The sequence below is a fragment of the Pedococcus sp. P2_D9 genome (genome assembly GCF_056404275.1).
Genome location: NZ_JBFUEI010000002.1, coordinates 1 through 57671 on the forward strand (window position 1 = coordinate 1; position 57671 = coordinate 57671).

The following is a 57671-nucleotide window of genomic DNA, read 5'->3' on the forward strand; positions in this document are numbered from 1 at the left end:
GCTAGCTGTACTGACCCGAGACGTTGGTTGAGTGGGTGTGATCCGCTGATCTGATCAGTGGCGCGGGGAGGGCCTCCCGCGGTGGAGTGGAACTGCCTAGGTATCCGCTCACAAAACAGGAGGCCCTCGTGTCCCACGCTAACGCTGCCCTGACCCCTCGTGTCCGGCTCAAGGTCGCCAAGTTGGTGGTCGACCGCCACGTCCCGATCAGCGAGGTCGCGGCCCGGTTCCAATGCTCATGGCCAACGGTCAAGCGGTGGGCCGACCGGTATGCCGCGGGCGAGCCGATGAGCGACCGGTCCTCGCGACCGCACGTGATGCCGGCCAAGACGTGCCCGGCGGTCACGAAACGGATCGTGGCGTTGCGGCTGCGTAAGCGGCTCGGGCCGGTGCAGCTGGCCGCGTTGACCGGGGTGGCGCCCTCGACCGCGCACCGGGTCCTGACCCGGTGCCGGCTCAACCGGCTGGCCCATGTGGACCGGGCCACCGGTGAACCGGTCCGCCGCTACGAACACCCCTACCCCGGGGCGATGATCCACGTCGACGTCAAGAAACTCGGCAACATCCCCGACGGCGGCGGGTGGCGGTTCGTCGGCAAACCCCAAGGTTCCCGGAACCGGGCCGCGACCCCGGACAAGCCCAAGAACACCCAGCACAATCCCAAGCTCGGCCACGCGTTCGTCCACACCGTGATCGACGACCACTCCAGGGTCGGCTACGCCGAGGTCCACGACGACGAGACCGCCGCTACCGCGGTCGCGGTCCTGCGCCGGGCAGTGGCCTGGTTCGCCGAACGCGGCGTCAGCATCCAGCGCGTCTTGTCCGACAACGGATCCGCCTACCGATCCTTCGCCTGGGCCGACGCCTGCGGCGAGCTGGGCATCAAGGTCAGCAAGACCCGCCCCTACCGCCCACAGACCAACGGCAAGATCGAGCGCTTCCACCGCACCCTGGCCGACGGGTGGGGCTACGCCCGCTGCTACGAATCCGAAGCCGAGCGACGAGCCGCCCTGTCAGCATGGATCCACGAGTACAACCACCACCGACCCCACACCGCCTGCGGGAACAAGCCACCCATCACCCGCTTGACCAACCTGTCCGGTCAGTACAGCTAGCAAAGGTTGCTCGCAGGCGCTCAGGTTGCACCATGTCCGCGAACAAGTTTCCTGTGCTGGGTCGTGCTCCGACAGCTGGTTGTCCACAGGGACCTCAGAGCGCCTTGGCGATTTCTGGCACGCTCGCGACATGGACCTGCACGACCTCGCGGAGCACGACCTCGTGTCCGCCGCCGCCGCTGCGTCGATCGGAGTGGACCCCTCTGGTTTGCACCGACTGGTGAAGGCCGGCGCCATCCGCCGCGTTATTCGAGGCTGGTATGCCGTGCGCGCACCCGGTCAGGAACGGGCGCCGTGGGAGGGTGCGGACGCCTTCGAACAGGCTCGGCTCCAACATCGCCTGCTTGCCATCGCACTGCTGAAATCGTTCGAGGGACGGGTGGTAGCCAGTCACCAGTCCGCCCTGGTCCTGCATGGGATACCGCTGTGGCAGGCGGACCTCGGCACGGCCCATGTCAGTCGGACAAGAACGAACCACACCCGGCACCGTCGATCGGCGGTCATCCACCCCCAGATCGTCCAGGCGCCCGTGACGACGACGGAAGGCTTCCAGACCGTCCCCTTGGCGCAGGCCGTGGTGCAGGTTGGGCTCTACCCCACCGACGACCACGCCCGCCGGGCGCCGATGGACAGCCTCATCGCGGCTGATTTCGCACTGCACCATGAGCTTGTCACCGAAGAAGCCCTCGCAACGGCGATCGCCCAGCATGCCCACCACCCCGGGATCCCCACGGTGCGGGCGCTGCTCGCCAAGGCTGACCACCGCCACGAATCCCCCGGGGAGACCAGGTTGGCCCACACGATGCGTCTGATCGGCTATCGGTTCACTCCACAGGCACCCCTACCGGGTGGTCGCGGATACCGCGGTGACTTCCTCCTGGACGAGGATCCTGTCGTCGTGGAGTTCGATGGGTTGGGCAAGTACGCGCTGGCCACACCGACCGCCGCTGAGGGCAGCGCCGCCGCCCACCGTCAGAACCTCGCCGCAGAGAAGCGTCGCGAGGAGGACGTCCTTCGTAGGTCGGCCCACGAGTTCGTCCGGTTCACCTGGTCAGAGGTCGACAACCTCCCCCTCGTCCGGGAGCGAATCGACGCAGCCGTGGCGCGCGCAAGGCTGCGCCGCCCGGCCTGACGTGAGCACGCGGCATACCAGGGAGCTCGGCAACGCCCTATCCCGGCGCGTCCCAGCACAGGGAAGTCAATGGTGGACGGGTTGCAACCTGTCCACCATCACCCAACCTTTGCTAGCAAAGGTTGCTGCAGAAGCAGGGAGGGTCAGCGGCCGCCCATGGCGACGTAGTCGCGCTCGGTCGCACCGGTGTAGATCTGGCGCGGGCGGCCGATCTTGGTCTGCGGGTCCTCGATCATCTCGCGCCACTGGGCGATCCAGCCCGGGAGGCGGCCGAGGGCGAACAGCACGGTGAACATGCGCTCGGGGAAGCCCATCGACTTGTAGATCAGGCCGGTGTAGAAGTCGACGTTCGGGTAGAGCTTGCGCTCCACGAAGTAGTCGTCCTCCAGGGCCCGCTGCTCGAGCTGGAGCGCGATGTCGAGCAGGGGGTCGGAGACGCCGTCCTTGGTGAGGATCTTGTCGGCGGTCTTCTTGATGATGGCGGCGCGCGGGTCGTAGTTCTTGTAGACCCGGTGGCCGAAGCCCATCAGCTTGACCCCGTCCTCCTTGTTCTTGACCTTCTTGACGAAGGTGTCGACGTTGCCACCGTCCTGGTGGATCGTGTTGAGCATCTCCAGGACCGCCTGGTTGGCCCCACCGTGCAGCGGGCCGAACAGCGCGTTGATGCCGGCCGAGACCGAGGCGAAGAGGTTGGCGTTCGACGAGCCGACGAGACGGACGGTCGACGTGGAGCAGTTCTGCTCGTGGTCGGCGTGCAGGATCAGGAGCAGGTCGAGGGCCTTGACCATGTCCTCGTCCATGTCGTACGGCTCGGCCGGGAAGCCGAACGTCATGCGCAGGAAGTTCTCGGGCAGCGACAGCGAGTTGTCGGGGTAGAGGAACGGCTGGCCGACCGACTTCTTGTAGGCGTAGGCCGCGATGGTCGGCAGCTTGGCCAGCAGGCGGACCGTCGAGATCTCGACCTGCTCCTTGTCGAACGGGTCGAGGCTGTCCTGGTAGAACGTCGACAGCGCGGACACGGCGGACGACAGCACCGGCATCGGGTGGGCGTCGCGCGGGAAGCCGCCGAAGAACGCCTTGAGGTCCTCGTGCAGCAGCGTGTGGCGCCGGATCTTCTGGTCGAAGTCGTCGAGCTGGGTCTGGCTCGGCAGCTCGCCGTAGATCAGGAGGTACGACACCTCGAGGAAGCTCGACTTCTCGGCAAGCTGCTCGATCGGGTAGCCGCGGTAGCGCAGGATGCCCTCGTCACCGTCGATGTAGGTGATCGCGCTGCTGCACGACGCGGTGTTGACGAACCCGGAGTCCAGGGTGACGTTGCCCGTCACCTTCATCAGCTTGGAGACGTCGTAGCCGTCGTTGCCCTCGGCTGCCTTGACCAGCGGGAGCTCGAGGGTCTTGCCCCCGGCCGTCAGGGTGGCGCCAGCGGTTGCGTCTGTCATCCGAAATCCATCCTCCACGTCGTGCGGGCGCCCCGATCTGGTGTGCGTGCCGGGCGCTTCTCGCGCACTGCGACGCTACCCCAACTCACGGGGCTGTCGGGAATCGGCCCGGCTACCTGGCGAGACGCTCGGCGGCCGCGGCGATGCGTTCGTCGGTGGCGGTGAGGGCGATGCGCACGTGCTCGCGGCCAGCGGCGCCATAGAAGCTGCCAGGAGCCGCCAGTATGCCGCGGGCGGCCAGCGCGCCGATGGTCACCCAGGCGTCCTCGCCCCGAGTCGCCCACAGGTAGAGGCCGGCGTCGGAGTGCTCCACCCGCAGGCCGAAGGCCTCGACGGCGGCACGGAGGGTGGTGCGCCGCGCGGCATACCGGGCCTTCTGCTCGGCGACGTGGGCGTCGTCGCCGAGGGCGACCGTGAGGGCCTGCTGCACCGGCCACGGCACGATCATCCCGGCGTGCTTGCGCACCTCGAGCAGTCGGCGAACCAACGTCACGTCGCCGGCCACGAAGGCTGCTCGGTAGCCCGCGAGGTTGGACTGCTTGCTCAGCGAGTAGACCGCCAGCAGTCCCTCGTGGCTGTCACCGCAGACCCGCGGGTCGAGGATGCTCGGCGTCGTGGGGACGTCGGGGTCGCGCTCGGAATCGGGCCGCCAGTCGAGCTCGGCGTAGCACTCGTCACTGGCCACGACCACACCGTGCTGGCGAGCCCAGGCGACGACCTTGGCCAAGTGCGACACACCCAGGACGCGACCGGTCGGGTTGCTGGGACTGTTGAGCCACAACAGCTTCGGCGTCGTGGCGGGGGTCAGCGGTCCCAGCGCGGCGAGTCCGTCGACCACCTGGGGTCGCGCCCCGGCCAGCCGAGCACCGACGTCGTAGGTCGGGTAGGCCACGCCCGGGAAGCCCACGATGTCACCGGCACCCAGGCCCAGCAGGGTCGGCAACCAGGCCACCAGCTCCTTGGAGCCGATGGTCGGCAGGACCCCGTCCGGGTCGACGCCAGGCACGCCGCGACGTCGGGCGAACCACGCCGCCACCGCCTCGCGCAGCGCGGGCGTGCCGTAGGTCTGCGGGTAGCCCGGCGCGTCGGAGGCGGCACGCAGCGCCTCCTGGACGACGGCGGGTGTCGGGTCCACGGGCGTGCCGACGGACAGGTCCACCAAGCCACCGGCCGGTCCCCCAACAGCGAGACTCGCCCGCTCCTTGTACGGAGCGAGCGAGTCCCAGGGAAAGTCAGGCAGGGCGCGCAGGCCCTCGCCGCCGATCACCCGTCGATCACTCGTCGTGGGACTGCGGCGGCAGGTCGGCGATCAGCGGGTGGTCCTTGGGGATCAGGCCGAGCTTGGCCGCACCGCCGGGGCTGCCGAGGTCGTCGAAGAACTCGACGTTGGCCTTGTAGTAGTCGGCCCACTGCTCGGGGGTGTCGTCCTCGTAGTAGATCGCCTCGACCGGGCAGACCGGCTCGCAGGCACCGCAGTCGACGCACTCGTCGGGGTGGATGTAGAGCGACCGCTCACCTTCGTAGATGCAGTCGACCGGACATTCCTCGATGCAGGCCTTGTCCTTGAGGTCCACACAAGGCTGGGCGATCACGTACGTCATGGCGCACATACTATGCGGCCCATGTCGACCGACGTCAGCAACCTCCCCCTCGGGTCCCGAGTCGTGGTCAGGTGGCGACTGGAGAACCCCGACGCGGCCACCGGAGCGACCCTCACCGACAGCGTCGGCACCCTCGTCGGACGCGATGCCGACACCGTGTCGGTCGAGACCTCGCGCGGCCCCGTCACCATCGCGGTGGACCGGATCACCGCGGCCAAGGAGGTCCCTCCGAAACCCTCGCGCCGCGGCGCAGCGCACCTCGCCCTGTCGATCGAGGACCTCCAGCGCGTGATGACCCCCTCCTGGGGTGCCGTCGAACGGGGCACCCTGGGGGACTGGGTGCTCCGCGCCTCCGCCGGCTACACCCAGCGCGGCAACTCCGTGGTGCCCGTCGGCAGCCCCGGCAAGCCCCTCGAGGACGCCGTCAGCGAGGTCGAGGCCTGGTATGCCGCGCGCGGCCTCCCAGCGAAGTTCGCCCTCGCGGGGCCGCAGGGCTTCGACCCCGCAGGCGACCCGTTGGGCGCGCTGCTCGTCGCCCGGGGCTATGCCGCGGGGAGCCGCACCCTGAACCTGACGGCAGCCCGCGAGACCATCGCGGCCGCCGACCCCGGGGGTCCGAGCCTGACCCTCAGCGACGAGCTCACGCCGGAGTGGCTGGAGGCCTACCGGCGCACCCGGGCCACGGTGCCCGGCGCCACCGAGACGGTGCTGCGCGACAGCCCCCGGGTCGTCTTCGCCAGCATCGCTCCCGGTGGCGGGCTCTCGCAGCAGCTGGGCCTGCGTGCGCCCGGCGCGGCAGGCACCACGCCGATCGCGTTGGCACGACTGGGGATCGGCGCCGGTTGGGCGGGGCTGGGCGCGGTCTGGACGGACCCGGCATACCGGGGACGCGGCCTGGCCGCGCACCTCACCGCCGCCCTGGCCGCCTTCCTGCGCCACGAGGACGTCGCCCTGATCCACCTCCAGGTGGAGCACGACAACGACACCGCCATCCGGCTCTACCGACGGCTCGGCTTCGACGTGCACTCGTCCTACGTCTACCTCACGCAGCAGTGACCGCAGCCGAAACCGGCTGGCGCACAGGTGGCCCCGGCCGACAGAGTCGTCGCATGACCTCCCGCATCTCGCACACGACCGTCGACTCAGCCAACGCCCACGACCAGTCCGTCTGGTGGGGCCGCCTCCTCGGGTTCTCGGAGGACCCGCGCGACCCCAACCTCCCCGGTCACGAGGAGTGCATGATCTTCTCCCCCGACGGGCGCCAACGGGTGCTGTTCATCGAGGTGCCCGAGGGCAAGACCGTCAAGAACCGGATCCACTTCGACCTCTGGCCGACCGACCGGACGATGAACGAGGAGGTCGAACGGCTGCTCGCCGACGGAGCCACGCTGGTCGACGACCTGCGCGACCACCACGGTCCGGGCACGGGCTGGGTCACCCTGGCCGACCCCGAGGGCAACGAGTTCTGCGTGCTGCGCAGCGAGTCCGAGCGTCCCGACCCCTATGCCCACCTCGTGAGCTGACCTCAGCCGCCGAGACGTCAGCCGTCGAGACGTCAGCCGGCGCTGGGGTGCGTGCAGGTGACCTTGTCCTCGGGGATGTAGTGCGTCGAGAAGCTGGACGTCTTCACCGTCTTGCCGCCCTTCTTGAAGACCCGCGTGACCGTCACGTCGAAGCCGGTGCTCGCCGACTGCGTGACGCAGCCCGGCCGGTCGTCGACGATGGTCTTGGGCTGCACGACGTTGCGGCGCGGGCCCTTCACGGACTCGATGTCCCAGACCTTCGTGCCGTGGAAGGTCACGGTGATGGAGCTCGAGGACACCGAGGCCTGGATGAGGATCCCGTAGCCGGTGTCGTTGGTCCACTTCTGGTCCACGTCCGGCCAGGAGACCGTCGCCTCGCGGCCCTCGGGGTAGCGCGAGATGTAGAAGCTGTGCGGCAGGTACTGGTCGATCCGCACACCGGAGAAGAAGGCAGCGTTGAACGTCGTCGTGGACACCTGCGAGACGCCGCCGCCGTAGTCCTTCTTCAGCCGGCCGTCCTCGATGACGGGGGCCGACATGTACCCCTTGGCCGCCGTGCGCTGGCCCAGCGTGGCGTTGAGGCTGAACTGCTCGCCGGGACCGACGTAGGTGCCGTTCAGGGTGCGCGCCGCGATCGTGATGTTGTTGGTGCGCGGCGGGTTGTAGGGGAAGTTGGTCGTGAAGGTCGAGACCACCTCACGCGGCTTGATCTTCTCGGCCTCCGCAGTCGTCAGCTTGGGCTGCACGACCGTCGTGACGACCGTTGCGGTCCGGGCCGGGTCGGTCATGGCCGGGACGAAGGCCGCGACCACAGACTTCTCCTCGAGGGTCGCCCCAGCAGCGGCAGGGACCACGACGACCTTGGTGCCCTTGAAGGTGATCTTGGCGTCTCTGGGCTTCGCCTCGAGACCGGCGGCCGCGGCAGCCTTGCGCACTGCCGCAACGAGCTTCGCGTTGTCGACCACCGGTGCGAGCTTGCCCGTGGGGTCGGCCTGCATCGAGATGCTGGGCGCGTAGGCAGCGGGCGCGACGGCGAAAGACTTGGCGCCGACCTTGACCGTCACGGGGCCCGACATGGCTGGGTTGGCGAACTCGGCCACGGCCCGGTCGACCTCCTCGGCCGACACCGCGGGGGCAACCTGGTGCAGGCGGGGAGCGATCCCTGACGTGGTCGGCCATCGCGCAACGATCTCGTCGGCGGTCTCGGCGACCGAGAGCGTGGCGCCAGTCTCGGGCTTGACGACGGCGACCTTCCCACCCGGGAACGTGATGGCAGCCTGCACGACGGGGGTGTCCAGGGTCGCCTCGGCCCCCTTCACCGCCGCCTCGAGCCGAGGCCGGTCCACAGTGGTTCGCAGCTTCTCGTCCGAGCCGCCCGTGAGCTTGTCCCAGAGGTCCGCCGGCTGGGCGCTGAAGCCGGAAAGCCCGTCGACCGTGCCGGCGTAGTCGATGGCGAGCCCGGCAGACCTGGGGTCGATCTCGAAGGTCTTGTCACCGGCCTTGAGGGTCAGCTTGGCGGACTCCTTGGCCCCCAGGGCCCGGCGCAGCGTGCTCTCGGCCGAGTGGGGCGACATGCCGCCCACGGGCACGCCCGCGACCGTCGAGTTGGCGGGGATGTGCCGGCCGAGGAACCAGGCCATGCCCAGGTAGGCGGCCAGCAGGACCGCCACGGCGACCCCGAGACGCAGCGCCGATGAACCGCTGTCCTTCACGGGTGGACTCCCATCACTTCAGCGCCTGGTAGCGGCTGCGGTAGTACACCAGCGCATCTGCGGGGTGCTCGTTGCTCGACAGCGACACTACTTCGCCCAGGACGACGCTGTGGTCTCCCGCCGGGTGCACGGCCGTGGTGCGCAGCTCGATGGTGGCGAGCGCGTCACTCAGCAGCGCGACGCCGGTGGCCGGACCTCGACCGTGCGCGATCCGGTCGAGCTGGCCGTGCAGCGGTCGCCCCTGCGTGGACAACCAGTCCGCCACGGGCCGCTGCGCCGCCCCCAGCACGCTGACTCCCCAGACCCCCGAGTCGATGATCGCGTCGTGGAACCGCGCATCCACCTCGACGCACACGAGCAGGAGCATCGGGTCCATCGACACCGAGGTGAGGGCGTTGGCGGTCATCGCGTGGTCGTGTCCCCCGCTGAAGGTCGTCAGGACGGCGACCCCCGTGGCGAACCGCCCCATGGCCAGCCGGAACTGGTCGGGGTCGACCGGGCCCACGCCCAGCGGCAGCGCGGAGTCCCCCGCAGCGTCCAGCGGGCTCATCGCGGCCCATCCAGCGGCCCAGCGAGAAGCCCAGCGAGAAGCCCGGTATGCCGCGTGGTCGCCCCCGCGGCGCCTGCCGCCTCGTCGTACGCCCCGGCTGTCGCCAGCCGTCCGGTGACCGGGTCGAGCAGCGCGAAACCCTCTCGCCCGGGGATCCGGGCGGCGATGTCGTTCGACAGGGCGTACACGTCTCCCGTGTCGGCCACGGTGACCTGCGTGACGTGGTGCCGCAGGGCGTCTGCCTGCACGGGCACCAAGGCGGGGTCGACCACCTCGTGGGTCACCAGGGCGTCGGCCACGACCGACGGCGGGTACTCCCCGTCGGGGTCGGGCAGCGACCAGCCGGTCCCGACGGGCGGGTGCTCGGCCAGCCACTCGCGGTCCTCACGGGCCCATGAGGCCGGCGTCAGCACGGCATACAAGGGCGGTCGTTCGTCCTCGGGCAGGGCACGGAGGGCCGCGCAGGTGACCCGATGGGTCTGGATGTGGTCGGGGTGGCCGTAGCCGCCCTGCTCGTCGTAGGTGACGACGACGACCGGCCCGACCCGGCGCACGACGCCGGCGACCAGGTCGGCGGCCTCGCCGAGGTCGGCGTTGACGAACGCGCGAGGGTTGGCGGCGCTGGGCGTGCCGGCCATGCCGGAGTCGCGGTAACGCGACAGTGCGCCCGTCTCGGCGTCCTCCCCCAGCACCTCGTGGGTGACCCCGAGCGTCTCCATGGCGGCCCGCAGCTCGGCGAGGCGATGGGGCCCGAGCGCGTCTTCGTGCGCCGCATCCAGGTGCTGGAGCCCGGGCGGGATCACCTCACCCTCCTCGCCCAGCGTGCACGTCAGCACGTGCACGGGGTGACCGGCCCGCACGTAGTGGGCCATCGTGAGGCCAGCCGTCAGCGTCTCGTCGTCGGGGTGGGCGTGGACGAATAGCAGCGGCTGGGCGGGGACGGTCACGGCGCTATTTCACACCCACCGTGGCGAGGTCGACGAACCCGCCCAGCGCCTCGTTGGCGCCCAGGCCGGTCACCGAGCTGCCGGCGACGTAGAGCGCCTTGCGCTGCGCGAGGGCGATGAAGGCGCCGCGCTCGGCCAACGACGCGTCCAGGGCTGCCCACGCCGTCGCCTGGCTGCTGAGGTCGTGCAGGGCCCCGATGCGGGTGATCTCCTGGTTGACCGCCGGGTCGGAGAAGCCGCCGAAGTCGCGGCCGTTGCCGTTCTTGGTCACGTTGATCCGGCTGTCGAACAGGGGCGGGATCACCGTGGAGGCGGAGGGCCATGCGGGCGCCCAGTTGGCCCAGAACACATCGGTCTGGTCAGTGCGTCCGGGAGCCGACACCTCGGCGAAGTAGTCCTTGGCGATCGGCTGGAGCTGGATGGCAAAACCCGCCTCCTCCCACCCGTTCACGAGGGCGGCCAGTGCCTTGTCGGACGTGGGGGTCGACCGGTAGGCGACGCGGACCTTCACCGGCAGGGTGAGTCCCGACTCCTGCAGCGCCGCCCGGGCCCGCGCGGCGTCACCGGACGGACCTGACCCGACCGGGTCGACGTCGCTGTGTCCGGGCAGGGAGGGACCGATGAGCGTGTGGGCCGCGCTGGCTGCGCTCGCGCCGCCCAGAGCCGTGACGTACCCCTCGCGGTTCGTCGCGAGGGCAAAGGCCTGGCGCACCTTGGCGTTGCGCATCACGCCCTTGACCTGGTTGGGGGCCAGGTAGTCCACGAACTGTGCCGAAGGGTTCACCGACCGGGCCGAGAGGGCTGCGTCGGAGAGGATGTGCTGCTGCATCGCCGGGGGCGCCGAGTCGAGGGTCAGCGACTGTCGGTTTGCCTCGTCGTCGTTGACCACCCGTTGCACCGCGGTCTGCGACTCCGTGCCCTCGACGTAGTCGATGGACGTCGGCCGCCCTTGGCGAATGGGGTCAGATCCCTTGTCCCACTTGGGGTTTCGCACGAAGGTGCCGCCGGAGCTCGGGTCCCAGGGCGTCTTGAGCTGGTAGGGGCCGTTGGAGAACACGGCATAGGTGCCGTCCTTGCCCTTGTCCTGCGACTGCTTGAAGGGGGCGAAGACGGGCAGTGCGACGACCTGGTTGAAGTCGGCCATCGGCGTGCTCAGCCGGTAGGTGACGGTCGAGCCGTCGCAGGACACCGCCTTGTCGAAGGCCGCCTGCCCCTTGGGGTCCTTGGCATCGGGACCGGAGTAGCTGGAGGACCCGTCCGCCTTGCGGGGGATGTCGAGGTAGGCCAGCGGGTAGTTCAGGCCCTCGGAGGCAAACGGCTCCGCGAAGGACCGGGAGGCGCCATAGCGCAGGTCCTCGCACGTGACCGGCGACCCGTCCTGCCAGGACGCACCGCTGCGGAGGGTGAAGGACCAGGTCTTCAGCGTGGAGTCGACCGTGCCCGCCGTGGTGGCGAGGTCACCCTCGACAGTGCGCTGGTGGGCTGCGTCGGCACCCGCCGGGAACGCCGTCAGGGTGCGCACGAAGACCCTGCCCGCGAAGGCGATGTCCTGCGCCGTCGACATGCGCTGCGGGTCCCAGGTCGCGACCGGTCCCAGGCTCAGGACGGACAACCGGCCCGCCTCGGCGGCACCGCCGCCGCCATCGGACCCGACTCCCGTGCAGCCGGACACCCCGAGGGCGGCAACGGCCACCCCCACGGCGAGGGCCTGAACCCTGCGGACGCGTTGCCCGAGGATGCCGCCCCGGAGGGCGGCCGTCCTCGGGATCCGCTGTGCCTGCATCGCTCCCAGCACGCGCTCAGGCGTTGCGGGCCCGAGCCGCGCTGCGCGCGCGCACGGTCTGGTCGAGCTCCACCTTGCGGATGCGGACCGCCTCGGGTGTGACCTCGACGCACTCGTCCTCGCGGCAGAACTCGAGCGACTGCTCGAGGCTCAGCTTGCGCGGGGGCACGATCTTCTCGAAGTTGTCCGAGGAGGAGGCGCGCACGTTGGTGAGCTTCTTCTCCTTGGTGATGTTGACGTCCATGTCGTCGGCGCGGGAGTTCTCGCCGATGATCATGCCCTCGTAGACCTCGGTGGTCGGGTCGACGAACAGGGTGCCGCGCTCCTGCAGGTTGACCATGGCGTAGGCCGTCACGACGCCGGTGCGGTCGGAGACGAGCGAGCCGCTGGTGCGGGTCGTGATGGTGCCGAACCACGGCTCGTAGTCCTCGAACACGTGGTGGGCGATGCCCGTGCCGCGGGTCTCGGTGAGGAAGAGCGTGCGGAAGCCGATGAGGCCGCGCGACGGCACCAGGAACTCCATCCGGACCCAGCCGGTGCCGTGGTTGGTCATCTGCTCCATGCGCCCCTTGCGGGTGGCCAGGATCTGGGTGATGGCGCCGAGGAACTCCTCGGGCGTGTCGATGGTGAGGCGCTCGACCGGCTCGTGGGTCTTGCCGTCGACCTCGCGGGTGACCACCTGCGGCTTGCCGACGGTCAGCTCGTAGCCCTCGCGGCGCATCTGCTCGACGAGGATCGCCAGAGCCAGCTCACCACGGCCCTGCACCTCCCAGGCGTCGGGGCGCTCGGTGGGGAGCACGCGCAACGAGACGTTGCCGACGAGCTCCTTGTCGAGGCGGTCCTTGACCATGCGGGCGGTGACCTTGGAGCCACGGACCCGACCGACCATCGGGCTGGTGTTGGTGCCGATGGTCATGGAGATCGCGGGCTCGTCGACCGTGATGACGGGCAGCGGGATGGGGTTCTCGGCGTCGGCGAGGGTCTCGCCGATCATGATCTCGGGGATGCCCGCGATGGCAATGATGTCGCCGGGACCGGCCGACTCGGCAGGCTTGCGCTCGAGGGCCTCGGTCATCAGCAGCTCGGTGATCTTGACCCGCTCGACGGTGCCGTCGACCTTGCACCAAGCCACGAACTGACCCTTGCGGATCGTGCCGTTGTGGACGCGCAGGAGAGCCAGACGGCCGAGGAAGTTGGAGGCGTCGAGGTTGGTGACGTGGGCCTGCAGCGGCGCCTCGTCGTCGTAGACCGGGGCGGGGATCGTCGACAGGATCGTCTCGAACAGCGCCTCGAGGTCCTCGGCGTCCGGCAGGCCGCCGTTCTCGGGGCGGTTCATGGACGCGCGGCCGTTCTTGGCCGAGGCGTAGACGATGGGGAACTCGATCTGGTGCTCGTCGGCGTCGAGGTCCATGAACAGCTCGTAGACCTCGTCCACGACCTCCGCGATGCGGCTGTCGGGACGGTCGACCTTGTTGATGCACAGGACGACGGGCATCTTGGCCGCGAGCGCCTTGCGCAGCACGAACCGGGTCTGCGGGAGCGGCCCCTCGGACGCGTCCACGAGGAGGACGACACCGTCGACCATGCTGAGGCCGCGCTCGACCTCGCCACCGAAGTCGGCGTGACCCGGGGTGTCGATGATGTTGATGGTGGCACCGTCGGGCAGACCGGCCTCTGCGGCTGCCTTGCCGGCGTAGTGGATCGCGGTGTTCTTGGCGAGGATCGTGATGCCCTTCTCGCGCTCCAGGTCACCGGAGTCCATCGCCCGCTCGTCGACGTGCTGGTGCTCGCCGAAGGCACCGGCCTGCCAGAGCATCTTGTCGACCAGAGTGGTCTTTCCGTGGTCAACGTGGGCAACGATGGCGACATTGCGGATGTCATCGCGGGTCTTCATAGGCATGAGCACCATTGTCTCAGGCTTTTGAGCACGCGCTGACCATGCGCGCCTGCGCGCGTGAGCACGCCCACACCGCCACCACGGGTGGTGAGGTATGCCGCACGGGGCCACGCGGCATACCTCACCTTTATCGGGTCTAGGGGTTTGGGGCGACTTCACCCCGGAACCGTTTCGGGGTGAAGGCAGCCTTTGTCCCTAGACCCGATAAAGGCGGGGCGCGATCGCGTCGACGATCGGCAGGTCTGCGGGCAGCCACGAGACGTCGTGGAGCTCTTCCCGGCGCAGCCAGCGCAGCTGGTCATGGTCCTCGATCGGAGCCGCGACACCGGCGGTCACACGAGCCAGCCACACCGTCATGGCGAACGCCTCGCCGAGGGGCCAGCGGCCGTCCTGGAGCGGGCCCGGCACCTGCGCGCCCAGCTCCACCTCCACGCCGAGCTCTTCGCGAACCTCGCGGTGCAGCGCCTCCTCCTGGGTTTCCCCCGGGTCGACCTTGCCGCCGGGGAACTCCCAGCCGCCCGCGAGCGCCGGTGGCTCCGTCCGTCGGGCAGCCAGCAACACCGTGGGGTGCAGGAGGTCGTCGACGATGGCCGCGCCGACCACTGCCGCCACGCGAGCCCCCTCCGGCTGGGTCGTCATGCGTCCCACTGTGCCAGTTTTGTCCCTGCTCGCCGCGGACTCGGGATTTCGTGGACCGGCGGTGGCGGTCCGGAGGATCTCCGTCGCCGCGTCACGATTCGGCATCAGGTTGTTGTGAGGGACCCACGCGAGCCGGATGATGGGCGCCGAAGGGCTCAGCGCGTTCCGTCCCACAGTCGGGTTGTCCGACGCTACGCTGCCCGACGAACAGGCAGGGACACGGTCGTCAACAATGGAGGTGTGCGCCACCCATGAGTGCTCCCCTAGAGCTCGAGCCGGGCGCCACGACAGCGACGCCCGAGAGCGTGCTGGAGGGTGCCGGCAAGATCGAGGGGCGCTCGCTGGGCCAGATCGCGTGGGGTCGCCTCAAGCGCGACAAGCTTGCGCTGGCCGGTGGGCTCGTCGTCCTGGCCCTCATCGTGATCGCGGTGTGCGCGCCCCTGATCGTCGGCCTGCTGGGCCACCCCCCGAACGAGTTCCACCAGAAGCTCATCAACCCCGACACGCAGGTGCCGATCGGCAAGTACGGCGGCGCCTCCGCGGACTACCCCTTCGGCCTGGAGCCGGTCAACGGCCGTGACCTGTTCAGCCGCGTCCTCTACGGCTCGCAGATCTCGCTGCTGATCGCCTTCCTGGCGACCCTGGTCTCGGTGGTCATCGGCACCGCGCTCGGTGCCATCGCCGGGTTTGCCGGGGGGATCGTCGACACGATCATCAGCCGCGTCATGGACATCTTCCTCGCGTTCCCCATCCTGTTGTTCGCGCTGGCCCTCGCCGGCGTGATCCCGGACCGCGCGTTCGGCCTCAGGGGCGATGCGCTGCGGATCTCCGTCATCGTCTTCATCATCGGCTTCTTCAACTGGCCCTACGTCGGCCGCATCATCCGCGGACAGACCCTGTCGTTGCGCGAGCGCGAGTTCGTCGATGCGGCACGCAGCCTCGGCGCACGGTCGCCGCGTGTGCTCGTCAAGGAGCTGCTCCCCAACCTCGTCGCGCCGATCCTCGTCTACTCGACGCTGCTCATCCCGACGAACATCCTCTTCGAGGCAGCACTGTCCTACCTGGGGGTCGGCGTCCAGCCGCCGCGCGCCACCTGGGGCGGCATGCTCTCCGACGCCGCCCAGTGGTACCAGGTGGACGCCTGGTTCCTGCTGCCTCCCGGCCTGGCCATCTTCGTGACGGTGCTGGCCTTCAATCTGTTCGGGGACGGCCTTCGTGACGCCCTCGACCCACGGGCGCGGTAGAACCCACCGCACCACGCAGTTCCCTCCTACACCGAACAAGGAGCGCAACCACACATGAAGAACAAACGCATTCTGGCGATCGCCTCGGCATCTGCCCTTGCCCTGGGGTTGTCCGCGTGTGCCGACAACTCGGGTGGCTCGGGCAGCTCCGGCAGCTCGAGCAGCGGAGCCGACGCCAAGCCGGCTGCCAACGCCGCGGTTGGCAAGATCTTCCGGCCCTCCGACACCAAGGGCGGCACGCTCCGTTTCGGTATGGCGGGTGACTGGGACTCGGTCGACCCCGGAGACACGTACTACGGACTCTCCTGGAACTTCCTGCGCAACTACGCGCGCACCCTGGTCGTGTTCAAGTCGGCACCCGGTTCGGGTGGCACCGAGCTCGTTCCGGACCTCGCGACGTCCTTGGGCAAGGCGAGCGACGGCAACAAGACCTGGACCTACACCCTGCGTGACGGGCTGAAGTACGAGGACGGCTCCGCGATCACGTCCAAGGACGTCAAGTACGCCGTGGCGCGCCAGCTCGACAAGGACACGTTCCCGAACGGGCCGACCTACTTCAACGACTTCCTCGCGGACGTCCCGGCGGGGTACTCGGTCTACAAGGATAAGAACCTCGACAACCTGAAGGCCATCGACACCCCGGACGACAAGACCATCGTCTTCCACCTGAAGACGGCCTTCTCCGGGTTCGACTACTTCGCCCAGCTCCCGGCCACCTCGCCGGTCCCCGTGGCGAAGGACACCGGTACCAAGTACCGCGAGCACGTCATCTCGACGGGTCCGTACAAGTTCACGACCTACCAGTTCGGCAAGCGGTACGAGCTCGACCGCAACCCGAACTACGACCCCAAGACCGACCCGGAGTCCGGCCGCAAGGCTCTTCCGGACAAGCTCACGGTCGAGCTCGGTCTCAACGCGCCCGACATCGACAACCGCCTCGAGGCGGGTGACCTCGACGTCGACATCGCCGGTACCGGAGTCCAGGCCGCGTCGCAGGGCAAGATCCTCGCGAACGCCGACCTCAAGGCGAAGACCGACAACGCCGCCGCCGCGCGCACCTGGTTCACCGTCATCAACAGTGACGTCGCACCGTTCGACAACGTGGACTGCCGCAAGGCGGTCGAGCTGGCCTACGACAAGACCGGTTACCAGCGCGCCTACGGTGGCGCCACGGGTGGCGACATCGCGACCAGCCTGATGCCGCCGGTCGTCCCGGGTCACGTCGACTTCGACCTCTACAACTTCAAGTCGAAGCCTGAAGGCGATGTCGAAGGCGCCAAGGCCGCGCTCGCCAAGTGCGGTCAGCCGAACGGCTTCGAGACCACCGTCTCGTACCGTGCCGAGCGCCCGAAGGAGAAGGCAACGGCCGAGTCGCTCCAGCAGTCGCTGGCCAAGGTCGGCATCAAGCTGAACATCAAGCCGTTCCCGACCTCGGACTACACCAAGCTCTACGCCGGCAAGCCCGACTACGCCAAGAAGAACAAGCTCGGCCTGATCATCTACGGGTGGGGCGCTGACTGGCCGGACGGCTTCGGCTTCCTGAGCCAGATCATCGACAGCCGGGTCATCCGTCCGTCGGGTAACACCAACCTCGGTATCAAGATCCCCGCCGTCGACGCACTGATCGACAAGGCTCTCGCCGAGAACGACAAGACCGCGCGCGAGAAGATCTGGGGCGACGCCGACAAGCTCGTCATGGACAACGCCGCAGTCATCCCGGGCGTCTGGTCGAAGGGTCTGCTCTTCCGCCCCGACAACCTGACGAACATCTTCGTCAACGACGGGTTCAACCAGTACGACTACACGGCGATGGGTACGTCCAAGAAGTAGCAGCTCCACTCCCACCCACCAACGCCACCCAAGAAAGTAGGTGGGGCGTCGACACGGTGGCGGTCAGCCGGCCAGGCTGGCTGACCGCCACCGCGTCTAGCCACTCACAGTGCTGACCTACATCATCCGGCGAGTCTTCGGCGCGGCGATCCTGCTCTTCATCGTGAGCGCGGTCGTGTTCTGCATCTTCTTCCTCGTCCCCCGTATCGGCGGCGCCACCGCCGATGACCTCGCCTCCCGCTACGTCGGCAAGAGTGCCGGCCAGGAGCAGATCCACGCCGCTGCCCTGCGCCTCGGCTTCACCGACCCCCTCTGGGAGCAGTACGGACGGTTCGCCAAGGGCATCGTCGCAGGGGCCGACTACAGCACGGGCGCGGGTGTGGACCACTGCCCCGCACCCTGTCTCGGGTACTCCTTCGTCAGCCAGAACCCTGTGCTGCCCGATCTGCTCGACCGGCTACCGGTCACCCTCTCCCTCGCGTCCGGCGCGGCCTTCCTGTGGCTCCTCGGCGGGGTGGCGACGGGTGTCGTCTCGGCGCTACGCCGAGGCACCGCCCTTGACCGGTCGATGATGGGCGTCGCCCTCGCCGGCGTCTCCCTCCCCATCTTCTTCACCGGACTGCTCAGCCTGAGCGTCTTCAGCTATGCCCTCGGCATCACTGCGCCCGGCGGCGCGAACCCGATGGACGCGAGCAACCCCCTCGACTGGGCCTACCGCCTGCTCCTCCCGTGGATCACCCTGGCCTTCCTGTATGCCGCCGCATACGCGCGGCTCACCAGGGCGGGCATGCTCGAGACCATGAACGAGGACTACATCCGCACCGCCCGGGCCAAGGGGCTCGGCGAGCGCGACGTCGTCATCAAGCACGGCCTCCGGGCGGCCCTCACCCCGATCCTGACCATCTTCGGCCTCGACCTCGGTCTGCTTCTCGGCGGCGCGATCCTCACCGAGACGACCTTCTCCCTGCCGGGCATCGGGCAGTACGCAGTGCAGGCCGTGACCAACAACGACCTGCCCAAGGTGCTCGGCGTGACCCTGATCGGCGCCTTCTTCATCATCCTGGCGAACCTGGTCGTGGACCTCCTGTATGCCGTCATCGACCCGAGAGTGCGAGCCTCATGACCCAGACCACCGACCGCACGGCAAGCCGCCCGGACACGGTGGGCATCGGCGGTATGGGCGCGCCGGCCAAGGATGCGTTCCTGTCCGTGCGCGACCTGCGCGTCCACTTCCCCACCGACGACGGAGTGGTCAAGTCCGTCGACGGGCTGTCCTTCGACCTTGCCCGCGGGAAGACGCTCGGCATCGTGGGCGAGTCAGGCTCCGGCAAGAGCGTGACGAGCATGTCCATCATGGGCCTGCACAAGCCGGGAACCGTCAACATGTCCGGGTCCATCCTGCTCGACGGCGAGGAGCTCGTCGGCGCCACGCCCAACCAGATCCGGGCGCTGCGGGGCAAGAAGATGGCGATGATCTTCCAGGACCCGCTGTCGGCGATGCACCCGTTCTACACGGTGGGCCACCAAATCATCGAGGCCTACCGGGTCCACAACGACGTCCCGAAGGCGACCGCCCGCAAGCACGCGATCGACCTGCTCAAGCGCGTCGGTATCCCCCAGCCCAGCTCGCGGGTGGACGACTATCCCCACCAGTTCTCCGGTGGGATGCGGCAGCGCGCCATGATCGCGATGGCCCTCTCGTGCGACCCAGACCTGCTCATCGCCGACGAGCCGACGACCGCACTCGACGTCACGGTCCAGGCGCAGATCCTCGACCTCGTCCGCGACCTCCAGAGTGAGTTCAACTCGGCGGTCATCATCATCACCCACGACCTGGGGGTCGTGGCCGAGCTGGCCGACGACATCATGGTGATGTATGCCGGCCGGTCCGTGGAGTACTCCTCCTCCGAGGAGATCTTCGAGCGACCGCAGCACCCCTACACCTGGGGCCTCCTCGGGTCGATGCCACGGCTGGACCGCGAACGCACCGAGCGCCTGCTCCCAATCAAGGGCACTCCGCCCAGCCTGATCAACGTTCCCTCGGGCTGCCCCTTCCACCCACGGTGTGCCTTCGGGGACCGCACCAACGGCCTGGCCACGAGTGAGCGCCCGGCGTTTCGCGAAACCCTTCCTGGCCACTACGTTGCGTGCCACCTCGACGACGGGGAGCGTGGCCGGATCTGGGAGACGGAGATCCTCCCGAAGCTGTGATCCCGTCACCGCCGCCCGACGAACCCATCGCTGACCCCACCCACCTGGGAGCCACATCGTGAACACAACGTCCGACACCACCGAGGCCACGCCGTCGCGGCCCGCGACGAGCGGTGATGCGCTGCTGTCGGTCACCAACCTGACCAAGCACTTCCCCATCAGGCGCGGGCTCCTGCAGCGTCAGGTCGGGGCCGTGCAGGCAGTCGACGGTCTCACCTTCGACGTCGCCAGGGGCGAGACGCTCTCGCTGGTCGGCGAGTCCGGTTGCGGCAAGACCACGACGGGTCGGATGCTCACCCGGCTGATCGAGCCCACGGACGGCAAGATCGTGTTCGACGGCCGGGACATCACGCACCTGTCGACAGGGAAGATGCGGCCGCTGCGCCGTGACGTCCAGATCATCTTCCAGGACCCCTACGGCTCGCTGAACCCACGGCACACGGTCGGCACCATCGTGGGCGCCCCCTTCCAGCTCCAGAGGGTCAAGCCCAAGCAGGGCACCAAGAAGGCGGTGCAGGAGCTGCTGGAGCTGGTGGGGCTCAACCCCGAGCACTACAACCGCTACCCGCACGAGTTCTCCGGCGGCCAGCGGCAGCGCATCGGCATCGCCCGCTCGCTCGCCCTGCGGCCCAAGCTGATCGTCGCCGACGAGCCGGTGTCGGCCCTCGACGTCTCGATCCAGGCCCAGGTCATCAACCTGCTGGAGGACCTCCAGAACGAGCTCGGCCTGACCTACGTGGTTATCGCCCACGACCTGTCGGTCGTGCGGCACATGTCCGACCGCGTCGCCGTCATGTACCTCGGCAAGATCGTCGAGCTGGCCGACCGTGACGACCTCTACACGCGCCCCATGCACCCCTACACGACCGCACTGCTGTCGGCCGTGCCGATCCCGGACACCAGCCGCCGGACCAAGCGCGAGAGGATCCGCCTCCAGGGCGACGTCCCGAGCCCGATCAACCCGCCGCCGGCCTGCCGCTTCCACACACGCTGCTGGAAGGCCCAGGAGATCTGCAGCACGCAGGAACCACCCCTGGTCGACCTCGCCCCGCGGCACCAGGTCGCCTGCCACTTCCCCGAGAACGTCTCACCGGCAGCCCCCGCAGCCGGCGGGTGAGGTGAGGCTCGGCTTCGGTGACAGGTGCGGACTTCCTTGCCAGAGTAGGAGGCATGAGCCGACTGCTGACTGACGAGGAGATCGGGCGCCAGCTGGGCGACCTGCCAGGGTGGACCCGCGACGGTGACGAGATCTCGGCGAGCTACGAGGCGCCGGACTTCCCCACGGCGATCCGACTGGTTGACGAGGTCGCGATCGAAGCCGAGGGCATGGACCACCACCCAGACATCGACATCCGTTGGCGCACAGTCAAGTTCGTGCTGTCGACCCACTCCGAGGGCGGACTCACCCAGCTGGACGTCGAGCTCGCCCACCGCGTGGCCCAGGCATCGGCACGGCTGGGGGCGACCAGCGGTGGCTGAGGCCGTGGCCGCCGAGCTCGAGCCGCACGAGGGTGAGGAGCACAGCCATGGCATCGGGGCCCGCCTGAACTGGCTGCGCGCCGGCGTGCTCGGAGCCAACGACGGCATCGTCTCCACGGCAGGCATCGTGATCGGTGTCGCTGCCGCCACTGTCGAGCGCTCGACCATCGCGACGGCCGGGATCGCAGGGCTGGCCGCTGGCGCGATGAGCATGGCCGCGGGCGAGTACGTCTCGGTCAGCACCCAACGTGACACGGAGCAGGCCTTGCTGGACAAGGAGCGCGGCGAGCTGCGGGACATGCCCGAGGAGGAGCTCGAGGAGCTCACCCAGATCTACCAGGACAAGGGGCTCACGCCCGGCCTCGCCGCCGAGGTGGCGCGCCAGCTCACCGCCCACGACGCGCTGGGCGCTCACGCCGAGGCCGAGCTGGGCATCGACCCGGAGGAGCTGACCAACCCCTGGCACGCCGCCTTCGCGTCGATGGTGTCGTTCACCCTCGGCGCCCTGCTGCCCCTCGTAGCGATCCTGCTGCCACCGATCGGCGCCCGCGTCTGGGTGACCGCGGTGGCCGTCGTGACCGCCTTGGCCCTCACCGGGTGGGGAAGCGCCAGGCTCGGCGAGGCGCCTCCGCGACCCGCGGTGCTGCGCAACGTTGCCGGTGGCGTCCTGGCGATGCTGGTCACCTACGGCATCGGCGCCCTCGTCGGCACCCAGGTCTGAGTCGCCCACACTGGCGCGACACCCGGCCTTCGAGCTGCGGCGGAGGCCGAACACCCGGCGGCGAGCAGCTCGCACGGGTGAGCACGCGGCACACGTGAGCACACGGCATACCTGCGGGGAATCCCCTCGATGAGTCTGGACAGGTGGCGAGGCTCGCTGTTGAATGCGGGTCGTCGCCCACCGGGGCGACACGACCGCAGGGAGTCCGCATGAAGCTTCGCCGCGCACTGGCCGTCTTCGGCATCACCACCGCCATGGTCGGGGGCACGACCCTCGCCGCATCAGCCATCACCGGGGGCGACCTCGACGGCAGCGCCCACCCGAACGTGGGCATGATCGCGTTCTACGACGGGACCGGACGGTTCCGCTGCAGCGCCACCCTCGTCTCACCGACGGTGCTGGTCACCGCCGCGCACTGCACCGACGGGACCGTCGGCAAGACCCTTGTCACGTTCAAGTCCGTCGTGGCAGAGGCGCCGCCGTCGCCGCTTCCCATCGCAGCCGACACTGCCGCGGGCTACACCTCCGCGGAGCTCGCGGCCGCGGGCTACCTCAGCGGCACTGCGCACACCCACCCGGGCTACTCGAACTTCACCGACCTCAGGAACTGGAACGATGTCGGGGTCATCGTGCTCGACGCCCCAGTGACCGGAATCGTGCCAGCCACCATCGCCCCGACGAACTACCTCGACAAGTACACGCCCAACGTGCTGAACAAGACGCTGTTCACGGCGGTCGGCTACGGCACCGAGGCGCGTCAGGCCGCCAGCGGTCCGCAGAAGCCGACGCCGATGTCCTACCCGATCGTGCGTCGGGTCACCGACGAGGTGGGCCAGAAGCTCACGCCGCAGGTCCTGCAGGTCAACGGCAACGAGAACGACCCGCGTGGTGGCGGTGGCACCTGCTTCGGTGACTCCGGAGGCCCGTCGTTCAACGGTGGCTACCAGGTGACGGTGACGAGCTACGGCTACACGAACAACTGCCGCTACCTCGGTGGCCTCCAGCGGATTGACATCCCCGTCGTCCAGACCTGGCTGCTCACCGAGTTCGGAGTGAGCCACGCCGGCTGATCCCGCACCTTTTTCGCCGAAGCGGCGGCGCCCCACGAGGGCGTCGTCGCTTCGGCGTCTACACATCGTGCTTGCCGGTGGCGACGGCTCCGACGACGGCATCGGCGACGGCGGCGACCTTGACCTGGGCGGGGGCGTGGGTGGCGCCGACTGCCCTGCCCGTCCCCGTGAGGGGGATGGACAGCCCGGCCAGGACGAGGGCGGTGGCTGCGAGGCGATGGCTGCGCTGACGGAAGGACACCGGACGCACGGCGGCTGACGTGAGGGGCACGGGACGGAGGGTGGCGGCTGCGGTGGTCATGGCTCCACCCTCGGTGGTCGGGCTCCGGCCCCGGTATGCCGCCGCTGTGGGGTTGCTGTGGACCTCACCCGGGCGGTCTGGCGGGCAGACGGGACTCCGGCGTCAGTCGCCGAGCCGGTCGGCAAGCCGGTCGCCGAACTGGTCCGGGGGCGCACCACGGAGCTGCTCGAACGTCGGCCCGGCGCCGGTCAGTGCCTCGATCAGGCCGGCGAGGGGGGTGGGCAGCGCAGCCATGTCCAGCGTCGCCGCCATCGCGGCCGCCATGAGCTCCTTGCGTCCGGATGCCGCACCGGCGAACCGGTGCACCTGTTCGTGGAAGCTCCCGGACACCCAGGCGGGCTGCTGGGTGAGCATGGCGAACCGCTGCGTGAGGCCGAGGTCGTCCAGCAGGGTGCGGAGACCGTGCTCGCCCAGGTCTCTCATCAGCTCGTCCTCGAGATCGCGGTCGCAGACCTGGAAGCCCCACCACGGGAGCTCGTCCACGGTCGCGACGGCACACCCGACTCGTCGAAGCGCGCGGACGAAGAAGCGCGCCTCGGGGGCGTCGCACATGCCCAGCACGCGCGGGCTGTCGGCGGCTTCGGCCGCGGCCAGCAGATGCCGCCGGATGTTGGTGGCCCCGTGCATGTCGACCAGCTGGATGCCCTCGTCCGCGAGGCTGACCCCCGAGCGCTCGGCCACCACCCGCACGGCCGCCGCGTCGCTGGCGCCCTCGAGCAGGACCCACACGCGACACCCCACGGGCACCGAGACGGTCATGGACCCAATCTGCCAGAGTCCCCACGTCGGGTGGCGTCCGGTGGTGACGTCACCGTTCGCAGACGATCCCGTCGTGGTCGCGGTCCTGGTACCAGCCGTACTCGGGGTCGATGCCGCTGCGGTAGGGGCCGTAGCCTGCCGCGTTGGCCTCGCGGCAGGTGCCGAACCTGGGGTCGGTGCCGCCGGAGGTGGAGGGCTCGGGGGTGGTGGTCCGGCTGGGTGTCGGGGCAGCCTGCTCGCGGCCACCGCCGAGCGGGATGGCCCCAGCCTTGGGCAGTGGCTGCCCGGGACAGGCCGTGAGCACCCGCACCATGGCGTCCCGCTCCGCGGTGGTCACCGTCAGTCCGTAGCGGTGCTTCACCGCGATCTGGCGGGCCACGTAGGCGCAGCGGGTGGCCTTGCGCGGCGGCAGCCAGGTGGCGGCGTCTCCGTCACCCTTGCGCAGGTTCGTGGGCCCGTCGACGGCGAGCAGGTTGAGCGGGTCGTTGGCGAAGGCTGTCCGCCGGGTCAGCGACCACTGCTGGGCGCCCTTCTGCCAGGCGTCCGACAGGGCGACGACGTGGTCGATCTGGACGGCGTTCGAGGTGCCCTGCCCGCGGACGAAGCTGATCGTGGAGCTGGTGTAGGGGTCGTTCAGCGTGCCCATGAGGACGAGGCAGCCGTGGGTGCCGGCCTTGAGGGTGAAGCGCTCGAGGTCGCGGCGAAGGATGTCGTTGCGGGTGTCGCAGCCGTTGCGGTCGACATCGGCCCAGGCCTGGCCGAAGCGGGCACGGTCGTAGCCGGTCCTGGGCGCTCGTCCCTTGATGACCAGCGTGGCCAGCGTGGTGACCGCGGTGCCGGGTCGGACGGTCCTGCTCGGCGTGGGCGTGGCCTGCGGGGTGGCCCTCGGGGTGGGGTCCGTCGGGAGGAGGCCTGCGGCGGGCGTCTGCGCCGTTGGCGGCTCGGTGCTCGAGGTCGCTGACGACGAGGAGGCGGCGACGGCGACGGTCGGCGTTGCGGACGCAGACGCCGGCCCCGCTGAGGTGTCGGGGCTCAGCGAGTCGGCAACCGCCGGGCCGCAGGCCGACACGACAAGCGCCGTCAAGAGTGCACCGGCAGCGGTGGGCCAGTGGAGGTCAGGACGGCGGATCATGAGGCGGGACAGGCACTTTCGCTCGGCGAGGTGGCAATGCCGCAACGCTAGGCGGGGCCGACATCCTCGTGGACCGAACGGGACAATCCTGCCCAAACAGACGATCCAAACCTGACCGGACTCGCGACGGCGACGCCCGCGCAGCCCCTACTTCAGCAGGCTGACCCCGCGCGCGATGACGAGGACCGACAGCATGAGGGCGGAGACCGACTCGAGTGCCATCAACATCTTGGCGCGCGGCGACAGCGGCATGGTGTCCGTCGGGCTGAACGCCGAGGAGTTCGTCACCGAGACGTACAGGTAGTCGACGAACCCCGGCACCCACCCCGACTTGGCCGCCGAGCGGGCGGCCACCTCGTAGATCGCGTCGTGGTCCTCGTCCTGCGGGAAGCGGAAGTCCGCCACCGGAAGGCCCGGCCGTGCGGTCTGCGTGCGCTTGACCGGACCGCCGCGGTCCAGCTCCCAGTAGGCGAGCGCGAAGACCAGGACGTTGGTCAGCCACACCTGACCAGCGGCGAGCAGCAGTCCGGGTCCATCCTCGGCGGTTCCGCCCACCAGGGCTCGCACGAGCAGGACCAGGGAACCGGCGTTCGTCGCGGCGATGAGCAGCACCAACGCGATCGAGACCCTGCGCAGCCAGCGGTTGTCACGGGTCATCCGGCGCGGGTTGGCGGCCACGAGCGGGATGAACAGCACCGCTTCGAGCACGGGCACGGCAAGGCGCGGGCCGAGCACCAGTCCCGCAGGCAAGGCTGCGTAGAGGCTGATGGCCACGAGGACCGCCAGGGCTGCGGGAAGGCGGACCTCGCCCGGGTGCTGCTTGCGGTGGATCTGGGTGCTCACACGCTTGGTCTAGTGCCCCAAGTGACGAGGATCCGGCTGCCACACCGGAGACGACCGACGATTTACTCGGGCCTGACCTGCAGGTTTGCTGTTCACCCTGCAGCTCTTCGCCTTCGGCCGGCTCTGGACCAACCAGCTCAAGGTCCTCGAGGTGTGAGTCAGGCGGGTGGGTCCTCGGCATCCAGCGCCTTGCGGGCACCGCGTTCGGCCGCGGCCTGGATCTCGGCGTCGGTGAGCTGGTTGCTCTGTGCCGCAGCAAGGGCCTTGATGATCTCGAGTCCGGACGCCGCATCGCGGGCAGCGGCCTGCGCCGCGTTGCGGCCTGCGAGGGACCACTGCATGGCGAACTTGAGCGCGGAGCGCACGCTGACGGTCGGGTTGTCCGGGAACATCGGCGACGGGACGGTGTCGAAGTCCATCAGCTCCTCTGGGGTCGTGTCGACCTCGACTGCCAAGATGCCAGCCGCGTCCGCAGGCGGGATCAGCTGTCGGTCGAGCATCCGCTTGAGCAGCGCCAAGCCACCACACTGCTCGGAGACCGCCGTGGCACTGAAGTTGCCGTCCGACACGAACTTGCCGCGGGTGTAGTGGTTGGTGAAGCTCCAGAGGTACGGCGAGAGGACCTCGGGATGAAAGTCGCGATAGCCGAAGCCGTTGTACTCCTCGAGCTTGAAGAGCAACACGGGGACCGTCCAGGTACCGACCTCATGGAAACCGTGGCCCCTCAGGGCATCCTCGGCGCTCTCCTCCCAGGTGAAGGGAGGGTTGCCATGAGTCGGTCGGCCCGGTGGAAACTGGACCGTCCGGGCGGTCAGCGGATCTCCGTTGTGCAGGTGGCCGTTGAAGCTCTGGCCCGACTCGAGGCTGTGGATGGCCGCCACGACGTACCAAGGGGTTCCGACCTTGTTGGCGACAGCTTCATAGCGGCTCTGGTTCGCGACCGCCCGGTCGGCGACCGCGTCGATCGTGGCCACCCGTGCAGCGCGGACGGTGCAGGACGCGAAGAGCTCGTTGTACTCCTCACGGAGCGCATCAGACAGGGCCATTGCCCTCCTCCACCGCCTTGCGGGCACCGCGTTCGGCCGCGGCCTCGATCTCGGCCTCGGTGAGCTGGTTGCTCTGTGCCGCAGCAAGGGCCTTGATGATCTCGAGTCCCGACGCCGCATCGCGGGCAGCGGCCTGCGCGGCGTTGCGGCCCGCGAGGGACCACTGCATGGCGAACTTGAGCGCGGAGCGCACGCTGACGGTCGGGTTGTCCGGGAACATCGGCGACGGGACCGTGTCGAAGTCCATCAGCTCTTCGGGTTTCACGTCATCCTCCTGTGCTGCGATAAACATGGCGTCTGCTGCCGCGAAAATGGCGGCTTGGTCGATGTCGCCGGGGTCCCAGTGGTCGTTGCCGGGCACCTGGCAGTGGCCGAACCACCCGGCCCTGCTGTAGTTGGCCCACGTCCGCGGCACGGGGTCGAACTGCGTCTTCGAGAGTCGGCCGTTCCACTGGTCCGGAACTCCCCAGGAGTGGATCGCGCGCATCATGGCCCGGTAGCCGGGTCCTGGCTTCCACTCGTCCGTGAAGACCGCGTGTTGCGTCGTGACGCCGTGGGCGTCGGTGATCGGGCCCGGCCAGGCGATGAACTCGATCTGGATGTTGACGAGCCCGGACCCGTTGGTGCGACGCTTCACGGTCAAGTCAGGGTTGAGCTCGTTCGACAGCGCCCGCGCAGACCGGTCGAGCGGGAAGTACTGACCCAGCCGGTCCGTGACGGGGTCGTAGAGGAAGTGCGGCTCGGCTCTCTTCTCGGTGAGCACGTCATGCATGTCGTCGAAGAGCGCGGTTCCGTCGGGGTTCAACCCCGAGGGGCAGACGGTGACATGGGCAGTGACCTTGGGGTTGCCGCCTTCCATGACGCCGGAAGATCCCGAAGGTATGAGATCTTCGGCCTCCGGCACCCGCCGCTCACCGTTCACGGTGGACACCAGTCGGTGGGCGGCCGACCATGCACCCGCGCAAGCCCGCGTGGCCGTTCCCGCCACCTGAGCCCAGTGCGGTGCGGTTGCACAGGCGTGAACTGCGTTTGCCCACGCTTCGACTCTCCATGCCCGGGTGAGCCTTGTCATCGCGCGTTTGGCGTATTTTGCGTGAGGGACGTCGCCACCACGGTGACTGTGCTCGCGACCGAGCGCCGGGGGTCAGCTCAGCGACGGACCTGCACAGATGCGCTACACGTTGAAGCGGAACTCCACTACGTCGCCGTCGGACATGACGTAGTCCTTGCCCTCGATGCGCACCTTGCCGGCAGCCTTGGCCGCGGCCATGGAGCCAGTGGCGTCCAGGTCCTCGAACGAGACGATCTCGGCCTTGATGAAGCCGCGCTGGAAGTCCGTGTGGATGACCCCTGCGGCCTGAGGCGCCGTCCAGCCCTGCCCGATCGTCCAGGCGCGGGACTCCTTCGGACCGGCCGTCAGGTAGGTCTGCAGGCCGAGGGTGTGGAACCCGGTGCGAGCCAGCTGCGTGAGCCCGGACTCCTCCGCGCCGAAGGACTCCAGCATCTCCATGGCCTCGTCGGGCTCCATCTCCATGAGGTCGACCTCGAGCTTGGCGTTGAGGAACACCGAGTCCGCCGGTCCCACGAGCTCACGCAGCGAGGCGTGCAGCTCGGCATCGGCCAGCTGGTCCTCGTCGAGGTTGAAGACGTAGATGAACGGCTTGGTCGTGAGCAGGCCCAGGCTCCGCGCCTCGGCGAGGTCGACACCGGCAGCCGCGCCCGCGGCATACAGCGTGTTGCCCTCCTCGAGCACCTTCTGGGCGAGCACGGCGTTGTCGAACGACGCCTTCTTCTCCTTCTGGATCCGCGACTCCTTCTCGAGGCGCGGCACGGCCTTCTCGAGGGTCTGCAGGTCGGCGAGGATCAGCTCGGTGTGGATGGTCTCGATGTCGGACGCGGGCGAGACCTTGCCGTCGACGTGGACGACGTCGCCGTCCTCGAACGCGCGGACCACCTGGCAGATGGCGTCGGCCTCGCGGATGTTGGCGAGGAACTTGTTGCCCAGCCCCTCACCCTCCGAGGCGCCGCGCACGATCCCCGCGATGTCGACGAACGACACCGTCGCAGGCAGGATCCGCTCGGAGCTGAAGATCTCGGCCAGCCGTTGCAGTCGCGCGTCGGGCAGGGGGACGACCCCGACGTTCGGCTCGATGGTCGCGAACGGGTAGTTCGCGGCGAGCACGTTGTTCTTGGTCAGGGCGTTGAACATCGTGGACTTGCCGACGTTGGGCAGTCCGACGATTCCGATAGTGAGGGCCACGAGGCCGAGAGTCTACCGGCGCCCCGCACGCCGACCGACCACGCAAGGGCAGGGGTATGCCGGTCAGCCGGCCTTCGGGGGCGTCGCCCGGGCGAGCTGGCGCGAGAGTGCCACCAGCCGACCCTCGCTGTCCCAGACCTCCGCGTCCTCCTCGAGGAAGCCTCCAGCCAGCGTCCGGTTCGTCAGGCTGACCCTGAGCCACCCCGGAGCTGGCCGCGCGCGCACGTGGGCGGTCAGCTCGAGCGTCGGGGTCCAACCCGGCAGCCCGAGCTCGAACGCCACCGGAGGAAGCGCATCGACGGCCAGGAGCAGCAGCATTGGGTCCGGCTCGCGGCCGTCGGCCATGCGCAGCCAGCCCCGGATCACGCCGTTGCCCGACGGCTGGCCGACGGCCCAGCCCGTGGTGGCTGGGTCGAGCCGCATGTCGAGGCGTTCGAGCAGTGACGCGTGCTTGAGGAAGTCGGGCGGCGCCTGCGCGGCGGAGACACACTGGTCCGGCGGAGGCAGCTCCGGTGGCTGGGCTGACGTCGTGAGGTCGCCGTCGACGGACTCCAGGTCGCCATAGGTCGCGAGGAACCGGACCCGCTCGACCTCGCCCCCCGAGCCGTCGTCCTGGAGCAGGGACGCCTGGCCGGTCGACACCGCACGTCCGCGACGCACGATCGAGGTGCGCACCGTCGCCGGGCCCGGGACACCGGGTGTCAGGTAGTAGGCGCTGATCGCCAGGGGGTCCGGGTGCGCGGGGCGGTCGCCGTCCGCTGTCCCGAGCTCAGCGGCCAGGGCGCGGCCGGCGATGGCGAGCAGCACCCCGCCGTTGACTCCCCCACCGATCCGCCAGCCCTCGCCGAGGGCGGCGTCGTAGGCCCCAGGCTCCCCCACCCGTGCCGAAACCGCTGTCCCTGTGTCGAACTCGCTGGCCCCGTTGACCATTCGCTGCTCCCATCCGTGCGCCGCGCGGCATACCTGACGTCACTGGAGGGTATGCCGCGCAGCCGCCCGTCAGGGCGTGGCCGTGGCCTCCGCCACGTCCGCAGGGGCCGCTGACGCAGTCGGCGAGGGTTCGGACGAGGGGGCCGTCGGGTTCGTGCTGTCCGTCGGGCTCGTCGAGCCCTCCGGGCCAGTGGACGTGCTCGACGACGACGGGCTGCCGGTCGACCCCGTGGGTCCGGCGGTCGGGGACACCGTGCCGGCCGGGCCTCCTGACGGCGAGGTGGCGGACGAGGTGCCCGTCGAGGGCGCGGTCGGACTCGACGGGTTGCTCCCGGCCGGGGCAACCCAGGCCGGGTCCTGCTGGACGATCGCCAGGATCTGTCGCTCGTACTCAGTGAGCCGATCCTGAAGCTCGCTGAGCGGGACGCCCCTGATGGACTCTCCGAAGGCCGCGATCTCCTTCCACAGCTCGCCGAGGTCGGCGCTGCTCTGCTCGGTGAGCGGACCGGAGAGGGTCACCACGAGCTGCGTCGCGAGCGCCGCGGTGACGCACTGGACACAGCTGTAGTTGACGGCAGCCGCGACGTTCTCCGGCACGACGACGTGGGCATTCCCGAGGACGAGGACGACCTGGAAGGCCACGGCCACCGTCTGGCACCCCGCGCAGGACGCCAGGGCGTAGGCCTCGTTGGTGTTGGCCACCGTGTCGCGGTCCGCCCAGACGAGGGCGAAGGCCACGTCGTAGAGCGTGGACCCGTCTGTGGTGTTCACGGCCATGGCCTGGTTGCCGCCCTCACCGGGCGGCAACGGTCGGTTGAACGGGAAGACCCAGGTCGGCGGCTCCTCGCCGGCCTGGGCCTGACCGCTCCGCGGCACCATGACCACGGCCAGCTCCGGTTCCTCGGCCGTCGGCAGGGCGGCCCCCTGCGGCCAGACCGCTTGCCCGGCACCCTCTCGACCTTCCTGCAGCGTGGCGGGCACTCCCGACCGAAGCGTGCTCGAGACCGCGTCGGCCAACGTTCCCCGCTCGTAGGCCTGGACGGGCCGGTAGGTGCCCGGCTGCGGCCACCAGGACCAGGCGAGCCCGGCCACCACTGCCAGCGCGACCACGCCGGCGAGGGCACGCCGCACCGGACGTTCCTCCGTGGCCCGCCACGTGCCCGCGACGACCTGCCGCACGACCCGGGTGACGATGAAGACAACACCGAGGACGGGCAGGGCGATGGCGACGATGGACAGCGCCCGCACCAGCACGGCGAGCAGGTCGCCGTCTCCGAGCTGGGTCTCCAGCCGCGCCCACTGCCGACCGACGGACGCCCACGCGGTCCCCGCCACCCGAGGGAAGCTCAGGACCATCATCACGAGGGAGAACAGCAGCAGCGGCACGACGACGACCACCCACAGGGTGACGACCGCCCGGGCCCACGGCTTGAGCACCGTGGCCTCCGGGTCGTTCCAGTGCCGGGGAAGCAGGCCCACAAGGGTGGGCTTGATCCGGTGGTAGAGGTCGGGCACCCCTGTGAGGTCGGCCAGGACGTGGTAGCCGTCGAAGCGCACGAGCGGCGCCAGCTGGCGCACCATCTGGAGCACCTGCGTCGCGATGATCAGGAGGATGGCATCCCATCCGGTGGCCCACCACACACCGAACATCGCGACCGCGACGATCGCGTTGAAGTAGAGGCCGCCGAGATCGGTGCGGACCCGCCCAGCGCGACCCAGGCGATAGCTGTCGGTCACGTCGGTGTAGAACGCCGGCCAGACGAGGTACAGGCCAGTGCCCATCGCCCCCGGTGTGGCCCCGCCGTAGCGGGCTGCTGCGGCATGCCCGAACTCGTGGAAGCCAGCGGAGACGACGGTCAGGGCGAAGACCGCCAGCAGCAGGGCCGGCTGGTCGAAGGCCTGATGGGTGGCCGACGCGAGTCCCTTGTGGAGCAGCACCCAGCCGCACACCGCGAAGAAGGCGACCACGAGGACCACCACGACGACGGGCGCGAAGAGCAGGGCGAACGGCGCGGTGACTCGCCTGGTCGCCTCCGGGTCCGAGACGACGTACTTGAACCGCAGCGCGAGCAACGGGTTCGAGCGGCGCACCTCCGGGTCCGAGCCGTCGACCTTCGTGAGGAGCCCGAGGGTGCGCAGCTTGCTGTCACACAGCGTCTCGACGTCCGCGGCGGAGACCTGACGACCGACGGCCTCTCCCACTGCCTCGGCCACCTCTGCCAGCGACCGGCGGCCGTCCACCTGCTCCAGCACGGCGTAGAGCAGCGGAGTGAGCTGGATCGTCTGGCCGTCGCCGCGGCGCACGAGAGCGGGCGCGACGCGGTAGCCAGACCCGGGCACCGCGCCGAGGAGCTGCACTCCGTCCGCACGCACCGGCACCGCACCCCCATCGGAGAGTGGGGGTGCGGTACCTGCGCGGGTCTGGTCTGGGGCAGGTGCCGGTGCAGCGGGGGCCCCTCGGCCCTCGAAAGGTGTCACGTCAGGAAGACTCCGCGCCGACTACTGGGAGATGTCCGACGACTGGTCGGTCGTCGCGTTCGCGTCGGCGTCGATGTGCTGCACGATGATCGCGTCCTGCTGGGCGAGCGCCGCGGCGTCGGAGTCGATCGACCCGATGTTGGCGGCGACCGCGGCGTCGATGGGCGCAGCGACGTTGGCGTTGGCGGCCACGGCCCCGGCGATCGGGGCAGCGAGGTCGAGGTCGGCGGCGAGGTCGACGTCGACGTTGAGCAGGTCGCCGTCGAGCGCACCGTCGCTGGTGACAGGAGCCGCCGCGTCCGTGGCTCCGCTCGCCGGCGTGGTCGGGTCGACGGGCGCGTCAGCCGCTGCGGCGTCCGGTGCCGCCTGGTCGATGGTCGAGTCCTGACCAGCGTCCGCCACGGCCTCGCCGGTGATGCCCTGGTCGATGACGACACCCTGGTCGGCGAGCGCCTGGGCCTCGGAGCCCACGGAGAGGACGTTCGCGCCCACCGCGGCGTCGATCGGCGCCGCCACGTTGGCGTTGGCGGCGACCGCCAGGTCGATGGGGGCCGCGGCGTCGAGGCCGATGTCGAGGTCGGCGTTCAGGTCCAGGAGGCTGATGACCTCCTTGTCGGGCAGGGCGGTGGCGCCCTCGGCGGCCAGGTCGTCCGCGGTCAGCGGCGGCATGCTCGAGTCAGTCATGGTGCACTCCGTGTTCGACGGTTTCCCCGGCCCGATGACCCTGTGAGGCTATCGGGCACAGTCCCTCAATGCACATCGAAGAGCCCTCTGACCTGCGGCGATGCCACGGAGACGGCCCTCCCAGGACTCCCCCGGGCCGCCGCAGCGGCGGCTGCCGCGCGGCATACGCAGCGGCGGCTGCCGAGCGGCATACGTGGTCGACCTCACCTCACAGGGCCGGGAGTCCGTCCTCGAGGTATGCCGTGGGGCCCGCATGGACGGCGAGGAAGGCGAGCAGGCGCTGGTTGTAGGGCGCGACACGTTCCTCCCACTCCTCTTCGCCCGCGAAGTGCAGCGAACGAATCTCCCGGCGTTCCAACGTGGTGCGGGCGATGAGGTCGTCAGGTGCGACCCCGAGGTCGAAGACGAAGACCGTCGCGTCGGTCCAGCCGCGCCACGGCGGCAGCCAGTTGACCGCGAGCAGTCCCTTGACCTCCACGTCGATGGCGAGCTCCTCCTTGACCTCGCGCACCACGCACTGCGCCGGCGACTCCGATGGGTCGACCACACCGCCCGGCAGGTCCCACTCGGCCTTGTAGGTCAGCTCGCACAGCAGGACCCGGCCCTCGGAGTCCCGGAGCACCCCCTGGGCGATGGCGCGCTTGGTCGGGAGTGAGGAGTTGAGCAGCGCGATGAAGCCGTCGCGACTGTCGGGTGCGGCGTCCGTGCGCAGCCGGGCCAGGACCATGGTGTCGCGGCGGTCGCCCGGGCCGGAGAGTGCACCGCGCGCGACCCCCTCCTTGCGCAGACCGGCCCGAAGCGCAGCGCGCACGCCTGCTCGGTCGGCATCGTCGACCCGCGCCTCGATCCGCTGCACATCGAGGGTTTCGAAGGTCCAGGAGACGGCGAGGCGAAGGGAGCGTTCGACGATCCCCACCTCGCGGTACTCCGCGACGACCGCCCAGATCAGGTCGGCGTCCCCCGAACCGTCCTCGATCACCTCGATGCGCCCCACCTGCTCGCCCTCCCACACGACCGCGAAGGCGTGGTCACCAAGGCCACCGTCGTCCTCGATGACACGCAGGCTGAGGTCGTCTCCGTCCGTCAGGTGTGGGGTGGGCACCCGGCCAGCCTAGACACGGCTGTCGGCGCCAGGTGGGAAGGTCGGCGCATGGAACTCGTGGGCATCCTCATCCTCGGCCTGGTCGTCGGCGCGGCGGCCGGGTGGTGGGTCGCGCGCACCTCCGGCGCCGCCGCCCTCGCGTCGGCGCGCACCGAGTCCGACCTGCTGCGCGAGCGCGTGGTCGACCTCGAGGCGGCCGTCTCCGACGACGCGCAGACAGCAGCGGCACTGCTCCCCCTGCGCGACGCCCTGGCCCGGGTCGAGCAGCAGGTCGGCACCCTGGAGCGCGACCGCACCAGCCAGTTCGCCGCCCTCGAGACCACGATCGCCGCCGTCCGCGAGACCACCACCGCCCTCGGCCGCCAGACGCAGTCACTGGCCGGTTCGCTCAACTCCTCGACGGTCCGCGGTGCATGGGGAGAGGTGCAGCTGCGCCGGGTCCTCGAGCACGCGGGGCTGCTCGCGAGGTGCGACTTCGACGAGCAGGTGTGCCGCGTGAGCCGGCACCAGCGTCAGGTGCGCCCCGACGTGGTGGTGCGGCTGCCCGGGGACAAGTACCTCGTCATCGACTCCAAGGCGCCGATGGGCGCGTTCCTGTCGGCCCAGGCGGAGGACCTGTCGGCGAGTGAGCGCGCAACCTTCCTACGAGCCCACGCGGCGTCCCTGAAGTCGCACGTCACGGCCCTGGCCGCCAAGGACTACTGGACCGCCTTCGAGAACTCGCCCGAGATGGTCGTCTGCTTCGTGCCCAGCGACGCGATGCTCGCCGCCGCCCTGTCGGCCGACCCTGCCCTGCACGAGGACGCCATGGCCCGACGGGTCGTGCTGGTCGGCCCCGGGTCGTTGCTCGCCCTGCTGCGCACCGTCGCCTTCACCTGGCAGCAGGACGCCCTCACGGCCCACGCGCGGGAGGTGATGACCCTGGGCCGCGACCTCTACGACCGGCTGGGCACCCTGGGAAGCCACACCATGAAGATGGGCACCGCGCTGCAGAGGTCCGTCGAGGCCTACAACCAGATGGTCGGGGCGCTGGAGTCGCGCGTCCTCGTCTCGGCACGCAGGATGCACGAGGCAGGTATCGTCGAGCAGCCGCTGCCCAGCCCCCAGGCGCTCGAGGCGGGGCCCCGGGTCCTCACGGCGATGGAGCTCATCGAGGCGGCCACCGCCGACGCGGAGCGTCCTCAGCTCGCCTTCGACGACCTCGACGCCGCCCCGAGGTGGACCGGCAGGGAGTCCACCGCATAGACGATCGACTTGTCGCGGAACGCCAGGGTCTCCGGCTTCACCGTCAGGGCCAGCTCCGGGAACCGGCGAAGCAGCCTGGGGAACGCGATCCGCAGCTCCAGGCGAGCCAGCTCGGCGCCGACGCAACGGTGGAAGCCATAGCCGAACGCCACGTGGGGCGACGGTGGCCGGTTCGGGTCGAAGGTGCCGAGGTCAGGCCCGACCCGGTGGTCCCGGTCCGCCCGGCTGAGGGCGGCGATCACGACGTCACCCTTGTGGATCCGCTTGCCGAAGAGGTCGAGGTCCTCCTTGGCGAACCGGGGGAAGGCGATCTGGACGACGCTGAGGTAGCGCAGCATCTCCTCCACCACCCGGTCGATCGCGCTGTCTTCGTCGCGGACCAGCTCGAAGTGCTTTCGGTCCTGCAGCAGGACCAGTGCGCCGAGTGCCAGCATGCTGGCCGTCGTCTCGTAGCCGCCCGTGAAGACACCGTCTGCCAGACCGGCAACCTCCTCGTCGCCGACCTCGTCGCCCACTGCGGCGAGGATCCGGCCCAGCAGACCGTCGCCCGGGTCAGCCCGCTGCTTGCGGGTGGCGTCGAGGAGGAACACCTGGCTCTGCGAGATGGCACCGAAGGCGCCCGCGCCGCCGGCCGTCACGTCGAACCTGGCGTGGCTGAGGGTCATGAACCGCGCGCGGTCCTCGGCCGGCAGTCCGAGCAGCTCACAGATCACGAGGAACGGGATCGGGAACGCGAACCGCTCGACGAGGTCGACGACCGGGGCGCCGGCCTCCATCTGGTCGAGCTGCTCGTCGACGATCGCCTCGATGCGAGGCGTCAGCCGGTTGATCCGGCGCATGGTGAACTCAGGGGTGAGCAGGGTCCGCAACCGGGTGTGCTCGGGTGGGTCGGTGAACCCGAGCCCACCGACACTCGCCCCGGCCGCACCGACGTAGGGCCGGATGTCGTTGCTGAACCGTCGCTGGTCGGCCAGCACGGCCTTGACCTCTTCCTGGCCCGACACGAGCCAGATGTTCATGCCGAACATGTGCGCCAGCCGGTGCACGGGGTCCGGGGCCGAGGAGCCGATGCGGTGGACGGGGTCCAGCCCCGACCGTCGCAACGGTCGCAGGAGCCGGCGTGGGACGGCCTCCAGGCTCGTGAGGTCGACGGGCCCGCCACCCGTGGCCCGGGCGACGAGCCGCTGCGTCAGCCGCGTTCGCGCACTCGTCAGGCCGATCATGGCTCAGACGGTACCCGCGCCGGGTCCATCTCGTGGTCACCATCGTGCTGGACAGCGCGCGTCGTGACCGACCTCTCGCTGCCCGGTCGTTCCTCGTGCGCCACCTGGGACGCGACCAAGCCCTTGGTCAGCTCGACATCAGTGGAGCGAGCCGGCCTCTTCGAACGCCGCGTCGTGGCGCATCTTGTCGCTCAGGCCGCGGGCCTTGAGGTCGCGCCGGATCTCGTTGGGCAGCGAGAACAGCAGGCTCTCCTCGGCTGCGACCACCGGCGCGACATCGGCGTAGCCGCGCTCCGCCAGGTAGGTCAGCACGTCACGGACGAGCAGCTCGGGGACGGAGGCGCCGGACGTGACACCCACGGTGGCCACGCCCTCGAGCCACGTCTCGTCGATCTCGTCGGCGTAGTCCACGAGGTGCCCCGCCTTGGAGCCGTGCTCCAGGGCGACCTCGACGAGGCGCACGGAGTTCGAGGAGTTGCGGGAGCCCACGACGATCATCAGGTCGCAGTCGGGAGCCATCTGCTTGACGGCGAGCTGGCGGTTCTGGGTGGCGTAGCAGATGTCGTCGCTGGGCGGGTCCTGCAGCGAGGGGAAGCGCTCCCGCAGCCGGCGCACCGTCTCCATGGTCTCGTCGACCGACAGGGTGGTCTGCGACAGCCAGACGACCTTGTCGGGGTCGCGGACGGTCACGTTGGCCACGTCATCGGGCCCGTCGACGAGCGTGATGTGCTCGGGCGCCTCACCCGAGGTGCCGACCACCTCCTCGTGCCCCTCGTGGCCGATGAGCAGGATGTCGAAGTCGTCGCTGGCGAACCGCACCGCCTCGCGGTGCACCTTGGTCACCAAGGGGCAGGTCGCGTCGATGGTCTTGAGGTTGAGGGCCTTGGCCTCCTCGTGGACCACCGGGGCGACGCCGTGCGCCGAGAAGATGACCGTGGCGCCCTCGGGCACCTCGTCGGTCTCTTCCACGAAGATCGCGCCGCGCTTCTCCAGTGTCGTGACCACGTGCTTGTTGTGCACGATCTCCTTGCGCACGTACACGGGCGGGCCGTACAGCTCGAGGGCCTTCTCCACGGTCACGACGGCCCGGTCGACGCCGGCGCAGTACCCCCGCGGGGCCGCGAGCAGCACGCGCTTGGTGGGTCGTTCCGTGGCGTCAGTCATGGGTCCATCGTAGGTTGCCTCCGCACGGCACCCCAATCGCCGGTGAGGGTACGCGGCGTGGTCACCACGCGGCATACCCGAAGGATTGTCGGTGGCCACGTCCTAGAGTGAGCGGCGTGAGCGGCCCAGAACAGCGACCGGCGCTGCCCGAGAAGGCCGCAGACACCTCGGCCGAGTCGCCGTGGCCGGTGCGCCTGCTGAGCATGCGCATCGCCGAGTACGTCGAGAAGATGTCGGTCCTCTGGGTCGAGGGCCAGGTCGTCCAGCTCACCCGCCGACCGGGCCAGCGCACCGCCTACCTCACCCTGCGCGACCCCGACGTCGACATGTCGCTGTCGGTCGCGATCCAGGTCAACGCCCTCGACGCGATGCCGACCCCGCTGACCCAGGGCGCCCGTGTCGTGCTCCAGGCCAAGCCGGTGTTCTGGACCCAGCGCGGCTCGCTCATGCTCGACGCCCGCCAGATCCGGCCCGTCGGGGTGGGCGAGCTCCTCGCGCGCGTCGAGCACCTCAAGCGAACCCTCGCCTCGGAGGGACTGTTCGACGCCGACCGCAAACGCCCGCTGCCGTTCCTGCCACGCACCGTCGGCCTCATCTGCGGCCGGGCCGGTGCCGCCGAGAAGGACGTCGTCGAGAACGCGCGCCGGCGCTGGCCGACGGTCCGGTTCGCGATCCGCGAGGTCGCCGTCCAGGGTGGTTCGGCGGTGCAGGAGGTGATGGCGGCCCTGCAGGAGCTCGACGCCGACCCCGAGGTGGACGTCATCGTCATCGCCCGCGGCGGCGGGTCGGTCGAGGACCTCCTGCCGTTCAGCAACGAGGCCCTGGTCCGCGCCGTCGCCGCGGCCCGCACGCCGGTGGTCTCGGCGATCGGCCACGACGTCGACACCCCCCTGCTCGACCACGTCGCGGACTGGCGCGCCTCGACACCGACCGACGCGGGCAAGCGGGTGGTACCCGATGCGCAGGCCGAACGCCATGGCGTACGCCACTCCCGCGACCGCGGACGACGCGCACTGCACGCGCGAATCGCCAGCGAGCGCAGGCACCTCATCGCCCTGCGCTCCCGCCCCGTGATGGCACGGCCCGCCGCGATGATCGACGCCCGCCGCCAGGAGCTGGACGCACTCACCGACCGCGCGCACCGCCGCGTGCTCGCGTCCGTGCACCGCGCCACCGACCAGATCGCCCACCTCCGAGCCCAGGTGCGGACCCTGTCGCCGTTGTCCACACTCGAGCGCGGGTATGCCGTGGTGCAGCACCGCGACGGACGCGTGGTCATGGACCAGGCCGACGTGACGGTCAACGAGGTGCTGCGGGTTCGGGTGGCTCGTGGTGACTTCGCGGCGAGCGTCGTCGGGCTCCCGGACTCCTCCGGTTAGGCTCCTTCACCATGGCCAAGGGAGCAGACAAGGCGACGGCGGCCGCCGTCGAGAGCGACGGCACCGTCGGGAGCGACGGTGCCGTCGAGACGGACAGTGCCCTCGAGACGGACAGTGCCTTCGACGACGTGGCGGAGCTGTCCTACGAGCAGGCGCGCGACGAGCTCATCGACGTGGTCGCCCAGCTCGAGGGTGGACAGCTCGGGCTCGAGGAGAGCATGCGCCTGTGGCAGCGCGGTGAGGCACTGGCAGCGCACTGCAGCACCTGGCTCGACGGAGCGGAAGCCGCCCTCACCCAGGACGACGCCGAACAGCCCGGCCGGTCCGGCTGACCCGTCGCGGGCGCGGCGTCAGCCGGTCGCGACCGGCCGCAGCGTCTCGGCGAAGGCCGTCAGCTCTTCGAACGTGCCGGTGCCCGTGACGATCGTGGTGAGCTCGGTGGGGGTCTGCGCCCGGTGGACCAGGCTGTTCTGCAGCTTGCCGCTGCGCACGTAGGTGCCCCACGTCTTGCCGGCGGCCTGCACCTCACCGGTCTTGGTGGCCCGGTTGGTCTGGGCGGAGACCCACTCGTCGGTCGCGTCCTTGGTCTGCTCGATCGCGATGTAGTTGCCCGTCGGCGACTGGTAGCCCGCGTGCCAGGTCATCAGGCCGCCCGTGGAACGCACGTAGCGCACGCTGGTCGCCTTCCAGCCGTCGGGCAGCGCCTCGGGCCGGTCGATCGGCCAGCCGCTCTCCCTGGCGACCTCGACGGAGGCTCCAGCGACGTCGACCGGAGGCTGCGACACGCTGTTGACCCGGGGCACGATGGCGATGAGCGCCGCCACGATCACGCCGATGACCACCAGGGACCGGACCATGTTGGCCGCGGAGCCGTTGGCATAGGAACTACGGGGTGCGGGCGCGCTCACACCCCCATCGTCCATGACGCGCACCGCTCGGCGCCAACCGCCCCCGCCACCGATAGGCTGCACGCGCTCACCCGTCGCCGTGTGAAGGATCGATGCATGTCCGAGCAGCACCTCCCCTCGTCCCTGCGCGTGGGTGTCGAGGCACCTGACCGCAACCTCGCCCTCGAGCTGGTGCGGGTGACCGAGGCAGCCGCCATGGCCGGTGGCCGCTGGGTCGGCCGCGGCGACAAGAACGGCGCCGACGGCGCCGCCGTCGAGGCCATGCGCGCGCTCATCAGCACGGTGTCGATGAAGGGCGTCGTGGTCATCGGCGAGGGCGAGAAGGACGACGCCCCCATGCTCTACAACGGCGAGGAGGTCGGCGACGGCGTCGGTCCCGAGTGCGACGTCGCCGTCGACCCGATCGACGGCACGACGCTCACGGCCAAGGGCCAGTCCAACGCCGTCTCGGTGCTCGCCGTGTCGGAGCGCGGGTCGATGTACGACCCCAGCGCCGTCTTCTACATGGACAAGCTCGTCACCGGTCCGGAGGCCGCCGACGTCGTCGACATCCGCCTCCCGGTCGCCGAGAACATCAAGCGGATCGCCAAGGCCAAGAAGGAGACCGTCGAAGACGTCACGGTGGTCATGCTCGACCGCCCCCGCCACCAGCAGCTCGCCGCGGACGTGCGCGACGCCGGGGCACGGCTGCGCTTCATCTCCGACGGCGACGTGGCCGGCGCGATCATGGCGGCCCGCGACGACACCGGCATCGACCTCCTCCTCGGCATCGGCGGGACGCCCGAGGGGATCATCACGGCCTGTGCGATCAAGTGCCTCGGCGGCGTCATCCAGGGCCGGCTGTGGCCGCAGGACGACGACGAGCGCCAGCGCGCCGTCGACGCGGGGCACGACCTCGACCGGGTGCTGTCGACCGACGACCTGGTCACCGGCGAGAACTGCTTCTTCGTGGCCACCGGCATCACCGACGGCGAGCTGCTCAAGGGGGTTCGCTACCGCGCGGGCGGGGTGACGACCCACTCCCTGGTGATGCGCTCCAAGTCCGGAACCATCCGGCTCATCGAGAGCCACCACCAGCTCGCCAAGCTGCGCGCCTACTCGTCCATCGACTTCGACCACGCCCGCGGGGCCTCGTCGTGACCCGCCCCCGCGTCCTCGTGGTGGGCGAGGCCCTCATCGACATCGTGATCGACCCGGACGGCGAGTTGGTGGAACACGTCGGAGGCAGCCCTGCCAACGTCGCGGTAGGCCTGGCCCGGCTCGACCACCCCGTCGACCTCGCCACGTCGCTGGGCCACGACCCGCGCGGGGAGCGCATCGCCGGGCACCTGGCCCGCCACGGCGTGACCGTGCTCCCCACGAGCCGCGGGGACGACCCCACGTCCACGGCCGTGGCTCGGCTCGACGCGTCGGGTGCCGCCACCTACGTGTTCGACCTGCACTGGAACCTCCCGCCCATCCAGCCCGCCGACGGCACTGGCCACCTGCACACCGGTTCGATCGGGGCCGTCCTGGCGCCCGGCGCCACCAGCGTGCTCGAGGGCCTGCGGACCATGCGTGAGCTGGGCACCGTCTCCTACGACCCCAACATCCGCCCGGGGATCATGGGCGACCTCGACGACGTGCGCGAGCAGGTCGAGGGCATCATCGCCCTCGCCGACGTGGTCAAGGCCAGCGAGGACGACCTCGAGCTGCTGTATGCCGGGCAGGCACCCTCCGAGGTGATGGCCCACTGGGGCGAGCTCGGTGCCTCGCTCTGCGTCGTCACGCGCGGCGAGCACGGCGTCGTCTTCCGCGTGACGGGGACCGGAGAGGAGGGCAGCGCCGCAACCGCAGCCGAACGGGTCGTCGACACCGTCGGGGCCGGCGACTCCTTCATGGCCGGGCTCATCTCCGGCCTGCTCGCCTCCGGCCTGCTGGGCGACCCGGGTGCGCGCGAGCGCCTCCGCAGCGCGACACTGGAGGACGTCCGACCGGCCGTCGCCCGTGGCACAGCCACCAGCGGGGTCACGGTCGGGAAGGCCGGGGCCTACGCCCCCGCCCTCGACGAGCTGTAGACCAAGGAGAACATCCCCAACCATGCCCGAGAACGACTTCGACTACGCGGACCTGCTGCCGATCGGCCCGGACGAGACCGAGTACCGCCTGGTCACCACAGAAGGCGTCTCCACCGTCGAGGGACCCGGCGGACGCACGTTCCTGCAGGTCGAGCCCGAGGCGCTGCGGACGCTCACCGAGACGGCCATGCACGACATCGCGCACTACCTGCGCCCCGCGCACCTGGCCCAGCTGCGTCGCATCATCGACGACCCGGACGCGAGCAACAACGACAAGTTCGTGGCGCTGGACCTCCTCAAGAACGCCAACATCGCCGCCGGCGGTGTCCTGCCCATGTGCCAGGACACCGGCACGGCGATCGTGATGGGCAAGCGCGGCCAGCACGTGCTCACGGCGGGCACCGACGAGCGCGCCATCGCCGGCGGGGTCTACGACGCCTACACCCGCCTCAACCTCCGCTACTCGCAGATGGCGCCCATCACCACGTGGGAGGAGAAGAACACCGGCTCCAACCTCCCCGCCCAGATCGAGCTCTACGCCGACACCGCCGAGGGGCACGAGACGGCATACAAGTTCCTGTTCATGGCCAAGGGCGGTGGCAGCGCCAACAAGTCGTTCCTCTACCAGGAGACCAAGGCGGTCCTGAACCCCGAGCGCATGCTCGCCTTCCTCGACGAGAAGCTGCGCAGCCTCGGCACCTCCGCGTGCCCGCCGTACCACCTGGCCATCGTCATCGGCGGCACGAGTGCCGAGTTCGCCCTCAAGACAGCCAAGTACGCGTCGGCCAAGTACCTCGACGAGCTGCCCAGGGAGGGGTCCATCGCGGCGCACGGGTTCCGCGACACCGAGCTCGAGGAGCAAGTCCTCGAGCTGACCCGCAACTTCGGCATCGGCGCCCAGTTCGGCGGCAAGTACTTCTGCCACGACGTCCGGGTCGTCCGGCTCCCGCGCCACGGCGCGTCGCTCCCCATCGCCATCGCCGTCTCCTGCTCGGCCGACCGCCAGGCGCTGGGCAAGATCACCCCCGAGGGTGTCTTCATCGAGGTCCTGGAGCGCGACCCCGCGCGGTTCCTGCCCGAGACGACCGAGGAGCACCTCGAGGACGAGGGCGACGACGTCGTGCGCATCGACCTCAACCGGCCGATGGACGAGATCCGCGAGGAGCTCACGAAATACCCTGTCAAGACACGACTTTCGCTCTCCGGTCCGCTGGTCGTGGCCCGCGACATCGCGCACGCCAAGATCAAGGAGCGGCTCGACGCCGGCGACGGCATGCCTCAGTACCTCAAGGACCACGCCGTCTACTACGCCGGCCCGGCGAAGACGCCGGAGGGCTATGCGAGCGGCTCGTTCGGCCCGACGACAGCCGGTCGGATGGACTCCTACGTCGACCAGTTCCAGGCTGCCGGCGGCTCGATGGTGATGCTGGCCAAGGGCAACCGCTCCAAGCAGGTCACCGATGCGTGCGACACGCACGGGGGCTTCTACCTCGGTTCGATCGGCGGTCCGGCCGCCCGGCTCGCCCAGGACTGCATCAAGTCGGTCGAGGTGCTGGAGTACCCCGAGCTCGGCATGGAGGCCGTCTGGAAGATCGAGGTCGAGGACTTCCCCGCCTTCATCGTCGTCGACGACAAGGGCAACGACTTCTTCGCGTCCACCATCAAGCCGATGGCCATGTCCATCCCCAAGCGACCGGGACTCCTGTGAACGAAACTCCTGCCCCCCAAGGATTCGACGACCTCCTCGCCGCGAACGAGGCGTTCGCCGCCCGCTTCACGCTCGGCGGCTTCGACGGCATCGCGCACCGCGGCGTCGCCGTGGTCACCTGCATGGACTCGCGCATCGACCCGCTGCGGATGCTCGGCCTGTCCCCGGGCGACGCCAAGATCTTCCGCAACCCCGGTGGGCGCATCACGGCCAACGCCCTCGAGGCGCTGGTCCTCGGCGTGCACCTGCTCGGGGTCGAGCGCATCCTCATCGTCCCCCACACCCGGTGCGCGATGGCCAGCAACACCGAGGCCGAGCTGCGCGAGCGCGTCGGTGCCTCGGCCGGTCAGGACGCCTCGTGGCAGGGGTTCCACGTCATCGACGACCAGCGGGAAGCGCTGCTCGCCGACGTGCGCGCCGTCCGGTCGCACCCCCTCATCGGCGACCAGGTCGCCGTGGGCGGCTTCATGTACGACGTCGACACCGGCCTGCTGTCGCGGCTGGTCTGACCGCACTCAGGCGAGGGCGACCGTGACGTCGATGTTGCCGCGGGTGGCCTTGGAGTAGGGGCAGCGCTCGTGGGCGGCGTCGACAAGCTGCTGGGCGGTGCCGCGGTCGAGGCCCGGCACGTCCGCGACGAGGGCGACCGCGAGACCCACACCCGTGTCGGTCTTCCCGAGCGTCACGGTGGCGGTGACGGTCGAGTCCGAGGTGTCCAGACCCATCGCCGTGGCCACCGAGTTGAGGGCGTTGCCGAAACAGGCGGCGAAGCCGGAGGCAAAGAGCGTCTCGGGGTTGGCCTTGGGGTTGGCCTTGCTGCCGGGCTTGCCCAGCTTGAGGTGGACGACTCCGTCCTCGCTCGTGACGTGGCCGGCCCTGCCGCCCTGGGCGGTGGCCGCGATGGAGTAGAGCGGTTCGGTGAGTGACTCGTGGGGCATGGCGCTCGCCTTCGGTGGGGTGACGGGTGGTGACATCCTCGGCTCACCAACCGGTCGTGACAACCGCTGGCCGGCCATGGGCATTCCGGCGCGCCGATCATGGTCGTTCCGCCACGGGTCCGTCCCGGCCGGTTCTACGCTGGGCGCATGCCGACGCCGCTGCGCTATCTCGTGATCGGCGGCGGGATCATCGGGCTCGCCGTCGCGGAGCGGCTGTGCCGAGAGCACCCTGACGCCCACGTCACGCTGGTCGAGAAGGAGTACCGCTGGGCGGCCCACCAGACCGGGCGCAACAGTGGGGTGATCCACTCGGGGCTCTACTACGCGCCCGGCTCGAAGAAGGCTCTGATGTGCCGAGCCGGCGCCGCATCGATGGTTGCCTTCGCGGAGGAGGAGGCCATCCCCCACGAGATCTGCGGCAAGCTCGTCGTGGCCACGCGCGAGGACGAGCTGCCGGGTCTGGCGCGCCTGCAGGAGCGCGGCCTCGCCAACGGTCTGGTCGTCAACAGGCTGACCGGGGAACAGGCCAGGGAGAACGAACCGCACGTCAGCGCGCTCGCCGCCCTCCACGTTCCCGCGACGGGGATCATCGACTACGGCGCCGTGTGCGAGGCCCTCGTGCGGCGCCTCGAACGGGCAGGCGCCACCCTCATACTGGGGGCCGAGGTCCTCGGTGCCGTCCGCTCGGCGGCCACGACCATCGTGCGCACCACGGCGGGCGACATCGCGGCGGACCTCGTCGTGGCCTGCGCCGGTCTGCACTGCGACGAGGTCGCGCGCCGCCTGGGCCACCAGCCCTCGGCCCGCATCGTGCCGTTCCGCGGCGAGTACTTCGAGCTGACGCCCGAAGCGACACCGCTCGTGCGAAACCTCATCTACCCCGTACCCGACCCGGACTTCCCGTTCCTCGGCGTGCACCTCACCCGGGGCATCGGTGGGCACATCCACGCCGGGCCGAACGCCGTGCTCGCGTTCGCCAGAGAGGGGTACGACTGGCGCACCGTCAAGCTGCGTGAGCTGCGCGACACCCTGACCTACCCGGGCTTCTGGCGGCTCGCCGCCCGCAACTACCGCGCCGGCTCCGCGGAGATCGTGCGGTCCCTGTCCCGCCACCGGTTCGCCGACAGCCTGCGCCGCCTCGTCCCCGACGTGCGCGACGAACACCTGGTGCCGGCCCCGGCAGGGGTCCGCGCCCAGGCCATGAAGCGCGACGGCTCGCTGGTCGACGACTTCCTGATCGAGCGTTCCGGCTCGGTCGTGCACGTCCTCAACGCCCCGTCGCCGGCCGCGACCAGCTCCTTCGAGATCGCCCGGCACATCGTCGGCCTCCTCGACGAGTCCGCTTAAGCCAGCAACGCTTTTCGAGCAGATATGCCGGGTGGGGACCATCCGGCACGCCTCGCCTCGCGGCGCGCGGTGTGGCGTCAGAGGGAGAGTCGGGCCTTGACGACCTCGACGAGACGGTCGGCCACTGCCTGGGCCTGCTGCTGCTCGCCGGCTTCGACCATGACACGGACGACAGGCTCGGTGCCGGACTTGCGCAGCAGCACCCGACCGGTGCCGGCGAGCGCCACCTCCTCGGCCTTGACGGCCTGCTGGAGCTCCTCGTCGGACTCGACGCGAGACTTGTCGACGTCCTTGACGTTGATCAGGACCTGAGGCAGGCGGCGCATCACGGTGGCCAGCTCGGAGAGCGGCCGACCGGTCTCGGCCACGCGAGCAGCCAGCATCAGGCCGGTGAGGACACCGTCGCCCGTGGTGCCGTGGTCGAGGAAGATGACGTGGCCGCTCTGTTCGCCACCCAGGGAGTACGACGACGCCCGCATGTCCTCCAGGACGTAGCGGTCGCCCACCGCGGTCTGCCGCATCGCGATCCCCTCGCGCTCCATGGCCTGGAGCAGACCCAGGTTGCTCATCACCGTGGCGACCAGCGTGTCCTTGGCGAGGGCTCCCCGCGACTTCAGGGACACCGCGAGGATGGCCATGATCTGGTCGCCATCGACCTCGACGCCGTTCGCGTCCACGGCGAGGCAGCGGTCGGCGTCCCCGTCGTGGGCGATGCCGAGGTGCGCACCGCGGCGGAGCACGGCGGCCTTGAGGTGGTCGAGGTGGGTCGAGCCGTATCCGTCGTTGATGTTGAGGCCGTCGGGCTCGGTGCCGATCTCGAACACCTCGGCGCCGGCCAGCCGGAACACCTCGGGCGAGACCGAGCTCGCCRCTCCGTGGGCACCGTCGATGACGACCTTGATGCCGTCGAGCCGGTTGGGCAACACCGTGAGGAGGTGGGAGATGTAGCGGGTGTGCCCGTCGGGCATCGTCACGACCCGACCCACGTCGGCGCCGGTGGGGCGGTCCCACTCCTGGTCCAGCCGGGCGGCGATCTCGTCCTCGATCTGGTCGTCGAGCTTGTGACCACCTGCGGCGAAGAACTTGATGCCGTTGTCGGGCATGGCGTTGTGCGACGCCGACAGCATCACGCCGAAGTCGGCATGGGTGTCCCCGGTGAGGAACGCGATGGCGGGCGTCGGCAGCACGTTCGCGTGGTAGACGTCGACCCCGGCCGAGGCCAGGCCCGCGATCACGGCGGCAGAGAGGAACTCACCCGAGGCGCGGGGATCCCGGCCGACCACGGCCTTGGGGCGGCGACCGGCGCGGCGGGCGTCGTCACCGAGGACGTGCGCTGCCGCCACGCTGAGCCGCAGCGCGAGCTCGGCCGTGATGTCGACGTTCGCGAGGCCGCGAACACCATCGGTACCGAAGAGTCGTGCCGTTGTGGGCATGGAGGGGAGCCTTTCCGACGATCAGGGTGCGCACCCGGCATACCTCGTCGGCCTGGCCCGGGCACACGGACGCAACTGGAGCGAACCTACTCCTGACAACGCCGCAGGCGGCACCCGAACTGTCGGGTGCCGCCTGGGGCGGTGCTGCTGGCAGGAGCCAGGATCAGCGCTTGGAGTACTGCGGAGCCTTGCGGGCCTTCTTGAGACCAGCCTTCTTGCGCTCCGGGACGCGGGCGTCACGGGTGAGGAAGCCGGCCTTCTTGAGCGCCGGACGGTTCAGCTCCTCGTCGATCCCGTTGAGCGAGCGGGCCACGCCGAGGCGGACCGCGCCGGCCTGGCCGGAGGGGCCACCACCGTGGACGCGCACGAGCACGTCGTAGGCACCGTCGAGCTCGAGCAGCGTGAGCGGCTCGTTGACGATCTGCTGGTGGACCTTGTTGGGGAAGTACGCCTCGAGCGTGCGGCCGTTGATCTTCCACTCGCCGGTGCCGGGGACGATGCGCACGCGGGCGATGGCCTGCTTGCGTCGACCGGTCGCGGCGCCGGGCGCCGTGGCGCTCGCGCGACGGGTGGGCTCGTCGGAGACGGGGCCCTCGGACTCGGAGGTGTACTCGGTCAGCTCGACCTCGTCACCCTCGACAGGGGTCTCAGTGTTGATATCAGTCACAAGAAATCCTTACTGGGAGACCTGGGTGATCTCGAACGGGACGGGCTTCTGGGCGCTGTGCGGGTGCTCGGAGCCGGCGTAGACCTTGAGGTGGGTCAGCTGCTCACGACCGAGCGTGGTGTGCGGGAGCATGCCGCGGACGGCCTTCTCCACGGCCTTGGCCGGGCTCTTGGCGAGCAGCTCGGTGTAGGAGGTGCTCTTGAGGCCGCCCGGGAAGCCGGAGTGGCGGTAGGCCTTCTTCTGCTCGAGCTTGGCGCCGGTGAGGGCGACCTTCTCGGCGTTGATGATGATGACGAAGTCGCCACCGTCAACGTGCGGGGCGAACGTGGTCTTGTGCTTGCCGCGCAAGAGGATCGCGGTCTGGCTCGCCAGGCGACCCAGGACGATGTCCGTGGCGTCGATGACGTGCCAGGTGCGAGTGACCTCGGCCGGCTTCGGGGTGAAGGTGCGCAAAGTTCTGAACCTTTACATCGGTCATGTCTGGGAAATGCGGTGGTCATGAGGAACTGCGATGGTTCGGTATGCCGTGTGCGCCCGAGGCGCACGGACCGCTGGGCGGTCCGGGGTGTCGCCTTTCGAGGGCGCACGGCACAACAGTGCTCAAGTTTACGGGCAACGCGCTGTGCACCCAAATCGCCTCTGACAGCCCGGGAAACAGCCCCTGACCTGCGGCGATACCCATGCACATTTTTGTTGCACACTACTTGTGCAAACGAACTATGCAAAGGTATTGTGCACGCATGGCCCCCTCCACCACGAAGATCGGCGACCTGACCGGCCTGCGGCTCGACGCCGCCGCGCTCAAGGTCCTCGCCCACCCCCTGCGGTCACGACTGCTGAGCGCACTGCGCATCGACGGCCCGGCGACCGCCACCGACCTCGCCACCCGGCTCTCGACCAACTCGGGGGCGACGTCCTACCACCTGCGCAAGCTCGAGTCGGTGGGCCTGGTCTCGGACACCGGCGAGGGTGAGGGCAAGCGACGGCTCTGGCAGGCGGCCACCGACTTCCACACCTGGGAGGCGAGCGACTTCGCCGGCGACGAGGACTCCGAGACGGCGCTCAACTGGCTGGTGCGCGACTACGCCCGCCACTTCGCCCAGCAGTTCGAGCGCTGGCTCGATGTCCAGGAGACCTGGCCCCTCGAGTGGCGGGACGCGGCGGGGATGAGCGACAACTTCGTCGTCGCCACCCCCGAGCAGGTGGAGCAGCTGAAGGTCGAGCTCGACGAGCTCCTCCTCAAGTACCGCCGCGTGGGGCAGGGCAACCCGAAAGCACGGCGGCTGGCCGTCTACAGCGCCATCTACCCGCTGGACCTCGACCGGGTCCCGACCGGCAAGGACATGTCGTGACCACCCTCTCCCCCACAGCCGCCAAGCGGGTCTTCCTGATCCTCAGCACGACCCGGTGGCTCCCCGTCGGTTTCGTGGTCGGCATCTTCACCCTCGTCGCCCGCGAGCGCGGCCTCACCATCCAGCAGATCACGCTCTACATGACCGCGCAGGGGATCATGGTCTTCCTGCTCGAGCTGCCGACGAGCGGCTTCGCCGATGCGCTCGGCAGGCGTCCGCTCCTGCTGGTCGCCGGGGTGGTCAACATCGGCGCCGGCGTGGCCTTTCTCTTCGCCCAGTCCTTCTGGCAGTTCGCCCTGTCGGCCGGCCTGATGGGGGTCTACCGGGCGCTGGACTCCGGGCCCCTCGAGGCCTGGTACGTCGACACGGTTCACGAGCGCGAACCAGGGGCCGACGTCCACCGCGCCATGTCTGCTCAGGGCGTGCTGGTCGGGATCGGCATGGGTGGCGGTGCACTCGTGTCGGGTGCCTTGGTCGCCTGGCACCCGTTCCGCGACTCGAGCGCGCTGCTCCTGCCGATCCAGGTCTTCGTGGCCTTGTGCGTCGTGCACCTGGTCGCCACCGTCGTGCTGCTGCTCGAGACCCCGCGCAGCGACAGCAAGATGCGGGCCCGGCTGGCCGACTCGGTCCGTGAGACGCCCGTGGTGGTGCGCGACGGCGTCCTCCTGGTGACCCGCAACCGCGTGTTGGCCGGGCTGGTCACGGTCGAGCTCTTCTGGGTCATCGGGATGATGGCCTACGAAACGCTGATGCCCCTGCGCCTGTCCGACCTCCTCGGCTCGGAGGCCAGGGCCGGAGCGTGGATGGGCCCGGCGGCGGCGGGAGGCTGGGCGTTGTTCTCGGTCGGGTCCTGGCTCGGCGGGCGCGCAGCCGACCGCTTCGGGCTGGTGCAGGCCGCCGTGCTCGGTCGCGTGCTCAACGGCCTGGGCGTCGTGGCGATGGGTCTGGTCCTGGGGCCTGCCGCCCTCATCGCGGCCTACCTCGTGACCTACTCGCTGCACGGGGCTGCCAGTCCCGCGTACATGGGCCTGATGCACCGCGAGGCGAGCGCGAAGAACCGAGCGACGATCCTGTCCCTGGGCTCCCTCGTCATGCAGGCGGGCGGCGCTGTCGCGGGTCCCCTGCTCGGCCTCCTGGCTGCGCGCACGTCGATCGCCACGGCGATGGTCGTCGCGGGGGCCATCAGCACCCTGGGCTTCGTCTGCTTCCTCCCGGCCTGGCGCCGGCGGCCCGCCCAGCCGGTCGAGGGGCGCGACGTGGAGGAGCGCGAGGTGGAGGGGCGCGACGTGGAGGAGCTCGAGGTGGGACAGCGCGAGGTCGAGGACGCCGCCACCACCCAGTGAGCCGGCAGGGTCGCCAGCACGGGAGAGGATGGGGCATGCGCAGGTTCCTGCTCGGTCTCCTCACCGGACTGCTGGCCGCTGCCCTCCTCCTCGGGGCAGGGGTTGCGGCCCTGGTGCTGTCCGTCCCTCACGACGACCCGCCACCGAGCCCGCCGCCGGTGGCGATCCCCGGCGCACCCACGCGGCTCGGACAGGGACAGACCTGGCTGTCGACAGTCGCCCTCGACAGCGCCGCCGTCCTCACGGCTGACGGCCCGCTCACCGACGTGCGCGCGACAGGGCGCGAGGTGAGCCTCACCGAGCGGGGCCTCACCGCGGGCAGCCTGACCATCGACGCCGTCCTCCCCTTCGCGTCCGCCGGCGCGCAGGTGGGCGACGGCGTGGTGCTGTATGCCGCGGGGTCGGGCCACGCGGGCCTGCGCCGGACCGTGACGTTGCTGGGTCGCGACGTACCGGTGACCGCGACGGGCACCGTGCGCGCCGAGGACGGCCTGCTCGTGATCGAGCCGGAGACGGTGGACCTGGGCGGCCCGGACCTCCTCAACACCGCGGCCTCGGCTGCCGTGCGCCGCCTCGTGACCGTGCGTCAGCAGGTCGAGGGACTGCCCCAGGGCATGCGCCTGACCAGCGTCGAGGTGGTCGCGGGAGGCTTCCGCGTGCACCTCGAAGGCCGTCGCATCGCGTTGGTCAGCTAGCCCCTCACTCGCTCGTCACCGTCGTGAGGTGCGACACCGAGTCGAAGCTGAAGGTCGTCGTCGCGCCGGCAGCAGGCACGGTCAGGGCGATGTTGCCCGGACCACCGCCGTCCCCGTAGCTCTCGGCGAACGACAGCCCGTAGGCCACCTTGAACTCGTAGTCGCCGGCGGGGATCAGCTTCGTGGACCACGTGAAGACACCGTCACCGTCCTTGTCCTGCAACCACGGTCGCATGCAGGAGGGCTGCCAGTCGGCGGAGCAGCCGAGCTCGGACTGGAAGGTGCCCGGCGCCGTGACGATCAGCCCCTGTTCGTCGGACGTCGCCCAGTGGGTCGTGGGGTCGTAGTAGAAGGTCACCTTGCCGTCGTCGGTGTCGTAGGAGATGTTCGCGCCGTCGCGAATCCCCTTGTCGCCGTAGTTCTCCGCCCAGCCGCCATCGAGAGCGGCCTTGTAGGAGTAGGACCCTGCGGGGAGGGTGAAGGCCTTCTTCCAGATGCCGTCGTTGGGGTCGAACGCCAGCATGGCCTGGGTGCACGCAGGCATCCAGTCCTCCGAGCAACCCATCTCGGAGTTGTGCGTGCCGGCCACCGTGACGCTGGTCGGCTGCGTGGGAGGCCGGTCACCGTTGTCGATCACCGGCTGGGGCGGGTTCGCGACCACAGCCCAGGTGGAGTCGGCGGCGACCCGGCCAGCGGCGTCCTTGGTGACGGCCCGGTACTCGAGGTAGGTGTCGACCGGGAAGCCCGAGACGTCGTGGAACACGCGGAACGGAGCGTTGTCGTCGGTGCCCAGGGTCGTCCAGGTCGACGTCCCGACCGGCCGGTAGAGGAAGGTCGTCTGGGCGAAGGTGCTGGCCTGGACCTTCGCCGTGATCTCGGCGCGGCCGTAGATGCCGTGGCCACCGTCTGCGCCGACCACCTCGGCCTGGACGGTCGGGACCGCGCCGGAGGTGGCGATGGCCTTGTTGGCCCGCCACACGCTCACCGTGAGCGGCGGGACGGTGACGGTGACCGACCCGTCAGCCTTCGGCTTGGTCGCGGTGTCGGTGCCGAACACCGGCGTGAACACGACCCCGTTGCCCTTGCTCCACGTCGGGAACGTGGCCGTGGAAGCCTTGGTGTCGTTGTTGGCCGCGACCACGTACTCGACCTTCTGCCCCGCGTCGATGCGGGACACCGCGAAGATTCCGGCACCGTCGGCGGCATACCTGTTGATCTGGGCACCGTCCGCGAGCGCAGGGTGCTTGGCCCGGACCTGGGACAGTGCCGCGATGTGCTGGTAGATCGGGTTGGTGGTGCCGTACCGGTCCATGGAGCCGTCGGGGCCGCCGAGCACCGTCTCGTTGTTGTAGAGGGCGACCTTGCTCGCGAACATGTCCTCGCGCGCGGCCTGGTCACCACCGGTGCTCACGAAGCCCTGCTCGTCGCCGTAGTAGGTGACCGGGTTGCCGCGTGTCGTGAACATGAGCGAGTCCGCGAACTGGACCCGCTTGAGGTGCTCGGCCTCGGTGGTCGCCGAGTCCTTGAGGAACATCGCGACGCGGCCCATGTCGTGGTTCCCGAGGAACGTCGGCAGCTGGTAGGCGTTGCTGTCGGCGTCGGTGTACCAGTCGTCCTTGGCGAAGAAGTCGGCCAAGGTCTTGGCGGGCCGGCCCTTGGCGAAGTCGACGCCCTGCTGCTGGAACCCGAAGTCGAGGGTGGCCTGGAGCTTGCCGGCCGTCGTGTACTCGGACATGACCGCGGGGTTTCCGTCGAAGACCTCGCCGAAGGCGAAGAAGTCCTGCTTCCCGGCCTGCTTGGCATGGCCGAGGATGTCGGGGATGAACTTCTGCCAGAACTCGAGGTTCACGTGCTTGACGGTGTCGATGCGGAACCCGTCGATGCCGAAGTCGACCCACTTCTTGTAGATGTCGCCCATGCCCTTGACGACCTCGGGGCGCTCGGTGAACAGGTCGTCCAGTCCCGAGAAGTCGCCGTAGGTCGAGGACTCGCCGGCAAAGGTCGAGTCACCTCGGTTGTGGTACATCAGCGGGTTGTTCAGCCACGCCGGGACCTTGGCGGTGTCGCCGCCCGGGTGGAAGAAGGGCACGTACGGGAACGACGTGGCCGGGTTCATCTCCGGGAACGCCTTGTCGATGTAGGCACGGTCGTCGAAGGTCGTGCCCGATGCGTCCTTGTACGGGAACCTGCCCTTGGACCGGTACGTGTACTTGCCGCCCTCGTAGTCGATGACGTCGGCCGTGTGGTTCGTGATGATGTCGAAGAAGACCTTCATGCCCTTGGCGTGGGCCGCGGCGATCAGCGACGTCATGTCGGCGTTGGTTCCCAGGTGCGGGTCGATCTGCGTGAAGTCGGTGACCCAGTAGCCGTGGTACCCGGCGCTCTCCTGCCCCGGGCCGCCCTGCACCGCCTTGTTCTTGAAGCTCGGCGTCAGCCAGATCGCTGTGGTGCCAAGGCCTTTGATGTAGTCGAGCTTGCTCTCGACGCCCTTGAGGTCGCCACCGTGGTAGAAGCCCTTGGCGGTCGGGTCCAGACCCGTCGTCAAGGGTCCACCCGTCAACCCTCCGGCGTCGTTGGCCGTCGAGGCGTTGGCGAACCGGTCGGCCATGACGAAGTAGAAGCGCTCACGGGTCAGGGAGGAGCGCAAGGAGCTCTTCGCGTATGCCGCGTCGGCGGCCGTCGTGCCCCCGGCAAGGTCTGCGGGGGCGAAGGAGACCACGTGGCTCGTGTCGTCGTAGCTGAACGCCACCCGCATCGGGCTGAGCAGCTTGAGCGAGAGGTTCGCCCCGTCGGGCTTGCCGTCCACCCCGTAGTTGACCGCCCACGAGTCGTTGATGGCGACCTTGAAGGCCCACGTCCCCGCTGGCACGGTGAAGGTGCTCGCATAGGTGGCAGTGGTGCCGACCCGGGCCAGCTTGGAGGCGTCGCACGGAGGCGACCAGTCCTCGAAGCAGCCGAGCTCGGTCTGCAGGTCTCCGACGAGGGTGACCGTTGCGGTCGGTGGCACCGCCACCGCGGGAGACCCCGACACCACCCCCGAACCGATCGCGAGGGCTGCACCCAGCAGCACGGCATACAGACGGCGTGGACCTGGCATGTGATGCTCCTCCGAGGTCGCGGCGCGACTCCTTCGGCGCGCTGCGGTGCCTCGCACGCTAGCTGCGAAAACCTTTACACGCATCCCCACGGTGACGCTCCGTGGGGGCCGGTTCAGCGGGCGCGGACGACCCGGCCCTCGTCCCAGACCGGTTCGTCCGATTCGTAGACCCTGCCGTCGGCACCGAAGACCAGGAACCGGTCGAAACCACGGGCGAACCACCGGTCGTGGGTGACGGCGATGACGGTCCCCTCGAACGCCGCGAGCCCCTCCTCGAGGGCCTCGGCCGAGTGCAGGTCGAGGTTGTCCGTCGGCTCGTCGAGCAGCAGGCAGGTCGCGCCGGACAGCTCGAGGAGCAGGATCTGGAACCTCGCCTGCTGGCCGCCCGAGAGCGACTCGAAGGTCTGCTCGCTGGCGCGGGCCAGGCCGTACCGGTCGAGAACCCGGGCCGCCTCCTCGCGGGGACGTCCGGTGCGGTGCTCGTCGCCGCGGTGCAGGATCTCGAGCAGGGTCCGGCCGACGAGGGCCGGCTGCTCGTGGGTCTGGGCGAACCAGCCGGGCCGCACCCTCGAGCCCAGCCGCAGGCGACCGGTGTGCGTCACCGACACCGGTTGGATGTCGCCGACCGGGCGGTGCTCGGCGTCGGGATCGCTCCCGCCGGCGGCCACGAGGCGCAGGAAGTGGGACTTGCCCGAGCCGTTGCTGCCCAGGACCGCGACCCTCTCGCCGAACCAGATCTCGAGGTCGAACGGCTTCATCAGGCCGGTCAGCTCGAGCCGCTCGGCAATGACGGCTCGCTTCGCGGTGCGACCACCCTTGAGCCGCATGTTGACGTTCTGGCGCAGGGGCGTCTCCTGCGGGGGCCCGACCTCCTCGAACTTGCGCAGGCGCGTCTGGGCGGCGTGGTAGCGCGGCGCCATCCCGTCGTTGTACTTGGCCTTGACCTTGAGCATCTGCACCAGGTCCTTGATCTTCTGGTGCTCCTCGTCCCAGCGTCGACGCAGCTCCTCGAGGCGAGAGTTCCGGTCCTCGCGAGCCTGGTGGTAGGTCGCGAACCGGCCGGGGTGGACCCACAGGGTCGAACCGGCCCCGCCTGGTTCGAGGGTGGCGACCCTCGTCGCCACCCGGTTGAGCAGCTCCCTGTCGTGGCTGACGAACAGCACGGTCTTCGGCGAGGCGATGAGCTGGTCCTCCAGCCACCGCTTGGCCGGCACGTCGAGGTAGTTGTCCGGCTCGTCGAGCAGCAGCACCTCCTCGGGGCCGCGCAGCAGCGCCTCGAGGACGACCCGCTTCTGCTCTCCACCCGACAGGGTGGTGACCTTGCGCCACTGGGCCTTGTCGAACGGCATACCAAGGGCTGCGACGGTGCAGACGTCCCACAGCGTCTCGTAGTCGTAGCCGCCCACGTCGCCCCACGCCACCAGTGCGTGGGCGTAGGCCATCTGGTCGGCCTCGCTGTCACGCTCCATCATCAGCAGCTCGGTGCGGTCGATCTCGGCCGCCGCCTCGCGCACCGGCGCCGGCGCCACGGAGAGCAGCAGGTCACGCACCGTCGACTCGTCGCGCACCTGGCCGACGAACTGGCGCATCACGCCGAGGCCCCCGGAGCGGGTCACCGCCCCCTCGTGGGCCACCAGGTCCCCAGCGATGATCCGTCCGAGCGTCGTCTTTCCCGTGCCGTTGGGGCCGATGAGCGCGACCTTGGCACCCTCTCCCACCCGCAGCGAGACGTCGCTGAGCAGCGGCCTGCCGTCGGGCAGGGTGAAGTTCACGGTGTTGATGTCGAGGTGTCCCACGGGGTCAAGGGTGCTCTACTCGACCACCGCACGTCATCTCAGTTGTCTGGCTGGGCGAACCAGCACAAAGGGACTAGACGACCTTAAAGGCTTGGCCAAGTTGGTCAGGGGCACTGCGGCCGGCCCCCGATGATGGGCGAGGTCGTCGAAAGGACAACGTGTGCCACGCCCCGCATCTCCCCTCCGCCTCATGGCTATGGTCGCCCTCGTGGCGATCGTCGGTGCCGTCGGTGTGACGGTGGCAGGTCAGGCGATGGCTGCCCCGCTGACCGCGGTCGACCGCGCGGGTCGCCCTGCGGCCGCACGAGCCATGTGGGTCTGGGACACCTCCGACCCACAGGCGGTCGTCACCCTCGCGACGGCCCGCGGGATCGGCCAGCTGTATGCCGCCGTGCCCCCGCACGTGGACACCTCGCCGAAGCTCGCCGAGCTGCAGCAGCTCGTCGCCCTGGCCGACGCGGCCGGCTTGCGCGTCGACGCCCTCGGTGGCGACCCGGGATGGGTCGACAACCCGGCGTGGGTGGTCACCAACTGGCTGCGACCGACGCTCGCGACCGGCCTGTTCACGGGTCTCCACGTCGACATCGAGCCCTACACGACCCCCGCCTGGACGAAGAACCGCAAGGCCGTCATCACGAAGTACCTCGCCACCCTCGACACCCTGCGCACCGCCGCGGCGGGCACGGCGATCGAGGCGGACATCCCCTTCTGGTTCGACGAGGTCGCCGCGAACGGCTCGACGCTGGACCTCGAGATCATGCGACGCAGCGATGCAGTCGCCGTGATGGCCTACCGCAACCACGCCGACGGACCGGACGGGACGATCGCCCTGGCCTCGGCCGAGGTGGCGGCAGGCGCCCAGCTCGGCCGCCCGGTGCGGATCGGCCAGGA

General features: G+C 69.8%; 53 protein-coding genes (1 of these 53 running past the window's edge). 24 read left to right on the forward strand and 29 right to left on the reverse strand.

What is annotated here, in order from left to right; genetic code table 11:
• The first annotated feature begins 128 nt into the window (after positions 1-128).
• The gene (locus AC1DXJ_RS02730; RefSeq protein WP_477616126.1) at positions 129-1115 is read left to right on the forward strand and encodes an IS481 family transposase; all 987 of its coding nucleotides are present in this window, start codon (positions 129-131) and stop codon (positions 1113-1115) included.
• A 130-nt stretch (positions 1116-1245) separates the two neighbouring features.
• The gene (locus AC1DXJ_RS02735) at positions 1246-2247 is read left to right on the forward strand and encodes a type IV toxin-antitoxin system AbiEi family antitoxin domain-containing protein (RefSeq protein ID WP_477613442.1); all 1002 of its coding nucleotides are present in this window, start codon (positions 1246-1248) and stop codon (positions 2245-2247) included.
• A 143-nt stretch (positions 2248-2390) separates the two neighbouring features.
• Here the strand turns inward: AC1DXJ_RS02735 and AC1DXJ_RS02740 are convergent, their stop codons facing one another.
• From AC1DXJ_RS02740 to fdxA, 3 genes are all read right to left on the reverse strand, one after another.
• Positions 2391-3686, reverse strand: coding sequence for a citrate synthase (locus AC1DXJ_RS02740; protein WP_477613443.1), 1296 nt, complete (start codon positions 3684-3686; stop codon positions 2391-2393).
• Between the two features lie 112 nt (positions 3687-3798).
• Complete coding sequence (gene dapC / locus AC1DXJ_RS02745) at positions 3799-4953, reverse strand: succinyldiaminopimelate transaminase (protein ID WP_477613444.1); 1155 nt, start codon at positions 4951-4953, stop codon at positions 3799-3801.
• 7 nt (positions 4954-4960) lie between these two features.
• On the reverse strand, positions 4961-5287 hold the full coding sequence (gene fdxA, locus AC1DXJ_RS02750) for a ferredoxin (protein WP_066673553.1): 327 nt from the start codon (positions 5285-5287) through the stop codon (positions 4961-4963).
• 21 nt (positions 5288-5308) lie between these two features.
• On the opposite strand from fdxA, the gene AC1DXJ_RS02755 reads away from it, so the two are divergent.
• Positions 5309-6343, forward strand: a complete 1035-nt coding sequence (locus tag AC1DXJ_RS02755) for a GNAT family N-acetyltransferase (protein WP_477613445.1) — start codon at positions 5309-5311, stop codon at positions 6341-6343.
• A gap of 53 nt (positions 6344-6396) precedes the next feature.
• Complete coding sequence (locus AC1DXJ_RS02760; protein WP_477613446.1) at positions 6397-6810, forward strand: VOC family protein; 414 nt, start codon at positions 6397-6399, stop codon at positions 6808-6810.
• Between the two features lie 32 nt (positions 6811-6842).
• Here the strand turns inward: AC1DXJ_RS02760 and AC1DXJ_RS02765 are convergent, their stop codons facing one another.
• From AC1DXJ_RS02765 to AC1DXJ_RS02790, 6 genes are all read right to left on the reverse strand, one after another.
• Positions 6843-8522 carry a VanW family protein gene (locus AC1DXJ_RS02765; protein WP_477613447.1) on the reverse strand — a complete coding sequence of 560 codons (1680 nt, stop codon included), beginning with the start codon at positions 8520-8522 and terminating at the stop codon, positions 6843-6845.
• 13 nt (positions 8523-8535) lie between these two features.
• Complete coding sequence (locus tag AC1DXJ_RS02770; RefSeq protein ID WP_477613448.1) at positions 8536-9072, reverse strand: flavin reductase family protein; 537 nt, start codon at positions 9070-9072, stop codon at positions 8536-8538.
• A complete protein-coding gene (gene mshB, locus AC1DXJ_RS02775) occupies positions 9069-10019 on the reverse strand; it encodes an N-acetyl-1-D-myo-inositol-2-amino-2-deoxy-alpha-D-glucopyranoside deacetylase (protein WP_477613449.1) in 951 nt (316 codons plus the stop codon). Before mshB ends, AC1DXJ_RS02770 begins: the two co-directional genes overlap by 4 nt.
• 4 nt (positions 10020-10023) lie before the next feature.
• Positions 10024-11802, reverse strand: coding sequence for an ABC transporter substrate-binding protein (locus AC1DXJ_RS02780; protein WP_477613450.1), 1779 nt, complete (start codon positions 11800-11802; stop codon positions 10024-10026).
• Between the two features lie 16 nt (positions 11803-11818).
• Positions 11819-13702, reverse strand: a complete 1884-nt coding sequence (typA, locus tag AC1DXJ_RS02785; RefSeq protein ID WP_477613451.1) for a translational GTPase TypA — start codon at positions 13700-13702, stop codon at positions 11819-11821.
• A 192-nt stretch (positions 13703-13894) separates the two neighbouring features.
• Positions 13895-14338, reverse strand: a complete 444-nt coding sequence (locus AC1DXJ_RS02790) for a (deoxy)nucleoside triphosphate pyrophosphohydrolase (RefSeq protein ID WP_477613452.1) — start codon at positions 14336-14338, stop codon at positions 13895-13897.
• 251 nt (positions 14339-14589) lie between these two features.
• On the opposite strand from AC1DXJ_RS02790, the gene AC1DXJ_RS02795 reads away from it, so the two are divergent.
• The 8 genes from AC1DXJ_RS02795 to AC1DXJ_RS02830 all read left to right on the forward strand — a co-directional run bounded on the left by AC1DXJ_RS02795 (position 14590) and on the right by AC1DXJ_RS02830 (position 22893).
• Positions 14590-15582: an ABC transporter permease gene (locus AC1DXJ_RS02795; RefSeq protein ID WP_477613453.1), complete on the forward strand. Its 993-nt coding sequence runs from the start codon at positions 14590-14592 to the stop codon at positions 15580-15582.
• Between the two features lie 54 nt (positions 15583-15636).
• A complete protein-coding gene (locus AC1DXJ_RS02800; RefSeq protein WP_477613454.1) occupies positions 15637-17412 on the forward strand; it encodes an ABC transporter substrate-binding protein in 1776 nt (591 codons plus the stop codon).
• Positions 17413-17521: 109 nt separating this feature from the next.
• On the forward strand, positions 17522-18535 hold the full coding sequence (locus AC1DXJ_RS02805; RefSeq protein WP_477632364.1) for an ABC transporter permease: 1014 nt from the start codon (positions 17522-17524) through the stop codon (positions 18533-18535).
• Complete coding sequence (locus AC1DXJ_RS02810) at positions 18532-19623, forward strand: ABC transporter ATP-binding protein (protein ID WP_477613456.1); 1092 nt, start codon at positions 18532-18534, stop codon at positions 19621-19623. The genes AC1DXJ_RS02805 and AC1DXJ_RS02810 overlap by 4 nt, the downstream gene beginning before the upstream one ends.
• Before the next feature lie 58 nt (positions 19624-19681).
• Entirely contained in the window at positions 19682-20740 is a 1059-nt protein-coding gene (locus tag AC1DXJ_RS02815; RefSeq protein WP_477613457.1) for an ABC transporter ATP-binding protein, read from the forward strand.
• Between the two features lie 53 nt (positions 20741-20793).
• Positions 20794-21102, forward strand: a complete 309-nt coding sequence (locus AC1DXJ_RS02820; RefSeq protein ID WP_477613458.1) for a 4a-hydroxytetrahydrobiopterin dehydratase — start codon at positions 20794-20796, stop codon at positions 21100-21102.
• Complete coding sequence (locus AC1DXJ_RS02825; protein ID WP_477613459.1) at positions 21095-21823, forward strand: VIT1/CCC1 transporter family protein; 729 nt, start codon at positions 21095-21097, stop codon at positions 21821-21823. The genes AC1DXJ_RS02820 and AC1DXJ_RS02825 overlap by 8 nt, the downstream gene beginning before the upstream one ends.
• A gap of 209 nt (positions 21824-22032) precedes the next feature.
• Positions 22033-22893 carry a trypsin-like serine protease gene (locus tag AC1DXJ_RS02830; RefSeq protein ID WP_477636308.1) on the forward strand — a complete coding sequence of 287 codons (861 nt, stop codon included), beginning with the start codon at positions 22033-22035 and terminating at the stop codon, positions 22891-22893.
• Positions 22894-22951: 58 nt separating this feature from the next.
• On the opposite strand, the gene AC1DXJ_RS02835 is transcribed toward AC1DXJ_RS02830, so the two are convergent.
• From AC1DXJ_RS02835 to AC1DXJ_RS02885, 11 genes are all read right to left on the reverse strand, one after another.
• Positions 22952-23194 (reverse strand): hypothetical protein, encoded by a 243-nt coding sequence (locus AC1DXJ_RS02835; RefSeq protein ID WP_477613461.1) that lies wholly within the window; start codon positions 23192-23194, stop codon positions 22952-22954.
• A gap of 102 nt (positions 23195-23296) precedes the next feature.
• Positions 23297-23953, reverse strand: a complete 657-nt coding sequence (locus tag AC1DXJ_RS02840) for a TOPRIM nucleotidyl transferase/hydrolase domain-containing protein (RefSeq protein ID WP_477613462.1) — start codon at positions 23951-23953, stop codon at positions 23297-23299.
• 49 nt (positions 23954-24002) lie between these two features.
• Positions 24003-25037, reverse strand: a complete 1035-nt coding sequence (locus AC1DXJ_RS02845) for a GmrSD restriction endonuclease domain-containing protein (protein ID WP_477613463.1) — start codon at positions 25035-25037, stop codon at positions 24003-24005.
• 195 nt (positions 25038-25232) lie between these two features.
• Complete coding sequence (locus AC1DXJ_RS02850; protein WP_477613464.1) at positions 25233-25928, reverse strand: hypothetical protein; 696 nt, start codon at positions 25926-25928, stop codon at positions 25233-25235.
• A gap of 158 nt (positions 25929-26086) precedes the next feature.
• On the reverse strand, positions 26087-26974 hold the full coding sequence (locus tag AC1DXJ_RS02855) for a hypothetical protein (protein ID WP_477613465.1): 888 nt from the start codon (positions 26972-26974) through the stop codon (positions 26087-26089).
• Positions 26961-27833: a hypothetical protein gene (locus AC1DXJ_RS02860; protein WP_477636309.1), complete on the reverse strand. Its 873-nt coding sequence runs from the start codon at positions 27831-27833 to the stop codon at positions 26961-26963. Before AC1DXJ_RS02860 ends, AC1DXJ_RS02855 begins: the two co-directional genes overlap by 14 nt.
• Before the next feature lie 315 nt (positions 27834-28148).
• Complete coding sequence (ychF, locus tag AC1DXJ_RS02865) at positions 28149-29234, reverse strand: redox-regulated ATPase YchF (RefSeq protein ID WP_477613467.1); 1086 nt, start codon at positions 29232-29234, stop codon at positions 28149-28151.
• 63 nt (positions 29235-29297) lie between these two features.
• Positions 29298-30164 carry a thioesterase family protein gene (locus AC1DXJ_RS02870; protein WP_477613468.1) on the reverse strand — a complete coding sequence of 289 codons (867 nt, stop codon included), beginning with the start codon at positions 30162-30164 and terminating at the stop codon, positions 29298-29300.
• 69 nt (positions 30165-30233) lie between these two features.
• Positions 30234-32543 (reverse strand): zinc metalloprotease, encoded by a 2310-nt coding sequence (locus AC1DXJ_RS02875; RefSeq protein ID WP_477613469.1) that lies wholly within the window; start codon positions 32541-32543, stop codon positions 30234-30236.
• Between the two features lie 120 nt (positions 32544-32663).
• Entirely contained in the window at positions 32664-33326 is a 663-nt protein-coding gene (locus AC1DXJ_RS02880; protein ID WP_477613470.1) for a peptidoglycan-binding protein, read from the reverse strand.
• Between the two features lie 208 nt (positions 33327-33534).
• Positions 33535-34428 (reverse strand): NUDIX hydrolase, encoded by an 894-nt coding sequence (locus tag AC1DXJ_RS02885; RefSeq protein ID WP_477613471.1) that lies wholly within the window; start codon positions 34426-34428, stop codon positions 33535-33537.
• A 48-nt stretch (positions 34429-34476) separates the two neighbouring features.
• Here AC1DXJ_RS02885 and AC1DXJ_RS02890 point away from each other — a divergent pair, with 48 nt between their 5' ends.
• Entirely contained in the window at positions 34477-35673 is a 1197-nt protein-coding gene (locus AC1DXJ_RS02890; RefSeq protein WP_477613472.1) for a DNA recombination protein RmuC, read from the forward strand.
• Here the strand turns inward: AC1DXJ_RS02890 and AC1DXJ_RS02895 are convergent.
• Both AC1DXJ_RS02895 and AC1DXJ_RS02900 read right to left on the reverse strand, forming a co-directional pair.
• Entirely contained in the window at positions 35610-36896 is a 1287-nt protein-coding gene (locus AC1DXJ_RS02895; RefSeq protein WP_477636310.1) for a cytochrome P450, read from the reverse strand. The genes AC1DXJ_RS02890 and AC1DXJ_RS02895 overlap by 64 nt on opposite strands.
• A 138-nt stretch (positions 36897-37034) precedes the next feature.
• Entirely contained in the window at positions 37035-38060 is a 1026-nt protein-coding gene (locus AC1DXJ_RS02900) for a 4-hydroxy-3-methylbut-2-enyl diphosphate reductase (RefSeq protein ID WP_477613474.1), read from the reverse strand.
• 116 nt (positions 38061-38176) lie between these two features.
• Between AC1DXJ_RS02900 and xseA the strand changes: the two genes are divergently transcribed.
• Positions 38177-39439, forward strand: coding sequence for an exodeoxyribonuclease VII large subunit (gene xseA / locus AC1DXJ_RS02905; RefSeq protein ID WP_477613475.1), 1263 nt, complete (start codon positions 38177-38179; stop codon positions 39437-39439).
• Positions 39440-39450: 11 nt separating this feature from the next.
• A complete protein-coding gene (locus AC1DXJ_RS02910) occupies positions 39451-39771 on the forward strand; it encodes an exodeoxyribonuclease VII small subunit (protein ID WP_477613476.1) in 321 nt (106 codons plus the stop codon).
• Positions 39772-39789: 18 nt separating this feature from the next.
• On the opposite strand, the gene AC1DXJ_RS02915 is transcribed toward AC1DXJ_RS02910, so the two are convergent.
• The gene (locus AC1DXJ_RS02915) at positions 39790-40347 is read right to left on the reverse strand and encodes a DUF4245 domain-containing protein (RefSeq protein ID WP_477613477.1); all 558 of its coding nucleotides are present in this window, start codon (positions 40345-40347) and stop codon (positions 39790-39792) included.
• Between the two features lie 96 nt (positions 40348-40443).
• Between AC1DXJ_RS02915 and glpX the strand changes: the two genes are divergently transcribed.
• Genes glpX through AC1DXJ_RS02935 form a run of 4 tightly spaced genes read left to right on the forward strand, consistent with a single transcriptional unit; the run spans position 40444 to position 44621 of the window.
• Positions 40444-41487, forward strand: a complete 1044-nt coding sequence (gene glpX, locus AC1DXJ_RS02920; protein ID WP_477613478.1) for a class II fructose-bisphosphatase — start codon at positions 40444-40446, stop codon at positions 41485-41487.
• Complete coding sequence (locus AC1DXJ_RS02925) at positions 41484-42404, forward strand: carbohydrate kinase family protein (RefSeq protein WP_477613479.1); 921 nt, start codon at positions 41484-41486, stop codon at positions 42402-42404. Before glpX ends, AC1DXJ_RS02925 begins: the two co-directional genes overlap by 4 nt.
• Positions 42405-42426: 22 nt before the next feature.
• Positions 42427-44112: a fumarate hydratase gene (locus tag AC1DXJ_RS02930; RefSeq protein WP_477613480.1), complete on the forward strand. Its 1686-nt coding sequence runs from the start codon at positions 42427-42429 to the stop codon at positions 44110-44112.
• The gene (locus tag AC1DXJ_RS02935; RefSeq protein WP_477613481.1) at positions 44109-44621 is read left to right on the forward strand and encodes a beta-class carbonic anhydrase; all 513 of its coding nucleotides are present in this window, start codon (positions 44109-44111) and stop codon (positions 44619-44621) included. The genes AC1DXJ_RS02930 and AC1DXJ_RS02935 overlap by 4 nt, the downstream gene beginning before the upstream one ends.
• Before the next feature lie 6 nt (positions 44622-44627).
• Here the strand turns inward: AC1DXJ_RS02935 and AC1DXJ_RS02940 are convergent, their stop codons facing one another.
• Entirely contained in the window at positions 44628-45050 is a 423-nt protein-coding gene (locus AC1DXJ_RS02940) for an Ohr family peroxiredoxin (protein WP_477613482.1), read from the reverse strand.
• A gap of 147 nt (positions 45051-45197) precedes the next feature.
• Here AC1DXJ_RS02940 and lhgO point away from each other — a divergent pair, with 147 nt between their 5' ends.
• Positions 45198-46397: an L-2-hydroxyglutarate oxidase gene (lhgO, locus tag AC1DXJ_RS02945; protein WP_477613483.1), complete on the forward strand. Its 1200-nt coding sequence runs from the start codon at positions 45198-45200 to the stop codon at positions 46395-46397.
• Between the two features lie 77 nt (positions 46398-46474).
• Here the strand turns inward: lhgO and glmM are convergent, their stop codons facing one another.
• The 3 genes from glmM to rplM all read right to left on the reverse strand — a co-directional run bounded on the left by glmM (position 46475) and on the right by rplM (position 48950).
• Positions 46475-47830, reverse strand: a complete 1356-nt coding sequence (gene glmM / locus AC1DXJ_RS02950) for a phosphoglucosamine mutase (protein ID WP_477636311.1) — start codon at positions 47828-47830, stop codon at positions 46475-46477.
• A 163-nt stretch (positions 47831-47993) separates the two neighbouring features.
• The gene (rpsI, locus tag AC1DXJ_RS02955; protein ID WP_477613485.1) at positions 47994-48497 is read right to left on the reverse strand and encodes a 30S ribosomal protein S9; all 504 of its coding nucleotides are present in this window, start codon (positions 48495-48497) and stop codon (positions 47994-47996) included.
• A 9-nt stretch (positions 48498-48506) separates the two neighbouring features.
• Positions 48507-48950, reverse strand: coding sequence for a 50S ribosomal protein L13 (rplM, locus tag AC1DXJ_RS02960; protein ID WP_140743592.1), 444 nt, complete (start codon positions 48948-48950; stop codon positions 48507-48509).
• Between the two features lie 287 nt (positions 48951-49237).
• Between rplM and AC1DXJ_RS02965 the strand changes: the two genes are divergently transcribed.
• Genes AC1DXJ_RS02965 through AC1DXJ_RS02975 form a run of 3 tightly spaced genes read left to right on the forward strand, consistent with a single transcriptional unit; the run spans position 49238 to position 51887 of the window.
• A complete protein-coding gene (locus AC1DXJ_RS02965) occupies positions 49238-49849 on the forward strand; it encodes an ArsR/SmtB family transcription factor (RefSeq protein WP_477613486.1) in 612 nt (203 codons plus the stop codon).
• Positions 49846-51192 (forward strand): MFS transporter, encoded by a 1347-nt coding sequence (locus tag AC1DXJ_RS02970; protein ID WP_477613487.1) that lies wholly within the window; start codon positions 49846-49848, stop codon positions 51190-51192. The genes AC1DXJ_RS02965 and AC1DXJ_RS02970 overlap by 4 nt, the downstream gene beginning before the upstream one ends.
• Positions 51193-51227: 35 nt before the next feature.
• The gene (locus tag AC1DXJ_RS02975) at positions 51228-51887 is read left to right on the forward strand and encodes an LmeA family phospholipid-binding protein (RefSeq protein WP_477613488.1); all 660 of its coding nucleotides are present in this window, start codon (positions 51228-51230) and stop codon (positions 51885-51887) included.
• Positions 51888-51891: 4 nt separating this feature from the next.
• On the opposite strand, the gene AC1DXJ_RS02980 is transcribed toward AC1DXJ_RS02975, so the two are convergent.
• A complete protein-coding gene (locus AC1DXJ_RS02980) occupies positions 51892-54984 on the reverse strand; it encodes a pullulanase X25 domain-containing protein (protein WP_477613489.1) in 3093 nt (1030 codons plus the stop codon).
• A gap of 113 nt (positions 54985-55097) precedes the next feature.
• The gene (locus tag AC1DXJ_RS02985) at positions 55098-56780 is read right to left on the reverse strand and encodes an ABC-F family ATP-binding cassette domain-containing protein (protein WP_477613490.1); all 1683 of its coding nucleotides are present in this window, start codon (positions 56778-56780) and stop codon (positions 55098-55100) included.
• Between the two features lie 190 nt (positions 56781-56970).
• Here AC1DXJ_RS02985 and AC1DXJ_RS02990 point away from each other — a divergent pair, with 190 nt between their 5' ends.
• Positions 56971-57671: the 5' portion of a hypothetical protein gene (locus AC1DXJ_RS02990; RefSeq protein WP_477613491.1), read on the forward strand. It continues 172 nt past the right edge of the window; only the first 701 of its 873 coding nucleotides appear in the window; it begins with the start codon at positions 56971-56973; the stop codon falls past the right edge of the window.

Coding starts and splice junctions, on each gene's coding strand:
- AC1DXJ_RS02735 (WP_477613442.1), top strand. CDS start 1,246: ATGGACCTGCACGACCTCGCGGAGCACGACCTCGTGTCCGCCGCCGCC.
- AC1DXJ_RS02740 (WP_477613443.1), bottom strand. CDS start 3,686: ATGACAGACGCAACCGCTGGCGCCACCCTGACGGCCGGGGGCAAGACC.
- fdxA (WP_066673553.1), bottom strand. CDS start 5,287: ATGACGTACGTGATCGCCCAGCCTTGTGTGGACCTCAAGGACAAGGCC.
- AC1DXJ_RS02755 (WP_477613445.1), top strand. CDS start 5,309: ATGTCGACCGACGTCAGCAACCTCCCCCTCGGGTCCCGAGTCGTGGTC.
- AC1DXJ_RS02760 (WP_477613446.1), top strand. CDS start 6,397: ATGACCTCCCGCATCTCGCACACGACCGTCGACTCAGCCAACGCCCAC.
- AC1DXJ_RS02770 (WP_477613448.1), bottom strand. CDS start 9,072: ATGAGCCCGCTGGACGCTGCGGGGGACTCCGCGCTGCCGCTGGGCGTG.
- AC1DXJ_RS02780 (WP_477613450.1), bottom strand. CDS start 11,802: ATGCAGGCACAGCGGATCCCGAGGACGGCCGCCCTCCGGGGCGGCATC.
- typA (WP_477613451.1), bottom strand. CDS start 13,702: ATGCCTATGAAGACCCGCGATGACATCCGCAATGTCGCCATCGTTGCC.
- AC1DXJ_RS02790 (WP_477613452.1), bottom strand. CDS start 14,338: ATGACGACCCAGCCGGAGGGGGCTCGCGTGGCGGCAGTGGTCGGCGCG.
- AC1DXJ_RS02795 (WP_477613453.1), top strand. CDS start 14,590: ATGAGTGCTCCCCTAGAGCTCGAGCCGGGCGCCACGACAGCGACGCCC.
- AC1DXJ_RS02800 (WP_477613454.1), top strand. CDS start 15,637: ATGAAGAACAAACGCATTCTGGCGATCGCCTCGGCATCTGCCCTTGCC.
- AC1DXJ_RS02810 (WP_477613456.1), top strand. CDS start 18,532: ATGACCCAGACCACCGACCGCACGGCAAGCCGCCCGGACACGGTGGGC.
- AC1DXJ_RS02820 (WP_477613458.1), top strand. CDS start 20,794: ATGAGCCGACTGCTGACTGACGAGGAGATCGGGCGCCAGCTGGGCGAC.
- AC1DXJ_RS02830 (WP_477636308.1), top strand. CDS start 22,033: ATGAAGCTTCGCCGCGCACTGGCCGTCTTCGGCATCACCACCGCCATG.
- AC1DXJ_RS02835 (WP_477613461.1), bottom strand. CDS start 23,194: ATGACCACCGCAGCCGCCACCCTCCGTCCCGTGCCCCTCACGTCAGCC.
- AC1DXJ_RS02840 (WP_477613462.1), bottom strand. CDS start 23,953: ATGACCGTCTCGGTGCCCGTGGGGTGTCGCGTGTGGGTCCTGCTCGAG.
- AC1DXJ_RS02855 (WP_477613465.1), bottom strand. CDS start 26,974: ATGGCCCTGTCTGATGCGCTCCGTGAGGAGTACAACGAGCTCTTCGCG.
- AC1DXJ_RS02860 (WP_477636309.1), bottom strand. CDS start 27,833: ATGGAAGGCGGCAACCCCAAGGTCACTGCCCATGTCACCGTCTGCCCC.
- AC1DXJ_RS02870 (WP_477613468.1), bottom strand. CDS start 30,164: ATGGTCAACGGGGCCAGCGAGTTCGACACAGGGACAGCGGTTTCGGCA.
- AC1DXJ_RS02880 (WP_477613470.1), bottom strand. CDS start 33,326: ATGACTGACTCGAGCATGCCGCCGCTGACCGCGGACGACCTGGCCGCC.
- AC1DXJ_RS02890 (WP_477613472.1), top strand. CDS start 34,477: ATGGAACTCGTGGGCATCCTCATCCTCGGCCTGGTCGTCGGCGCGGCG.
- AC1DXJ_RS02895 (WP_477636310.1), bottom strand. CDS start 36,896: ATGATCGGCCTGACGAGTGCGCGAACGCGGCTGACGCAGCGGCTCGTC.
- AC1DXJ_RS02900 (WP_477613474.1), bottom strand. CDS start 38,060: ATGACTGACGCCACGGAACGACCCACCAAGCGCGTGCTGCTCGCGGCC.
- AC1DXJ_RS02910 (WP_477613476.1), top strand. CDS start 39,451: ATGGCCAAGGGAGCAGACAAGGCGACGGCGGCCGCCGTCGAGAGCGAC.
- glpX (WP_477613478.1), top strand. CDS start 40,444: ATGTCCGAGCAGCACCTCCCCTCGTCCCTGCGCGTGGGTGTCGAGGCA.
- AC1DXJ_RS02930 (WP_477613480.1), top strand. CDS start 42,427: ATGCCCGAGAACGACTTCGACTACGCGGACCTGCTGCCGATCGGCCCG.
- AC1DXJ_RS02940 (WP_477613482.1), bottom strand. CDS start 45,050: ATGCCCCACGAGTCACTCACCGAACCGCTCTACTCCATCGCGGCCACC.
- lhgO (WP_477613483.1), top strand. CDS start 45,198: ATGCCGACGCCGCTGCGCTATCTCGTGATCGGCGGCGGGATCATCGGG.
- AC1DXJ_RS02965 (WP_477613486.1), top strand. CDS start 49,238: ATGGCCCCCTCCACCACGAAGATCGGCGACCTGACCGGCCTGCGGCTC.
- AC1DXJ_RS02975 (WP_477613488.1), top strand. CDS start 51,228: ATGCGCAGGTTCCTGCTCGGTCTCCTCACCGGACTGCTGGCCGCTGCC.
- AC1DXJ_RS02980 (WP_477613489.1), bottom strand. CDS start 54,984: ATGCCAGGTCCACGCCGTCTGTATGCCGTGCTGCTGGGTGCAGCCCTC.